Below are 57,671 nucleotides of genomic sequence, written 5' to 3'. Positions count from 1 at the left end.
GCGACGGAGAGGTCCTGGACGGAGAGGAGCGGGTCGGTCATCGGCTCACATGTAGGGCGGCGGCGCGCCGGTGGACCGGTCTAGGCCATTCCCCGGCGGGCGGGAAATGGGGCGTCGTCCAGGGCTGTCGGGGAAACGGGAAAGCCCTGCGAAGACGTGGGCAACCCGCCCCTGCCTCCCCCTCACTCGTCCACCCGCGGCGCCTGGCCGCGATCGATCGGCAGCGGCTGGAGTTGCTTCACGCTCTCGCCGCTCGGCAGGCTGCTGGTGTCCCAGCCGCCGCCGATCGCGCCGATCAGCGACACCGCGTTGGTGAAGCGGTTGAGCCGGACCTGCAACGCCGTGACCTCGTTGTTGAGTTCCAGCGCCTGGGCGGTGACGACGGTGGTGTAGTTCTGGGTGCCGGCACGGTACTCGTTCAGCGCGATCTCGACCGCCCGGCGCGACGATTGCACCGCGAGGTCCTGCGCCCCCTGCTGGCGGGCGAGGATGCGCTGGCCGGCGAGCCCGTTCTCGACCTGCTGGAAGGCGGTGAGCACCGTCTGGCGGTAATTGGCGACCGCGGCGTCGTAGGCCGCCTCGACGGCCTGGAGGGCGGCGGTGCGGGCGCCGCCATCGAACAGCACCTGGCTGCCGGAGGCCGCCACCGACCAGAACGAGTTCGCCGCCGCGAAGAAATTGCGCGCCGGGTCACCCGAGATGCCGCCGCTCGCCGACAGGGTGACGGTCGGGAAGAACGCCGCGACGGCCACGCCGATCTGGGCGCTCTGCGACTGCACGCTGCGCTCGGCGAGCGCGATGTCGGGCCGGCGCTCCAGGAGGTCGGAGGGCAGGCTCACCGGCACGTTCGGCGGGCGGGACGGCAGGCTGCCGCGGGCCAGCGACACCTCGGAGGGCGGGCGGCCGATCAGCGTCGCGATCGCGTGTTCGAGGTTCGCCCGTTGCAGCCCGACCGCGATGGCATTGGCCTGGGTGGTCTGGAGCTGGGTCTGGGCGGTGATGACGTCGGAGCGGGCCGCGACGCCGGCATTGTACTGGTTCTGCGCGATGGTGAGCGAGCGCTGGTAGGCCTGCGCCGTGCGCTCCAGCAGGCTCTGCAGCGATTCCTGATAGCGCAGCTGGTAATAGGCGGTCGCCAGCTGGGTCTGGAGCGCGAGGCGCACCGAGGCGAGGTCGGCGGCGCTGGCCTGGGCGGCGGCGACGTCGCTCTCGATCAGGCGGCGGATGCGCCCGAACAGGTCGAGTTCCCAGGTCGCCGAGCCCTGGAGCGTGACGGTGGTACGCTCGACCCCGCCGGTGCTGGAGCGGCTGATCGACGGCGCGCCGAGCGCCGTGGGGAAGAGCTGCGCGCGGGCCTCCTGCACCAGGGCGCGGGCCTGCCGGTAGGCGGCGACCTGAGCGCGCAGGTTCTGGTTGTCGACGTCGATCAGGCGGATCAGCCGGTCGAGGGTCGGATCGCGGAACACCCGCCACCAATCGCCCCGCTCGGCCTCGTCGAGGGGTCGCACCGGCCGCCAGTGGCGCGGCGGCATCGGCCGGGCGCCGCCCTCCTTGAAGGCGGCGGGGGTCTCGACGGTGGGGCGGGAATAATCGGGCCCGACGAGGCAGCCGGCGAGCAGCAGGGGGAGCAGGGTCGCTGCTGCCAGATGCGTGGCGCCACCCCCCACCCTTCCCCCTCTGCGGGGGAGGGTGGCGAACGCAGTGAGTGCAGCGGGACGAAGTCCCGCCGAGAGGGGCAGCGCGACGCTGTTCCAGCGGGCGCCCGTCAGAACGGTGCCGCCATGTCCGGAAGCGTGGTTCCCCTCTCCCGGCCTGCTCCGCAGGCCACCCTCCCCCGCGGAGGGGGGAGGGTTCGGGCGCGCGTCTGTGGCCAACGGCACAACGAGATCGTCGAAAACAGTCATTCGGCCGGCAGCGCCCGCGTGGCGGAATCCCCGCGCCGGCGGCGTCCGACCCAGAGCCGGAACCGGTCGAGGTACAGGTAGACGACGGGGGTGGTGTAGAGGGTCAGGACCTGGCTCACGATGAGGCCGCCGACGATGGCGATGCCGAGGGGACGGCGCAGCTCGGAGCCCTCGCCGCCGTCGAGGATCAGCGGCAGCGCGCCGAGCAGTGCGGCCAGGGTTGTCATCATGATCGGGCGGAAGCGCAAGAGGCAGGCTTCGCGGATCGACTCCCGCGGGCTCAAGGACCGGGTGCGCTCGGCGTCGAGCGCGAAGTCGATCATCATGATGGCGTTCTTCTTCACGATGCCGATCAGCAGGATCACGGCGATCAGCGCGATCACCCCGAACTCCTCGCCCGCCAGCATCAAGGCCAGGATCGCCCCGATCCCGGCCGACGGCAGGGTGGAGAGGATGGTGAGCGGATGCACCCAGCTCTCGTAGAGGATGCCGAGCACCGCGTAGACCGCGAGCAGCGCCGCCAGGATCAGCAGCGGCTGGCGCGAGGACGAGGATTGGAAGCTCTTCGCCGCACCGGCGAATTCGCCGTGGATGGTGGCCGGCAGCCGCAGGTCGCGCATATGGCCGTCGATCGCCGCGGTGGCGTCGCTCAGGCTCTTGCCCGGCGCCAGGTTGAACGACAGCGTCGTGGCGACGAACAGGCCCTGGTGGCTGACCTGGACCGGGGTCGAGCCGGTCTCGAAGCTGGCGAAGGCCGAGAGCGGCACCATCGTCTCCTTGGCACTGCTGACCGCGGCGCTCGACGAGGCGCTGGAGCGGCCGGCCGCCGCGATGGAGTTGGTGGCGGCGTTGCGGGCCGAATCGGTCGCCACCGCGGCGGCGGCGGCATTCGCGTCGGTGGGCGCGGTCGCGGCGCTCGCCACCGTGCCGGCGACCGCGTTGGTGGTGGCCGAGCCGCGGGCCCGCGCTCCGGACGTCGAGACGTAGATCAGCTTCAGCGTCTCGGGGTTGTCGAGGTAGCGTGGCGCGATCTCCATCACGACGTGGTACTGGTTCAACGGGTTGTAGATCGTCGAGACCTGGCGCTGGCCGAAGGCGTCGTAGAGGGTGTTGTCGATCTGGTCCGGGGTCAGGCCGTAGCGGAAGGCGGTCGGCCGGTCGATGACGAGGCGGGTCTCGAGGCCGCCCTGCTGCTGGTCGGAGGTCACGTCGGTGAAGGTCGGGTCCTTCTGGAGCGCCTCCAAGAGCTTCGGGGTCCAGGTGTAGAGCTCCTCGCTGGTGTCGCCCTGGAGCGTGTACTGGTACTGCGAGAAGCTCTGGCGCCCGCCCATCGAGAAGTCCTGGCGCGGGAACAGGTAGAGCCGGGCGCCCGGGATGCCCGACAGCTTCGGGCGCAGACGGGTCATCACGTCGCTGATCGGGTCGCGCTGGCCGAGGGGTTTGAGGCCGACGAAGACGTTGGCCGAGTTGGTGCCGCGCCCGCCGGTGAAGCCGACCACGCTCTCCACCGCCGGATCGGCCTGGACGATGGCGGTGGCGCGCCGGAGCTTCGCGCTCATCGCCTGGAACGAGATGCGCTGGTCGGCCTGGATGCCGCCGATCATCTGGCCGGTATCCTGCTGGGGAAAGAACCCCTTCGGCACGATCACGTAGAGGTAGACGTTGAGCACGACCGCCGCGAGCAGCACCAGCATCACGATGACGCCGTGGCGCAGCGCCCAGTCGAGGGAGACGCGGTAGGCCGACAGGAGGCCCGAGAACCCCGCCTCCAGCCCCCGCGCCACCGGGCCCTGCCGGGCGCCGTGGGCCTCCGGCTTGAGGAAGCGGGCGCATAGCATCGGCGTGGTGGTGAGCGAGACGACGAGCGAGATCAGGATCGCCAGCGACAGGACGACGGCGAATTCCTGGAAGAACCGCCCGACGATGCCCCCCGCCAGCAGGATCGGCAGGAAGACCGCGATGAGCGACAGGCTCATCGACAGCACCGTGAACCCGACCTCGCGGGCGCCGATCAGCGCCGCCTCGACCCGCGAGCGCCCGTCCTCGATGTGGCGCTGGATGTTCTCCAAGACCACGATCGCGTCGTCGACGACGAAGCCCGCCGCGATGATCAGCGCCATCAGCGAGATGTTGTCGAGGCTGTAGTCGCACAGCCACATGGCGGCGAAGGTGCCCACCAGCGAGATCGGCACGGCGACGGCCGGGATCAGCGTGGCGCGGGCCGAGCGCAGGAAGCCGAACACCACCAGGATCACGAGGCCGACCGAGATGATCAGCGTACGCTCGGCCTCCGCCAGCGACGCCCGGATGGTGAGCGAGCGGTCGCCGGTGACGATCAGCTCGGTGTCGCCCGGGAGCGCCGCCTTGAGCTGCGGCAGGGCCGCCTTCAGGCGGTCGATCGTCTCGACGACGTTGCCGCCGGGCTGCTTGTAGACGATCAGCAGCACGCCGCGCTGGCCGTTGACGAGGCCGAGGTTGCGCCGGTCCTCGACCCCGTCGACCACCTGGCCGACGTCGCGCAGGCGCACCCCGGCCCCGTTGCGGTAGGCGACGACGATGTCCTGGTAATCGGCGGCCTTGCGGCCCTGGTCGTTGGCGTAGAGCTGGTAGCGCCGCTCGCCGGCCTCGATCGCCCCTTTCGGCGAGTTGGCGTTGGCGCTGGCGAGCGCGGCGCGGATGCCTTCCAGCCCGATGCCGTAATGGAACAGGGCGTTGGGATCGAGCTCGACCCGCACCGCCGGCAGCGACGAGCCGCCGATCTCGACGTTGCCGATGCCCTCCAGCTGCGACAGCTTCTGGGCGAGCACGGTCGCGGCGGAATCGTAGAGCGTGCCGGGGCTCAGCGTCTTCGAGGTCAGGCCGAGGATCAGGATCGGCGCGTCGGCCGGGTTGAACTTGCGGTAGGTCGGGTTCGAGCGCAGCGCGGTCGGCAGGTCGGCCCGCGCGGCGTTGATCGCCGCCTGCACGTCGCGGGCGGCGCCGTTGATGTCGCGGTCGAGCCCGAATTGCAGCACGATCCGGGTCTGCCCGACCGAGCTCGTCGAGGTCATCTGGTCGACATCGGCGATCTGGCCGAGGCGCCGTTCGAGCGGCGCGGCCACGGTGGTCGCCATGGTGTCGGGGCTGGCGCCGGGCATCTGCGCCTGGACCAGGATGGTCGGGAAGTCGATCTGCGGCAGCGGCGCCACCGGCAGCCGCACGAAGGCGAACAGGCCGGCGAGCAGCACGCCCAGGGTAAGGAGCGTGGTGGCGACCGGGCGCAGGATGAAGGGGGCGGAGAGGTTCACGCGGCGTCCCCGGGGGCGCCGCCGCGGTGAACCCTCCCCCCTCTACGGGGGAGGGTGGCCTGCGGAGCAGGCCGGGAGAGGGGAACCACGCTTCCGGAAAAGGCGGCACCGTTCTGACGGGCGCACACTGGACCAGCGTCGCGCTGCCCCTCTCCCGCCCCGCATCCGCGGGGCACCCTCCCCCGCAGAGGGGGGAGGGTTATTGGCGTCGCGTTCACGGCACCGCCTCCCCGTGCGCCAGCCCGCTGTCGCGCCGCCCGCTCAGGCGCCGCCCGAGCCGGTCGAAGGCGAGGTAGATCACCGGCGTGGTGTAGAGCGTCAGGATCTGGCTCACGATCAGCCCGCCGGCGATCGAGATGCCGAGCGGCTGGCGCAGCTCCGAGCCGGTCCCCGTCCCGAGGATCAGCGGGATCGCCGCGAACAAAGCCGCGAAGGTCGTCATCAGGATCGGGCGGAAGCGCAGGATGCAGGCCTCGTAGATCGCGTCTCGCGGAGCCAGGCCCTCCTCGCGCTCGGCCTGGAGCGCGAAGTCGATCATCATGATGGCGTTCTTCTTCACGATGCCAATCAGGAGAACGATGCCGATGATGCCGATGATGTCGAGGTCGTGCCCGAACAGCATCAAGCCGGCGAGCGCCCCGATGCCGGCGGACGGCAAGGTCGACAGGATCGTGATCGGGTGGACGAAGCTCTCGTAGAGGACGCCGAGCACGATGTAGACCGTGACGATCGCGGCGAGCACCAGGAACAGGGTGTTGTCGAGCGAGGCCTGGAACGCGAGCGCCGAGCCCTGGAAGATCAGCCGGAAGCTGTCCGGCATCCCGAGTTCCGCTTCCGCCGCCTTGATCGCCGCCACCGCCGGCCCGAGCGAGGCGCCCGGCGCCAGGTTGAACGAGATGGTGGTGGCCGGGAACTGGCCGAGATGGCTGATGAGCAGCGGCGCCCGCCGCTCGCTCACCTGGGCGATGGCGGTGAGCGGGACCTGGCCGTTGGTGGCGGTGGAGGACGGCAGGTAGATCCGCGACAGCGATTCGAGCGTCCGGTGCAGCTCCGGATCGGCCTCCAGGATCACCCGGTACTGGTTCGACTGGGTGAAGATCGTCGAGATGATGCGCTGGCCGAAGGCGTCGTAGAGGGCGTTGTCGACGGAAGCCGGGGTGATGCCGTAGCGGCCGGCCGTGGCGCGATCGATGGTGATGTAGGCCGAGAGCCCGCTCGCCTGCCGGTCGCTCGCCACGTCGGCGAGGTCCGGGATCTGCTTCAGGCGATCGACGAGCCGCGGGACCCAGGTGTCGAAGGTCGCGGGGTCCGGGTTCTCCAGGATGAACTGGTACTGGGTGGCGCTCACCGCCGTGTCGATGGTGAGGTCCTGCACCGGCTGCATGAACAGCGCGATGCCCGGCACGTCGGCGACCCGGGCGTTGATCCGCCGGATGATCGCGCTCGCGTTCTCCGTCCGCTCCTCGCGCGGGCGCAGGTTGATGAGGAAGCGGCCCGAGTTCAGCGTCACGTTCTGTCCGTCGACGCCGATGAACGACGACAGGCTGACCACGTCCGGATCCTTCAGGACCGCCTCCGCCAGGCGTTGCTGGCGCTCCGCCATCGCGCTGTAGGAGACGGTCTGGTCGGCCTGGGTGATGCCCTGGATCAGGCCGGTATCCTGCACCGGGAAGAAGCCCTTCGGGATCACCACGTACAGGTAGACGGTGAGGACGAGGGTGCCGATGGCGACCAGCAGCGTCAGGCCCTGATAGGCGAGCACGCCGCGCAGGGTGCGGCCGTAGAAGGCGAGGCCGCCCTCCATCAGCCGCCGCCCGGCGCTGGAGATCCGCCCGGCGGCGCGGGCCTGGGGCGGCTGGTGGCGCAGGAGCCGCGCGCACAGCATCGGCACGAGCGTCAGCGAGACGACGCCCGAGATCACGATGGTGGCGGCGAGCGTGATGGCGAATTCGTGGAACAGCCGGCCGACCACCTCGCCCATGAACAGCAGCGGGATCAGCACCGCGAGCAGCGACACGGTGAGCGAGATGATGGTGAAGCCGATCTCGCGCGAGCCCTTCAGCGCCGCCTCCATCGGGCTGTCGCCCTCCTCGACGTGGCGGGCGATGTTCTCGATGACGACGATCGCGTCGTCGACGACGAAGCCGGTCGCGATGGTGAGCGCCATCAAGGACAGGTTGTCGAGGGAGAAGCCCCACAGGTCCATCACGGCGAGCGCGCCGACGAGGGAGAGCGGCACCGACAGGCTCGGGATCAGGGTGGCGGGCAGCGAGCGCAGGAACAGGAAGATCACCAGCACCACCAGGGCGATGGCGAGAAGCAGCTCGAACTGCACGTCCTCGACCGAGGCCCGGATCGTCACCGTGCGGTCGGTGAGCGGGGTCACCTGGATCGCCGCCGGCAGGGTCGCCTGGAGCTGCGGCAGCAGCGCCTTGATCCGGTCGACCACCGCGATGACGTTGGCGCCGGGCTGGCGCTGGATGTTGAGGATCACCGCGGGCGTGGTGTCCATCCAGGCCCCGAGCTGGGTGTTCTCCGCCCCCTCGACCACCTCGGCCACCGCCGAGAGCCGCACCGGCGCGCCGTTGCGGTAGGCGATCACCGCGTCGCGATAGGCGCCGGGGTCGCGGATCTGGTCGTTGGCGTTGATGGTGAAGGACTGGGTCGGCCCGTCGATCGAGCCCTTCGGGGTGTTGACGTTGAGGTTGTTGATGGTGGTGCGCAGGTCGTCGATGTTGAGGCCGTAGGCCGCGAGCGCCGAGGCGTTGAACCGCACCCGCACGGCGGGCCGCTGCCCGCCCGCCATCGAGACGAGGCCGACGCCCGAGACCTGGCTGATCTTCTGGGCGAGCCGCGTCTCGGCGAGGTCGCGCACTTGCGTCAGCGCCAGGGTCTTGGAGGTGAGCGCCAGCGTCAGGATCGGCGCGTCGGCCGGGTTGACCTTGGCGTAGACGGGCGGCGCCGGCAGGTCGCTCGGCAGCAGGTTGCCGGCGGCGTTGATCGCGGCCTGGACTTCCTGCGTGGCGATGTCGATGCCGAGATCGAGGTTGAACTGCAGCGTGATGACGGAGGCCCCGGCCGAGGACTGCGACGTCATCTGGTTGAGGTTGGCGAGCTGGCCGAACTGCCGCTCGAGCGGCGCCGTCACCGCCGAGGTCATCACCTCGGGGCTGGCGCCGGGATAGAAGGTCTGGACCTGGATCGTCGGGTAATCGACCGAGGGCAGCGCCGAGAGCGGCAGGTTGAAATAGGAGATCATGCCGACGAGCAGGATCGCCAGCATCAGGAGCGTGGTCGCGACCGGGCGCAGGATGAACAGGCGGGAGGGGTTCATCGAACAGGTCCGGTATGGCGCACGCGGTCAACCCTCCCCCCTCTGCGGGGGAGGGTGGCGAACGGAGTGAGCGCAGCGGGACGAAGTCCCGCCGAGAGGGGCGGCGCGACGGTGATCCAGGGGGCGCCCTTCATGGAGCGCGCGACATTTCCGGAAGCGGGGTTCCCGTCTCCCGCCCCGCTCCGCGGGGCACCCTCCCCCGCAGAGGGGGGAGGGGTCAGGGCGGCGCGTCTCACCATGGTCAGGGGTTCTGGCTTTGCCGGCGACGATGCGGGCGCTCGCCCTCGGGACGCGATCCCTCCTGGCGCTGCCCCTCCGGCCGCGGCTGTGCCGCCCCCTCCCCGTTCGCCGGCTTCGCCTCCGCCTCCGGCCCGGCTGCCTTCTCCGGCCGCCCGCCGGTCACCCGCACCTGCGCCCCGTCCTTCAGCCGGTCGGTCCCGTCGACCACCACCCGGTCGCCGACCGCCAGCCCCTTGGTGACGACGGTGCGCACGCCGTCGCTCTCGCCGATCTCGATCGGGCGCACCGCCACCTTGTCCTCGCCCGTCAGCAGGTAGACGTAGGTGCCGGGCGTGCCGCGCAGGACCGCCGCCGCCGGTACGAGCGCCGCGTCGCGCACGGTATCGACGTCGAGGCGGGCATTGACGAACTGGTTGGGGAAGAGCCGGTCGTCCTTGTTCGGAAACAGGGCGCGCAGCTTCACTGTGCCGGTCGTCACGTCGATCTGGTTGTCGACGGTGTCGAGGGTGCCGCGGGCGATCTCGGTCGTGTCCGAGCGGTCGAAGACCCGCACCGGCAGGGTGGCGCCGGCGCGCAGGCGGTCCATCACCCGCGACAGCACGGTCTCGGGCAGGGTGAACAGCACCGAGATCGGGTGCAGTTGCGTCACGACGACGATGCCGGTCGAGGCGGCGGTGACGTAGTTGCCCTGGTCGATCTGGCGCAGGCCCACCCGCCCCTCGACCGGTGCGGTGATGCGGCCGTAGCTGATGTTGAGCTTCTGCTGGTCGATCTGGGCCTGGTCGGAGGCGACGACGCCCTCGTACTGCTTGACCGTGGCGGCTTGCGTATCGACGTTCTGCTTCGAGATCGAATCCTGCCGGTTCAGGGTCTGGTAGCGGGCGAGGTCGAGGCGGGCGTTCTGGAGCAGCGCCTGGTCGCGCAGGAGCTGGCCCTGGTACTGCGCCAGCAGCGCCTCGTAGGGGCGCACGTCGATCTGGGCCAGGAAATCGCCGGCCTTGACGGTCTGGCCCTCGCGGAAGCCGATCTGGGTCAGGTAGCCGCTCACCTGCGAGCGGATCGTCACGGTGGCGAGGGGCGTCACGGTGCCCAGCCCCGACAGCACCACCGGCATGTCACCCTTCTGGACGGCGGCGATGCCGACCGCCTGCGGCCCCTCCCCGCCCGCGCCGCGGCGCCCGCCGCGCCGGCCGCCGGCCGCGGCCTGCGGCGTCTCGGACTTCCGGAACCCGTCCGGGAGATAGGTCCGGTACGCCCAGTACCCGCCGGCAGCGAGGGCCAGCAGCAGGACGAGCCAGACCGGACCGCGGCCGCGCCGGCGCCCGGCCTGCCGCGTCTCGACCGCGTCGTCGGTCCGGATGGGAGACAATTCGTTCATCGACCTGGACAACCCGGACTTGAAGAAACCTTGAACTCGCGCCCCCGCGACGCTTCTGATGTCGTGCCGGGGGCACCGGCCGGCGCCTGCGGCACGTCGCCCCCGAAGCCCCGCCCCGGCCCATTCCGCACGGCAATGCGTCGCCAGTACGACGGCGATGTTGCCTCACGATTACTGAACGGCGCCCGAGCATCGCCCTGGAAGGGCCACGATCGCTCGCCTTATCTCCCGCCCAGAGGCGCGACACGGCGCCGCCACGCAGCGATAGTCCGCGGTACGCTCATGCACTTCCTCCACGACCTGCCGGTTGCCGACCTGATCTCGCATTACGGCTACTGGGCGATCTTCGCCGTCATCACCCTGGAGAGCGCCGGGGTGCCGATGCCGGGCGAGACCGCGCTGATCTCGGCGGCCGTCTATGCCGGTTCGACCGGCCAGCTGCGCATCGGCCTCGTGGTGCTGGCCGCGGCGCTCGCCGCGATCATCGGCGACAATCTCGGCTACTGGGCCGGCCGGCGCTGGGGCATGCCGCTGCTCCTCAAGCACGGCGGCAAGATTGCCCTCGATCATCGCCGGCTCAAGCTCGGCCAGTACCTGTTCCAGCGCCACGGCGGCAAGATCGTGTTCTTCGGCCGCTTCACCGCGATGCTGCGCGCCTACGCGGCCTTGCTCGCCGGGGTGAACCAGTTCGAGGCCCGCCGCTTCTTCCTGTTCAACGCCGCCGGCGGCATCGCCTGGGCCTCGCTGATGGGCTTCGGCGCCTATCTGTGCGGCCGCTCGATCGAGCACGTCGTCGGGCCGATCGGCCTCGGGCTCCTCGCCTTCGTGGTGTTCGGCGGCATCGCCCTGTGGCTGTTCGTGCGCCGGCACGAGGCGCGGCTGACGCTGGAGGCCGAGCAGGCGATCCCGGGCCCGCTCGCCTGAGCCGTCCATTGCCGGCCGGCCTCCCGGGTGGCATGAGGCGGGCCATACTCCCCCACCCCGCTCCGCCTCCGCGCGGGGCGGCCGCGGCCCGCCGCGGCCTCGAACCGGCCCGATGACACAGACCATCCATCCCTTCGGCACCTACGCGCCCGTCGGTCTCGTGCGCTGGATCCTCTCGCGCACCGAGCGCCTGCCCTACGAGAAGTGGGGCGCCCGGCGCCTCGCCATGATCCTGCGCCGCTCCGCCATCCGCCTGCTGCGCGGCCGGCCCCTCGACGTCGAGCGCTACGGCGCGCGGATGCGCCTGCACCCCTACAACAACAACTGCGAGAAGAAGGTGCTCTTCACCCCGCAGTTCTTCGACCCGCTCGAGCGGCAGGTGCTCCAGGACAAGATCTTGACCCGGCGGATCGGGCCGGACTGCGTCTTCCTCGACATCGGGGCGAATGTCGGCGCCTACGCGCTGTTCGTGGCGGCGCAGGCCGGCCCGGGCGCGCGGATCCTGGCGGTCGAGCCGCAGCCCGACATCTTCGACAAGCTCGCCTTCAACATCGCCCAGAACCCGTTCGGCAGCGTCAAGGCGGTCGCCTGCGCGGTGGCCGACAAAGCCGGCGAGATGACCCTGTTCGTCGATCCGCGCAACCGCGGCGAGTCGAGCCTGAAGGTGGTCGGCACCAGCGAGGGCGCGGCGATCCGGGTGCCGGCGGTCTCGCTCCTCGACCTCGTGCGCGGCGAGGGCCTGACCCGGATCGACGCGGTCAAGCTCGACGTCGAGGGCGCCGAGGACCTGATCCTCGAGCCGTTCCTGCGCCAGGCGCCGCCTTCCCTGCTGCCGCGCCTCCTCGTGATCGAGGATGGCACCGACCTGTGGCAGACCGATCTTGCCGCCCTCCTCACCCGCCACGGCTATCGCCGCATCGCCCAGACCCGGTTGAACCTGGTATTCGAGCGGGAAGGGTAGAGGGGGCGTTGCCGCGGTACCCTCTCGCCTTTTCCCGGGCCCATGCAGCGTCAGCGGAATGGGACCCGGGATCCAGCACAAGACTTCGCGACGCGTCCGTGCGTCCGCAACGGTGCAGTAGAAGGAGCCGCTTCGCGGCGAGTCCGACGTCTGGATCCCGGATCTCCTTCCGCTGACGCTTCAGTCGTCCGGGAAAGGGCGGTGCTGTCGATCCGTATCCCCTTGCGGCTCCTCCACCCCCGCCCGATCTGAAGGGCGCCGATGGCCGCCCTCGCCGCCCCTCCCCGCGCCCGCTCGCCCGACGCCCTCGCCGGGTCGATCGAGCGCGTCACCTTCCACAACGCCGAGAGCGGGTTCTGCGTCCTGAAGGTCAAGGCGCGGGGCCGGCGCGACCTCGTGGCGGTGATCGGCCACGCGCCCGCGGTGGCGGCGGGCGAGTGGGTGACCGCCACCGGCACCTGGGTCAGCGACCGCGAGCACGGCCTGCAGTTCCGCGCCGACACCCTGGCGGCGACGCCGCCGACCGGCGTCGAGGGCATCAGCCGCTACCTCGCCTCGGGCCAGATGCGCGGCATCGGCCCGGAGATGGCCAAGCGCATCGTCAAGGCGTTCGGGGCCGACACCTTCGCGGTGATCGAGGGAAGTCCTGAACGCCTGACCGAGGTCCCGGGGATAGGCCCGACCCGCGCCGCGCGGATCAGGGCGGCCTGGGCCGAGCACAAGGTGGTGCGGGAGATCATGGTGTTCCTGCACGCCCATGGCGTCGGCACCGCCCGGGCGGTGCGGATCTTCAAGACCTACGGCACCGACTCGGTCCAGGTGATGACCGAGGACCCCTATCGGCTCGCCCGCGACGTGCGCGGCATCGGCTTTCGCACGGCGGACGCCATCGCGGCAAAGCTCGGCCTGGCGCCGACCGCGCCCGAGCGCCTGCGCGCCGGCCTCGCCTTCGCGCTCCAGGCGGCGATGGATGACGGCCACTGCGCCTTGCCGGTGCCGGACCTGATCACCCGCGCCGCCGAGCTGCTGGCGGTCGATGCGAGTTTGCTCCGCACCGCCCTCGTCGAGGAGATCGGCGGCGAGTCGGTGGTGATGGACACGATCGCGGACGTGCCGCACCTGTTCCTGCGCGGCCTGCACGCGGCGGAAAGTGCCATCGCCGAGCGCCTCACCGCCCTCGACGACGCGCCCCTGCCCTGGGACGAGATCGACGCGCAGGCCGCGCTCGCGAAGGTGGAAGCCGAGACCGGCCGGCCGCTCTCGCCTTCGCAAGCCGCGGCGGCTGCGACGCTGCTCAACGCCAAGGTGGCGGTGATGACCGGCGGGCCCGGCGTCGGCAAGACCAGCACCCTCGACGCGCTGCTGCGGATGATCGACGGGGCCGGGGCCGAGGTGCTGCTCGCCGCCCCGACGGGCCGCGCCGCCAAGCGGATGAGCGAGCAGACCGGCCGCGAGGCGAAGACCATCCATCGCCTGCTCGAGATCGACCCGCGTCACGGCGGCTTCCAGCGGAACGAGCACTCGCCACTCTCCTGCGACCTGCTGGTCCTGGACGAGGCCTCGATGATCGACGTGCCGCTGATGAACGCCCTCACCCGGGCCCTGCCGCGCCACGCCGCCCTCTGGCTCGTCGGCGACGTCGACCAGCTGCCCTCGGTCGGGCCCGGCCGGGTGCTCGCCGACGTGATCGCCTCCGGCCGCGTCGCGGTGGCGCGCCTGACCGAAGTCTTTCGCCAGGCCGCCGAGAGCCGGATCGTCACGGGCGCCCACCGGATCAATGCCGGGCAGATGCCGGAAGGGGCCGACACCCCGGACGGCGACTTCTTCGTGGTCAGGATCGACGATCCCGAGATCGGGGCCGACAAGCTGGTCGAGATCGTGACGCGGCGCATCCCGCGCCGCTTCGGCCTCGATCCGGTCAAGGACGTGCAGGTGCTCTGCCCGATGACCCGCGGGGCGCTGGGGAGCCGCCACCTCAACCAGGCGCTCCAGCGGGTGCTGAACCCGAACCCGGCCGTGTCGGTCGAGCGCTTCGGCTGGATCTTCGCCCCCGGCGATCGGGTGATGGTCGGGCAGAACGATTACGACCGCGAGGTGTTCAACGGCGATCTCGGCGTGGTGCTGCGGGTCGATCCCGAGGACGGCGTGCTCACCGCTGGCTTCGACGGGCGCGAGGTCGCTTGGCCGTTCGAGGAACTGGACGCCTTGAGCCCCGCCTACGCCATCACGATCCACAAGTCGCAAGGCTCGGAATATCCGGCGGTCGTGATTCCGGTGGCGCTCCAGCACTACACGATGCTCGCCCGCAACCTGCTCTATACGGGCGTGACACGAGGCAAGCGGCTGGTGGTGCTGGTGGCGCAGACCCGGGCCGTCGCGATCGCGGTGCGGGGCGGCGCGCGGCCGCGATTCACGAAGCTGGCGGAGTGGTTGCGGAAGCCGGCGCGAAAGCGAGCCAGCAGTCCCCGGTACAGCTCTCCCCTCCCAAGCCCTTCCCCTTTCCCGGACGACTGAAGCGAAGTGGAAGGAGATCCGGGACCCAGCACAAGAACGCGCGAAGCGTCCGTGTGTCTGCAACGGTGCAACACAAGGAGCCGCTTCGCGGAACATTTCCCCTGGATCCCGGATCTCCTTCCGCTGACGCTTCAGTCGTCCGGGAAAGGGGAGGTTTTCAGGGTGTCCGGGGCTCAATACCCCTTCTTCACCTCGGCGAGCGCCCGCGTCAGCCCCTCCGCCACGCTCTGCCGCTCCGCCGGCGAGGCGTCGCGGGCGACCAGCACCCGCTGGCCGCGCGACACGAAGGCCAGCGAGAGCAGCCCGTATTCCTCGTCCTCGACCTTGTGCAGCCGGGTCCAGAGCGGGTTGAAGCGCCACTCGGCCCGCTCGCCGCGATGGCTGACCCGGGCGACCAGCACCTCGATCTGGCTGATCACCACCTCCTCGAAGGAGCGGCCGCGGCGGGCGTTGAGGGTGAGCGCGAGCCACAGGGCGGCGATGTCGAGGCCGAAGAACCCGGTGACCGGCCACATTCCCATCTGCAGGAAGGCGATGCCCGTGACGAGCGACACCGCGCCGCAGGCCACCATCACGACCCGGAAGCCGAGGCGCGACAGCGAGCAATGCGGCCGGATGGTCGCGGAGAAGACCGGGCGCTCGATCGCATCCGGATCACGCCCGTAGGGGTGCCGCGTCCTTGCGTCGTCGGGTGCCTTGCCGCTCGCCATCCGCCCCATATAAGGCGCGCATGACTCGCCGGAAGCAGGCCGCCCCCGACAAAATCACCGCACCCGTCAAGGCGGGGCTGGTGAAGCCCATGACGGCCCGGGCGGTCACGCCCGAGCCGGTCGATGCCGCGACGCTCGCCGAGATCTTCGCGCGATTGAGCGCCGCCAACCCGGAGCCGCGCTCCGACCTCGAATACCTCAACCCCTACACGCTGCTCGTCGCGGTGGTGCTCTCGGCCCAGGCGACCGACAAGAGCGTCAACCTCGCCACCGCGCCGCTATTCGCCCGCGCCGACAACCCGGCGGCGATGCTGGCGCTCGGCGAGGAGACGGTGCGGCACCACATCCGCACGATCGGCCTGTTCAACACCAAGGCCAAGAACGTCATCGCGCTCTCGCGCATCCTGATCGAGGAGCATGGCGGCGCGGTGCCGCGGGAGCGCGCGCACCTGGAGGTGCTGCCCGGCGTCGGCAAGAAGACCGCCAGCGTGGTGCTCAACGTCGCCTTCGGCGAGCCGACCATCGCGGTCGACACCCACATCTTCCGGGTCTCGAACCGCGTGCCGCTGGCGCCGGGCAGTACCACCGACAAGGTCCAGGCGGGGCTGGAGGCGATCGTGCCCGAGCCCTACCGCCTCAACGCCCATCACTGGCTGATCCTGCACGGCCGCTACGTCTGCAAGGCGAGGAAGCCCGAATGCTGGCGCTGCCCGATCGCCGATCTGTGCCGGTACCCGGACAAGACGGTGGGGCCGGGGTGAGGCCCCGATCGATCCGCGACACCCCGGCTTTCCTCCCGGGCCAAATCTGCTACCCTGATGGCATGACCCTGCCCCGTCCCTTCGCGCGCCTCATGGCCGTGGTGATCGTGATGATCGCCGCGTGCATCGGTGCGCCGCTGGTCGGGGTGTCGTCGGCCCAAGCCCATCAGGGTCATGGCCATCAGGGTCACGCGCATCAGAGCCACGCCCGTCACGAGCAGTCCGTTCAGGCGCCCGCCGCGACGCTGACGCCGGTCGAGGCGCGCTCGGTTGCGGAAGGCCGGCGCCTGACCGTCGCGAGTGCGGACGAGGCGCGCGACGCCCGGCCCTGCAACGGCCTGTGCTGCCTGATGGGCGCCTCGTGCTGCGTGCCCGGCCTGCTGCCGGACGGGCTGGCGGCGTTCCTGAGCCTGCCGCCGTCCCGGCGCTTCGCGGCGGCCGAGGATGCGCTGCCCGCCGGCATCGTGCCGGATTCCCCCGCGAGACCCCCCAGACCCTTCGCCTGACGCACAGCGTCCCGCGCCGGCGCGCCGCCCTGACGGGTGGGCGTCCCCGCGGGCGCACGATCCCGTCCGCTCGCGAAGGTTTCCTCCCCCGATGGTCCCGTTCCGGTCGACGGCCGCGCCGCGTGCGCGGGCCGTTGCGCTCGCCCTGCTGGCGCTGCCGTTCCTCGCCACCCTCGCCTCCGCCCATGAGGGCCACGACCACGGCGCCCCGCCCCCGCCGGTCTCGAAGACCATCGCGCCGCGCGGCGAGGCGGCGTCGGCCGCCTTCGAGCTGGTGGCGATCCCCGGCGGCGACGCGCTGGTGCTCTACCTCGACCGCTTTGCCACCGGCGAGCCGATCACCGACGCCCTTCTGGAGGTCGAGACGCCGGCCGGGCCCGCCACGGCGCACCCGGCCCCGGACGGCAGCTACCGCCTCCCCGCCCCTTGGCTCGCGACGCGCGATCCGAAGGACGACCACCTCGACCTCGTCGTCACGGTGACGGCCAGCGGCGACCTCGACGTGCTGCCGCTGACGGTGGCGCTGCCGAGGGCCGCCGATCCCGCCCGGTCCGGACACGCGGCGGAGCGCCAGGACGGTCACTGGCTGCACCGGCTCACCGAGGGGCTGAGCGAGCGGCTCTCCGCCCGCGATCCCGGTGCCGGCCTCGCCGCGGCCGGGGGCTTCGTGCTCGGCCTCGCCGCCATGGGGCTGATGCGGGCCGGGCGCCGGGCGCCGGTGCTGGCCGTGCTGGTGCTCGCCGCAACCCTGGTCCTCGGCGCCACCGCCTTCGCGCATGACGCGCAGAGAGGGTCGGTGGATCACCCGGAGGTCCGCGCCGCCTTCGTGCCCAAGCCTACGGATCTCGCCGCCGACCTCGCCCAGCGGCTCGCCGACGGGGCGGTGTTCGTGCCCAAGCCCACCCAGCGCCTGCTCTCCCTGCGCACGCAGGTGGTGGCGGAGGGCGCGTTCCGCCGCACCGTGTCGCTGCCGGGGCGCATCATCCCGGACCCGAATGCCAGCGGCGTGGTGCAATCCTCCGTCGGCGGCCGGCTGGCGCCGCCGCCGTCCGGCACCTTCCCGCGCCTCGGCACGAGGGTGCGCCCGGGCGAGGCGCTGGCCCTCGTCACCCCGCCGGTGCAGAGGGTGGACCTGTCCGACATGCGCCAGCGGCAAGGCGAGCTCGACCAGCAGATCGCCATCGTGCAGCGTCGGGTCGACCGCTACCAGAAGCTCAGCCCCAGCGGTGCGGTCTCGCAGGTGCAGCTCGACGAGGCGCAGGACGAGCTCAAGGGCCTCAAGGACCGCCGCACCGCCCTCGACCGCCTCCGCCAGGAGCCCGAGGTGCTGACCGCCCCGGTCGGCGGCGTGATCGCCGAGGCCGCGGCCGTGGCGGGCCAGATGGCCGCGCCGGGCCAGATGGTGTTCCAGATCGTCGACCCCGACAGGCTCTGGGTCGAGGGCTTGAGCTTCGACGCCCTGATGCCGGCTTCCGATGCCACCGCGCGCCTCGCCGACGGGCGCAGCCTGCCGCTGGCTTACCAGGGCGCGGGGCTGGCCGACCGCAACCAGGCGATTCCGGTGCAGTTCGCGATCCAGGGCGGCACGGAAGGCCTGCGCGTCGGCCAGTTCGTCACCGTGCTGGCCGCGACCGATGCCGAGCAGCGCGGCCTCGCCCTGCCGCGGGCGAGCGTGGTGCGCAGTGCCAACGGCCAGGACGTGGTCTACGCCCACATTGCCGCCGAGCGCTACGAGGCGAAGCCGGTGCGGGTCGCGCCCCTCGACGGCGCCCGGGTGCTGGTCGAGGCTGGGGTCGAGCCCGGCACCCGCGTGGTGGTCCAGGGCGCCGAGCTCCTGGACCAGGTCCGGTAGCGAGGCGCCCCGATGTTCTCCGTCCTGGTCACGCAATCGCTGCGCAACCGCCTGCTCGTCCTGGCGCTCGCCCTCGTGCTGGTGCTCTACGGGGCTTTCAGCCTGACGCGGCTCCCGGTCGACGTCTTTCCCGACCTCAACCGCCCGACCGTCACCATCATGACCGAGGCCGAGGGCTACGCGCCCCCGGAGGTCGAGCAGATGGTGACCTATCCGATCGAGACCCGGCTCAACGGCCTGCCGGGCGTGACCCGGATCCGCTCGGTCTCGGGCGTCGGCCTGTCCGTCGTCTACGTCGAGTTCGCCTGGGGCACCGACATCTACCGCAACCGCCAGCAGGTCGCCGAGCGCCTGAGCCTGGTCCAGGACCAGCTGCCGCGCGGGGTGACGCCCCAGATGGGCCCGGTCTCCTCGATCATGGGCCAGGTGCTGCTGATCGCGGTCACCGGCGAGAACCTGTCGCCGATGGCGCTGCGCGAGACCGCCGATTTCGTGCTCCGGCCGCGGCTCCTCACGGTGCCGGGCGTGGCGCAGGTGATCCCGATCGGCGGCGAGGTGCGGCAGTTCCGCGTCGCCCCGAACCCGGCGGCGATGCGGGCGCTGGGCGTCACCAACGCCCAGCTCGATGCGGCCCTGCAGCAATTCGGCACCAATGCCGGCGGCGGCTTCACCGACCAGTATTCGCGCGAGTACCTGATCCGGAACATCGCCCGTACGATGAGCCTGGAGGATCTGCGCGATCTCGTGGTGGGGGCCGCCAGCAATGCCCCGGTGCGCCTGCGGCAGGTGGCGGAGGTGTCCTTCGCGGCCAAGGCCAAGCGCGGCGAGGGCGGCTACCAGGGCAAGCCGGCGGTGATCGTCTCGGTCGAGAAGCAGCCGGACGTCGATACGGTGGCGCTGACCCGCTCGATCGAGGCGGCGCTCAAGGACATCGCGCCCTCGCTCCCCGCCGGCATCTCCGCCGACAGGATCCTGTTCCGCCAGGCCGACTTCATCGAGACCTCGATCGCCAATGTCGAGCGGGTGCTGGTCGAGGCGATCCTGGTGGTCGCCGTGGTGCTGTTCGCGTTCCTGCTCAACCTCCGCACCACCCTGATCTCGCTGACGGCGATTCCGGTCTCGATCCTGACGACGGCGCTGGTGTTCCATCTGCTCGGGCTGTCGATCAACACCATGACCCTCGGCGGCCTCGCCATCGCGATCGGCGAGCTCGTCGACGACGCGGTGGTCGACGTCGAGAACATCTTCCGCCGCCTGCGCGAGAACCGCGCCGCCGGCAACCCGCGTTCGGTCTTCGACGTGGTGGTGTCGGCCTCGAACGAGGTGCGGTCGGGCATCGTCTACGCCACCGCGATCATCGTGCTGGTCTTCGTGCCGCTCTTTGCCCTCTCGGGCATCGAGGGGCGGCTGTTCGCGCCGCTGGGGCAGGCCTACATCGTGTCGATCCTGGCGAGCCTCGTCGTCTCGATCACCCTGACGCCGGTCCTCGCCGCCTGGCTCCTGCCGGGCATGAAGAGCCTGGAGGCGCACGAGAGCCGCGTCATCCGTGGGCTGAAGGCGGTCAATGCCGCCGCGCTCCGGGTGGCGTTCCGCCGCCAGGGCCTGCTCGTCGGCACCGTCGCAGCCCTCGTCGCGGCGGCGGGCATCGCGGCGTCGCAACTGCCGCGGGCCTTCCTGCCGCCGTTCAACGAGGGCTCGTTCACCGTCACCATGGCCTTCACCCCGGGCATCTCTCTCCCTGAGAGCAGCCGGGTCGGCGCGATCGCCGAGCGCCTGCTGATGGAGATTCCGGAGGTCGCGGCGGTCGGCCGGCGCACCGGCCGGGCCGAGCTCGACGAGCATGCCGAGGGCGTCCATTCCTCCGACCTCGAAGTGGCGCTCAAGGGCGGCGGCCGGTCGAAGGCCGAGCTGGTCGCCGAGATCCGTCGGCGCCTCGCGGCGCTGCCGGTCTCGGTCAATGTCGGCCAGCCGATCTCGCACCGGCTCGACCATATGCTGTCCGGCGTCAGGGCCGAGATCGCGCTCAAGATCTTCGGCGAGGATCTCGATTCCTTGCGCCGGGTGGCGGCCTCGCTCCAGGAGCGGATGCGGGCGATCCCCGGCCTCGCCGACCTCCAGGTCGAGAAGCAGACCCGGATCCCGCAGCTCGAGATCCGGGTCGATTACGGACGGGCGGCGCTCTACGGGGTGCAGCCGGCGGCGCTCGTCGAGCAGATCGGTCGGCTCTCCAACGGGCGCCTCGTCTCGACGGTGGTCGACGGCTATCGCCGCTTCGACGTGGTGTTGCGGCTGCCCGAGGCGCAGCGCACCACCACGGGTCTCGGCGACCTCCTGGTCGAGACGCCGTCGGGCTGGGTGCCGGCGCGCCAGCTCGCCGATATCCGCGAGACCGACGGCCCGAACCAGATCCTGCGCGAGAACGGCCGGCGCCGCATCGTCGTGATGGCGAACACCAACGGGGAGGCCGACATGGCGGCGATCGTCGCCGGCATCCGTCAGGCGGTGACGGCCGAGACCCTGCCGTCCGGCGTGTTCACCCGCCTGGAGGGCACGTTCCAGGCGCAGGAGGAGGCCAGCCGCACCATCGGGGCGCTCTCCCTCGTCTCGCTCGGGTTGATCTTCGCGCTGCTCGCCAGCCGCTACCGCTCGGGGGCGCTGGCGCTCATCATCATGGGCAGCGTGCCGCTCTCCCTCGTCGGCTCGGTGGCGGCCCTGTGGCTTGCCGGGCAGCCGCTCTCCGTCGCCTCGATGATCGGCTTCATCACGCTCACCGGCATCGCGGCCCGCAACGGCATCCTCAAGGTCAGCCACGTCCTGAACCTGGCGCTCGACGAGGGCGTGCCGTTCGGGCCGGACCTCGTGGTGCGCGCCAGCCTGGAGCGGCTGACCCCGGTGCTGATGACCGCGCTCTCGGCCGGCGTCGCCCTGGTGCCGCTGCTCTACGATGCCGCGAGTCCCGGCAAGGAGATCCTGCACCCGGTCGCGGTGACGATCTTCGGCGGCCTCGTCAGCGCCACCCTCCTCGACGCGGTGCTGACGCCGGTGCTGATCCTGCGCTTCGGCCGCCGCCCGCTGGAGCGCCTGGCGGCGGCGCGCGACGCCGCGCGGGCCGGGGCCCCCGCTGCGCCCGCGCCCGCGGACGCGTTCTGATCCTCCCTCAAACCACCCGGAGACCCCGATGCTTCAGCGCCTCCTCACCGCCGGCACCCTGGCGATCGCCCTGCCGTTCTGCGCCCACCAGGCCTGCGCCCACGAGGGCACCGGGGAGAAGGGCGGGCGCCTCGCCGATGCCGGTCCCTACCATATCGAGCTCGTGACCAGGGACCGCCGGGTCGAGGTCTGGGTCTACGACGCCCAGGAGAAGCCGGTCTCCCCGGCCGGCTTCAAGGGCACGGCGATCCTGGTCGTCGGCGGCAAGCCCGCCCGGATCGTCCTGGCGCCCGCGGAGGCGCGGCTCGCCGGCGAGGCCGCGGTGGCGCTCGGCACGAACCCGAAGGGCGTGGTACAGATCACCGGGCCGGACGGCGCGGCGGCGAGCGGGAAGTTCAACTGAGCGGGCGCGCAGCGCCTGTCCGCCCTGGATCCGGACACGACACCCTCCCGGGTCCGCGTCACGGCCCCTCGGCGGACGGGGCAGGCGTCATGCCCGTTGCCCAGATCCGTCGCGCCAGTTCGCGTCGATGCGAGGGCCAACGCGACCGAAGGCCCCGCGGAGAGCGACGCCGTCCTGGAGCCACGCAGCCGAACGGGGGCTCCACGCCCAACAGCGATGCAGGGACGGCGCTCCGACCTCGTCCGGTGCGGAAACTATGCTTGGCTCCCGGTTCCGCTGCGCGGTTCCGGGAATACGAGAGAGAATTGAGGCCCGGTCGATAAAATCGACCGACCTTACGCCGCCTTCTGGACCATCTGCCCCGACACGAAGGCCCGGATGTTGCGCATGGTCGAGAACGCGTCGCGGTTGAGCAGGTGTTCCGGAAACTCGATCTCGAAATGCTCTTCCAGGTCCATCATCACCTGGACGGCGCCGAACGAGTCGAGGCCGTTGTCGAAGAGGCAGTCATCGTCCGAGAGCTGGTCGATGGTGCGGGCGAGGGTGCCGTGGCGCGCCAGAATCGTGCGGATTGCCTCAGCATAAGCCATCGATCGCCCTCAATCTAGTTGCTGCATCCTAGGCAGTTACACGGCAGAAATCAAACTCATTCCGGCGGGCTGGTGAATCGTCTCGTACCATCCGGGCCGCCCCGCCGGTCTTGGCCCGCCCGGCATCAATCCTGCGCTGCCGCGCCGAACGGGCGGCCCGGCATCCCCGGACCGGACAGGGTTGTGCGAGAACGGCACGGGTGGCGGACGATGAACAGGCGCGACGGGAAAGACCGGTTCGAGGTATTGGATGCCGGGCGCGGCATCTGCGCATTGACGGTGGCGTTCTTCCACATGCCGCTCGCCCACCCGTTGCTGCAGCAGTCGTGGTTCCCGAACCTGCAATTCTGCGTCGACATCTTCTTCGTGCTGTCGGGCTTCGTATTGCTGCACGCCTATGGCGACCGGCTGGCGACCGGCCGGCAGGTGTTCCGCTTCGGCCTGATGCGGTTCGGCCGGCTCTGGCCCCTGCACGCCGCGACGCTCGCCCTCCTCATCCTGCTCGAGCTGGTGCGCTACGCCTACCTGTCGCGCCATGCCGGCACGCCGGTCGCGACGCCGCCCTTCGGCGCCGGCCACCGGCCGATCGAGATCGTCACCCACATCCTGTTCCTGCACAATTTCCGCACCTTCGGCGATTACAGCTGGAACTTCCCGTCCTGGAGCGTCGCGGTCGAGTTCTGGGCCTCGCTGGGGCTGGCCCTCACGGTGATGATCGCCGGCCCGCGGGCCCGCCTCGTCTTTGCGACCTTGGCGGCGACCTTGGCGCTGGCGCTGTGGTGGGTGAGCCCGCGCACGCTATTCGTGATCCAGAACTGGGGCATCGTGCGCTGCCTGTTCGACTTGTTCGTGGGCTGCCTCGCCTATACCCTGCGCGACGCCCTGCGGCTGCCGCGGGCCGCCGCGACGGTGGCGGAGGCCGCGGCCGCCTTCGCCGTGGTGGCGGTGGTGGCGCTGATGCCGCAGGGGATCGAGGCCTGCGCGGCGAGCCTGGCCTTCGGGATCGCGATCGCGCTGTTCTCGCACGGGCGGGGTGCCCTGTCGGACCTCGCCCGCGCCCGGCCGGCCCAGAGCCTCGGCCTGTGGTCGTTCTCGATCTACCTGCTGCACCTGCCGGTGATCCAGGCCTTCACCACCGCGATGCATGCCGTCGAGCTGCGCACCGGCCTGCCGCACACGGTGATCCTCGGCCACGACCGCTACCTCGATTTCGGGTCCGGCGCCGCCAACCTGGCGGTCGCCGCCCTGCTGGTCGCCGTCACCGTGCCGCTCGCCGCCCTCACCTGCCGCCTCGTCGAGCGCCCGTCCCTCGCCTGGTTCCGTCGCAACGACGCCCGGCTGGCAGCGGCGATCGCGGATCCGGCGGCGGAGCGGGCGCGCGTCGCGGCCGGCGGCGCGGCGCTGGTTCCGCGCTGACGCGGAGGCGCCCGCCGGCCTGTCCCGGTTTGGGATGACCCGGCGGCCGAAACGGCTGGCGGATCGGTAACCGAACCATGACTAAGTTCCTGCCTGTACCCTGCAGGTTCAGGGAAGATCGACCGACGCGCTCGACCGGGGGATGACTGTCGCGAAAGCGAGTCATCGGCCGTGCGGCGCAGGCGCGGACATCGTCCCGGCGCCCGCGCCGCCGTCGGCCGGATGTCGCGAGTGGACCTGGCAAGTGGACCTGGCAAGTGGACTTGGCGAGTGGACCTGGCAAGTGGGCATCGCATGAGGCAGGGGCACGAGATGTCGACGGCAGATCCCGCCGCGGCCACCACCCGCAGGACCGGCGGCACGCTCGCGGATCTGTGGGGCTCGGCGCGCCGGCGCAGCCTGTGGATCGTCGCCAGCGCCGGCGTCATGGCCTCGCTCGGCGGGCTCTACGCGCTCAAGCAGGTCCCGACCTACCGCGCCACGGTCGAGCTGCTGATCGACCCCCAGGCGCTGCAGATCGTCGGCCGCGGCCTGTCGCGCCAGGACGCGCCGGCCCAGCTCGACTTCGCCAATCTCGAGAGCCAGGGGCTGATCCTGCTCTCGGCAAAGCTCCTCGACCCGGTGGTGGCCGAGCTCGGCCTCGCCGAGGACCCGGTCCTGACCCGCGGCGCCCCCCCGGGTGCCGACTCGGCGGTGGTCGCGCTCGAGGCCCTGCGCAAGCGCATCGTGGTGCGCCGGGTCGAGAACTCGTTCAACTTCCAGCTCACCGTCGCCTATCCGGACGCCCGGCGCGCGGCCGAGATCGCCAACACCATCGCGGCGCAGTTCTTCGAGGTCGGCGCCCGTGACCGGATCTCGGCGGTGCGGCGCGCCAACGAGGCGCTGCTGACCCAGGCCGGCGACCTGCGCGCCCAGCTCAACCGGGCCGATGTCGCGGTCGAGCGCTACCGGGCCGAGAAGGGGCTGATCGGCTCCAGCGATGCCGGCCTCCTGGTGTCGCAGCAGCTGAAGGAGCTCTACACCCAGATCACCGCCGCCGAGACCAACCTCGCCCGGCTCTCGGCGCGGCGCGAGCAGGTGCGCGCGCTGCGCGAGCCCGACGGACAGGTCCAGGCGGTGCCGGAGGCCGACACCTCCCAGGTGATGGTGTCGCTGCGCACCCAGTACGCGCAGACCCTCCAGGAGATCGCCCAGCTCTCCCGCAGCCTCGGGCCGAGCCACCCGCAGATGATCGCGCTCGCCGCCCAGCGCGCCGCGACCGCCCGGCTGATCGCGGCCGAGGCCGACCGGATCCGCCGCACCATCGACGAGGATCTGCGCCGGGCCGAGGCGTCCCTGCGCCAGCTGCGCAGCCGGGCCGACCGGCTGATCCAGAACCAGACCAGCAGCAACCAGGAGGGCATCCGCCTGCGCCAGCTCGAGAGCGAGGCGGAGGCGATCCGGCGCACCTACAACCTCGTCCTCGACCGGACCAAGGACCTCGAGCAGCAGCAATCGATCAACCCGAGCAACTCGCAGATCGTCTCCCGGGCCACCCCGCCGCTCAAGCCCTCGGACACCCCGGCACCGATCGTGGTCGTCGCCGCCGGTCTGTTCGGCGCGGTGCTCGGGCTGATCCTCGGCTTCCTCTACGATCTCTGGCGCGGCAACATCACGACGGTGGCGGGTCTCGGCGCCGCCGGCGCGCCGGTCTGGGCCCGGCTGCAGCGGCCGGGGCGGCGCGGCCGGGGCGGCGGGGCCGACGAGGCGCTCGTCACCGTGGCCCGGGAATTGCGGACCCGGCTCGCCGGCCGCAACCAGGCGGTGGTGGTCACCGTGGCCTCCGACGGGTTCGGGCCCGAGCGCCTGCACGCGGCGGAGGTGCTCACCGACCTCCTGATCCGCCTCGGCGAGCCGGCCCTGCTGGTGCCCGAGCAGGCCCATGCCCGGCTCGGCTTCGGCGACGGCCCGCGCTCCGACGTCCCGGTCCGCGGCCAGCTCTCGGTCGTCGAGCCCGTCCGCGGGGTCGAGCGGATGATGCGGCCCGAGATCATCGTGGCGGAGCGCGACGTCGGCCGCGGCGACGGCTGGCTGTCGATCCCCGAGACCTCGGATGCGATCCTGCTCGTCGTCGCCCCCGGGCGGATGACCCGCGCCCGGCTCGAGCGCCTGCTCGAGACGCTCGACGGCGCCGGCCGCTTCCGGGCGCAGGGGCTGTTCGGCCTCGTCGCGGTCGAGGGGCGGCGCTCGATCGCGCCGCTCCGGCCGGCGGCCGGCTCCTCGCCGGTGCCGGGCCGCGTGCGGGCGGCGTGAGGAGGACCGGATGACCATGGCCGCCGCCGCCCTGCCGGCCGCCGACCGGCGCGCGCCCTACCAGGCGCGGGCGGCCTTGCTCGTGCTGATCGCGGCGCTGGTCTTCAATGCCGGCCTGTGCTTCCTCAACACCGCCGGATTCCCGGTCTCGGGCGGTACGGTGATCGGCGCCGAGGTGGCGATCATCGCGCTCACCCTCGGCTTTGCCCTCGACGAGCGGCCGGGGCCGTGGCTGATCCTCGCCGGGCTCGTCTCCTACGGTCTGCTCCTCCTGGCCTTGCGCGGCTCGACCGACGTCAAGGGCGTGCGCGACTTCCTGATCCCGGTCGTGTTCTACAATCTCGGGATGCGCTCGCCCGACCTGCGCAGCGCCGACCAGGCGGTGCTCGCCTCCGGAATCATCGTCGTGGTCATGGGGCTGTTCGAGTACGGCCTGTTCGACACCTATCAGCAATACTTCAACATCGTGCGCTACTACGTGGCCCGCGGCAGCATGTCCGCGTCGGAGATCAACGAGCTGACCGGCTCGCTGTTCACCAGCGGCATCCGGCCGGATTCGCGAACCATCCTGCCGTTCCTCGGGCCGCACCGCGTGTCGTCGGTCTTCCTCGAGCCGGTCTCGGCCGGCAATTTCGGCGCCGTGCTGTTCGCCTGGGCGCTCTACCGCCGCACCATGCGGGGCCGGGCCTGGCTGTTCCTCTGCGCCGCCGTGACCATCATCCTGGCCGATGCCCGTTTCGGGGCCTATGTCTGCGTCGCGATCGCCGGAGCGATGCTGGTCGGCTGGCGCCTGCCGCGCCTGCTCTGGTTCGCCCTGCCGTTCACGATCCTCTTGGCGCTGACGGTCTACGGCTACGAGAGCATGCAGGTGAGCTGGCAGAACGACATTGCCGGCCGGCTGCTCTGGGCCGCCCTGCTCGTCACCTCGCTGCCGCCCGCGGGCGTGATGGGCATCCTGCCCGACAAGCTGTTCCTGTCCGATTCCGGCTACGCCTACGCGCTGACCCAGCTCGGCATCGCCGGCACCCTGGTGGCCTGGGGCCTGTTCGTGCTGATGCCGGCCCGCAACCCGGACGGCTGGCGACTCCGCTGCGCCATGGCGATCTATCTCTGCCTCCTCCTCGTCATCAGCGACTCGCCGTTCTCGATCAAGACCGCGGCCCTGGTGTGGTTCATGCTGGGGGCGGCGGATGGGGCGGAGCCGGCGGAGGAGCAGACAGCCACCCCGTGATCGGTCATCCGTACGGGACTGTCGCGAACGGCGATGCGGGAATTCGAGGATGCTCGCGGCAAGAGCCCGTTCGCCGGGTGGTCTCACGATCTGGACGCGCAGGCTGCCGCCACGGTCCAGAAGGCTGCGGGCATGCAGCCGGCTGCCTCGGCTGCGTCCCGCGGCGGCGCCCTTTCTCTTGCGCAAGACGGGCGTTGGCTCGGGGTTCGCGCACCGGCCGGACGCGCTTGCGGCCCGCGCCACCGCCGACCCGGCGCCGCAAGAGCGAACAGCGTTAACCCGACCTTAAGCGGATACCGGCCCTGGTTGCAGAGCGCGGGTGCCACCTTCGGGGCGGGGCTCGGCTGGCGCGGTGGAACCTGTTCATGCTGGACTCGGTCCGGATCTCGCTCAAGGTGCTGAACGCTGCCCAGCTCGCCGGGGTGGCGGCGGCGGCCTTCGGGCTGGCCTGGTTCGGGGGGGCGCTGTCGAGCGCCCCGCGCCAGGCCGGAACCGAGCGGCCCGCCCTCGTCCAGGCCGCCCGGGCCTATGCCGACGCCCTCGACGAGGAGCTCGGCGCCGCGATCGGCGACGCCCGCAACGCCGCCCTGCTGCTGCGCCTCGACGATTCGGGCGTGTCCGATGCCTGGCGCGCGGCGCGGCTGCAGGACTGGCTTTCCCTCAATCCACGCTACCGCGACGCCGTGCTGCTCGCCCCGGACGGGACCCCGCGCGCCTCCGGCGGCGGGACCCCGCTGCTGCGCATCGCGACCGCGGCGCCGGCCCGCAGGGCCGAGATCGCGATCACCGCGGGTCCCGACGAGGCGCCCTTCGCCCTGACCCTGGCGCTCGGGCTGCCCGGCCGGTCGGACAGCCTCGTGCTGCGCGCCGCACCCGCTTTCTTCGACGGCATCGGCGAGCGCATCCGCCGCGGCGTCGGCGCAAGCGAGGCGATCCGCGACGGGATCCGCTTCGCGGTGGCCGGGGCGGATGGCCGCGCCCTTCTCGGCGTCCTGCCGGCCGCCGACGACCCACGCCCGCACGAGGCCGCGCCGACCCGCGGCAGCCGCGACCTCGCCAGCCCCGGCTGGCTCGTCACCGCGTCGGCCCCCGGGATCCCCGTTGCGGCGCCGGCCGGGGCGGATCCGCGCCTGATCGCCCTCGGCCTCGCCCTGGTGCTGGGCGCCGGCGGCCTCGGCTACGCGCTCGGCGGGCGGGTCTCGGCGCGGCTGCGGCGCCTGGCCGACGACGCTCCGGGCGACGGTCTCGACGGGGCGCCGGTCTCGCGGGTGCGCGAGATCGCGGCGATCTCCGGCACCGTCCGCGACCGGACGCTCAGCCTCGATGCCCGGCTCGCCGGGGCCGGGAGCGGCCTCGACCGCGTCCGCGGCCGGCTCACCACCTTCGAGGCGATGTCGGGCTGGACCTGCTGGGAGATCGATCCCGAGACCCGGCAGGTGGTGTGGTCGGATCGCGCAAGTCCCGGCACCCCGTCCGGCACCCTGGCGGGCGCCGACCGCGTCGCGACCATGGCCGACCTCGCGGCCCGCTTCGAGCCCGCCGACCGTCCCCTGCTAGACCTCACCCTGGCGGCGGCGCTCGCGGCCGACGGTCCGCACGACGTCGCCTTGCGCCTGCGCGGGCCGGGGTCGGAGGCGGGCGGGCGCCTGCTGGTGCGGTTCCTGCGCGGCCGCGATGCCGCCGGCCGGGTGCGGGTCCACGCGCTCAGCCGGGCGATTCGCGAGGGGGATGCGCCCGACACCCCGGCCGGCGCCAACGAACGGCGCCGCAACCTCGTCCTGCGCCGGGTCACCGACGGCATCGTCCACGATTTCAACGACGTGCTGACGGTGGTGCTCGCCAATCTCGGGGTGCTGCGGCGCCAGACCGCCCTCGATGCCCGCCAGGCCGCCCTGACCGATGCGGCGCTCGCCGGCGCGCATCGCGGTGCGGCGCTCACCCGCCGCCTGCTCGGCCTGGTACGCGGCGGCACCGAGGCCGCGGGCGGCGACGCCTCCGGCGCTGACCTGGCCTCGTCCGATCTCGCCGCGACCGTGGCGGCGTTCCTGCCCTTCCTGCAGGCGAACGTGCTGCGCGAGGCTCCTCTCGTCACCCGCATTCCCGACGATCTGCCGCGGGCGCGCTGCGGCGAGCGGCTGCTCGAGCTGGTGCTGCTCAACCTCGCTTTCCATGTCCGCGACCTCGGCCTGCACGGCTTCGCGATCGGCGCCGCCGCGCACCCGGCCGGGGCGCCGCCGCTGCCCGGGATGCCGGAGGGGCCGGCCCTGCGCATCCTGTTCGCCAGCGGGCGGCGGGGTGCCGGCGCGGTGATGCGGCCGTCGCCACGGTCGCTCGACACCGTGGCGCAGCTGGTGCGCGACGCTGGCGGCGCCTGGCGCCTCGTCTGCGACGGGCGCGGCGAGGAGGCGTTCCTGGCCGAGATCTGGCTGCGCGCCGAGGCCCGCGCCCCCGAGGCGGTCGCCGCCCCGGCCGAGGCGCGCTTGCGCATCCTGCTGGTCGAGAGCGACAGCCTCGTGCGTGCGAGCGTCGCGGAAGCCTTGGGGGAACTCGGCCACGCGGTGGTCCAAGCGGCCTCCGGCGAGCACGCGCTCGCCCTGCTGGCGCAGGATGCCGCCTTCGACGCGATGATCGCCGACCAGGCGATGCCGGTGATGACCGGCCTCCAGCTCGCCGCCACCGTGGTCGAGCGCCATCCCGGCATCCGCGTCATCCTGGCGAGCCCGCACGGCCAGCTGCCGGCGGCGGCCCGGCGCTTCCTGCAGCTCGACAAGCCGTTCCGGCCCGAGGATCTCGCCTCCGTGCTCGGCGCGGCCGCGCCGGCCGCGAACCGCGCCGCCTGATCCGGCCCTGCCCGTCGCTCAAGGAGCAACAGGAATACTCGGCGCTGGCTCGGTAAAAATTGCCTCTCGTCTTTCGCTTCGAATGAAAGCTAAATTTTAACCGTTCCCCTGCATAAATCGGTGGGTATTCGATCGACACCTTGCAGAGGAGGCGGCGTTGATTGCCTCGGTCCAGCATCGAAACCGGCGCGTCCTCGGCGCCGGCCTCTCCCTTCTCGCCGGCCTTGCCGTGTCCGGCGAGGCCCTGGCGGCCGACCTGCGGGCCCCGGCGGCGGCGAGCGCCGACTGGTATACCGGCGCGCAGACGCAGGCCGTCGACGACAGCTGGGCGATCGCCGTCGACGGCTCGACCAGCGTCACCTCGAACAGCTCGGCCTTCGGCTCGGTCACCGTCACGGCGCCGGTCGCCGGCTCGGCGAGCCAGAGCGGGCCGCGGGTGCGGGTCGAGGCCATCGCCGGCACCTACTCCTATCCGGGCCAGGCCGTCGCCTCGCGGGTGACGGGCTACCAGGAGGAGGGCTCGGTGATGGCCGGCTACGAGTGGATCTGGCGCGACGCCGCCCTCGCCGGCTTCATCGGCTTCAACGCCCGCAGCAACCAGCTCTCGGTCGTCGATCCGGGCAACCCGGTGGTCGGCACCGGTGTCGGCCTGCGCGTCGCGGCGAACTTCTACGCCAACCCGACCGACCGTACCATGGTGTCGGCCTACGGCTCCTACTCGACCAAGTTCAACGCCTATTATTCCCGCGTCCGCCTCGGCTACATGGTCGCCGACGGCGTCTATATCGGTCCCGAGGCTTTGTTCCTCGGCGACGACTTCTTCCGCCAGTACCGGATCGGCGCCCACCTCTCCGGCATGAAGTTCGGTCCGGTGCAGATGTCGCTGGCGGCGGGCTACGTCCAGGACCGGGTCCAGGGCTCGGGCTATTATTCGAGCATCGAGGCGCGGGCGAATTTCTGAGGCCCGATCATCGCGTCGACCGATGGTCGACGCCTCACGGTGTCGTCCTCGGTGCTGCGCACGGATCGGCCATGATGGTGTCGGCACCCGTGCCGTCCATCGTGAGCCCCTGCCCCTTTCCCGGGCGACTGCAACGAAGTGAAAGGAGATCTGGGATCCAGCATAAAAAGCCGCGAAGCGTCTCTCTGTCTGCAACGGCGCAGCATAGCAAGCCGCTGCGCGGCACGTCTTTTGCTGGATCCCGGATCTCCTTCCGCTGACGCCTCAGCCGTGCGGGAAAGGAATGTGCGAAATCTGGGGATGAATTGCCGCCGGGCCTCACGGCGTCATGGGCGTATCCATCACGCAGCTAGAGCGCGTCACGATCGCGAAGCGCTCTAAGTCTTCGATTTTACAGCATTCTCTACGATGAGCCGGTATCCACTTCGTCGGAAAATGCTCGAGAACCGCTCAGACGTCGATCTTGAAACCAAGGTCGATCTCGCTCGCCGGCTTGCCGGACAGACCCCAGTTCTCCGGATCGACCTCGATCAGCACGACCTTGATGTCTGCGGCCGGGACGTCGAAGAGCGCCAGCTCGTCCGAGATCGCCTGGTAGAGCCGGCGCTTCGCGTCCAGCGATCGCCCGGAGAAGAGCGTGATCTCGATCACCGTATATTGCGGGCCTTTCGTCGGAGGCGTGATCAGCGCGTCGTCGTCGAATTCTTGCAAGAAGATGCAGCGGTCGTGCTCGGGGATGAGTAGCCCTGTCAGCAAGGCCCGCTGCACAGCTTCGATGACGGCGCGCGGCCGACCGGCGATCCACCCCTGACGGGTGCTGATACGGGTTGATGGCACCGGCATCGTCTCCGTGATGGCATCGTCTGTCTGATTCTCAGCCAATTATGCTTGACGACCCTTTGCGTCCGCAACGGAACGGGAGCCGGCATGATCCGGGGCCTGACTCTCTTGGGCTGACTGCGGAGACGAGCGTAAGAGTTCCTGCGCCGCGGCGCAGCACGTTGCCCGCGATCCGCCCCGGGGCATCCGACGGGCGGTCGGTGAGGCCGGGATGACGGCGGAGGCCTCCGCCGGCCCATCGGGCGCATGCCGCAGAGCCCATCGCCGAGTTATCCGATCCAACCCCGCCATCCCCGCTCGTTCGAGGGGTCGCGCGACGTATGGGATGGCACAACCGTATTGATACCAAGTTTATTTCAGCAATTCCAGGTTGACTCTCGCAGAGTCGTGATGCCCTCGTCCTGGCCGTTGATCTTCGACACTAACAGAATATTCGAGGAAAAAATTCGTCCGACCCTTCTGTATTGTGGATGGTCTTTACCAAGCGAGGCCCGTCGATTTGCCAACAAATGCGACTTTTTGCGCGTGATAGCGCAAATTCCCAGCTTGAGTTGCTGATCGAAATCAGGCTTTCGTAACGAGAAATGGACATAATCTGATGGCTTAGGGGCTGGTGATTCTGGAGAGGCGGGCGTGGTGCGTGCGTTGCGATGGCTGGCCTGGATGGGGACGACGGCGGCTGGCCTCCTCCTGCTGAGCCAGCCGGTCGGCACCCAGAACCAGCTCGCGATGAGTCTCGCCGCCATGGCGGCGATGACCGGGCTGTGGCTCGCCTTCGACGGGCCGCGGGCGCGGTTCGTTTTCCTGGCGCTGGGCAGCCTGGTGGTGCTTCGCTACATCCTGTGGCGGGTGACCGACACCCTGCCCTCGCCGGGCGATCCGGTCAGCTTCGGCTTCGGCCTGCTGCTGCTGCTCTGCGAACTCTACTGCGTCTTCATCCTGTTCGTCAGCCTGATCATCAACGCCGAGCCGCTGCGCCGGCGCCCGCCCCCGGCCGCGCCCGCCGCCGACCTGCCCCGTGTCGACGTCTTCGTGCCGAGCTACAACGAGGATGCCGGGATCCTGGCGATGACGCTGGCGGCGGCGCGCCAGATGAACTACCCGCCCGAGAAGCTGACGGTCTGGCTCCTCGACGACGGCGGCACCGACCAGAAATGCGCCGACCCGAACCCGGAGAAGGCCGCGGCGGCACGGGCGCGGCGGGTCGAGCTGCAGGCGCTTTGCGCCGAGCTCGGCGCCCGCTACCTGACGCGGGCCCGCAACGAGCACGCCAAGGCCGGCAACCTCAACAACGGTCTTGCCGCCGCCACCGGCGACCTCGTGCTGGTGCTCGACGCCGACCACGTGCCGTTCCGCTCTCTGCTCAACGAGACCGTCGGGTATTTCGCGCAGGACCCGAAGCTCTTCCTGGTCCAGACCCCGCACGCCTTCCTCAATCCCGACCCGATCGAGCGCAACCTCAAGACCTTCGAGCGGATGCCGTCCGAGAACGAGATGTTCTACGCGGTGACGCAGGCCGGGCTCGACAAGTGGAACGGCTCGTTCTTCTGCGGCTCGGCGGCGCTGCTGCGCCGCGTCGCCCTCGACGAGGCCGGGGGATTCGCCGGCATCACCATCACGGAGGATTGCGAGACCGCGCTCGGGCTCCACGGCACCGGCTGGACCAGCGCCTATGTCGACAAGCCACTGATCGCCGGCCTGCAGCCCGAGAGCCTAGCGGCTTTCATCGGCCAGCGCTCGCGCTGGTGCCAGGGCATGTTCCAGATCCTGCTCCTGAAGAATCCTCTCGTGCAGAAGGGGCTGAAGCCGATCCAGAAGCTCGCCTACCTGTCGAGCATGACGTTCTGGTTCTTCCCGATCCCGCGGCTCGCCTTCATGTTCGCGCCGCTGCTGCACATCTTCTTCGACCTGAAGATCTTCGTCGCCAGCGTCGATGAATCGATCGCCTACACGGCAACCTACATCGTCATCAACCTGATGATGCAGAACTACGTCTACGGGAAGTTCCGCTGGCCGTTCGTCTCCGAGCTCTACGAGTACGTCCAGGGCCTGTACCTGTCGAAGGCGATCGTGTCGGTGATCTGGTCGCCGCGCAAACCCACCTTCAACGTCACCGACAAGGGCGTGACGCTCGACCGCGACCACCTGTCGGCGCTGACCCTGCCGTTCTTCGCGGTCTACGGCCTCCTGCTGGTCGGCTGCGTGGTGGCGGGGTGGCGCTACCTGTTCGAGCCCGGCGTGACCAACCTGATGCTGGTCGTCGGCCTGTGGAACTTCTTCAACCTGCTCACCGCCGGCGCCGCGCTCGGGGTCTGCGCCGAGCGCCGCCAGCTCGAGCGCACGCCGTCGCTGGCGATCCATCGCCGCGGCCAGGTCGCCCTTGGCGGCCGGGCCGTGGATGTGGCGATCGAGCGGGTCTCGGCCGAGGCCTGCACGATCCGGATGCCGGCGGCCGCCCTCGCCCCCGGCGCCGGCCACCGCCCGGTCCACGGTACGCTCACGGTCGAGCCGGTCGCCGGCGCGCGCCCTGCCGGCGCCCTGCCGGTGGTCCTCGGCCCGGTCACCCGGGCCGGCACCGACGCGGTCTGCCGCCTCGCCTTCGGGACCCTGCGCCCGCAGGATTACGTCGCGCTCGCCGGCCTGATGTACGGCGACGCCGAGGCGATGCGCCGGTTCCAGCTGCGCCGGCGCCGCCACAAGGACCTGTTCACCGGAACGCTGCAATTCATCTGGTGGGGCCTCGCCGAGCCGTTCCGCGCCCTGCGCCTCGCGCTCGCCGGCGAGGTGCCCCGCCCCGCCGCGGTCGAGGACCCGGCCGCGGCGGCCCCGGTCTACGACGAGAGCGCCGAGACTCCCGTTCACGACGACCGCGCGCCGACGCCGGTGCAGCCGGTCGACCTGCCCCTCGCGGCTCCTGCGCGGCCGACGCTGCCGGTGCGGTCTCAACCGGCGCCGGCCCAGGCCGAGGCGGAGGCTGACGGCGACTGGGTCCGCCTCATGCTCGACTACGAGAACGACCGCGCCCTCGCCGAGAGCGGACGGCGCACCGATGCGGCGTGAGGCTGCGATGATCCTGCGGCGTCCAGGCGGTTTCCGCCGCGATCCCCTCGTGACAGCGCGGGTGCGTGCGGTGGCCCGCGTCGCCGGCGTCCTCGCCTTCCTCGCCACCCCGGCCCTGGCCCAGAGCTTCCTCGGCACCGGCCCGGCCGAGCGCCTGACCCTGCCGCCCGCCGGCGAGCCCCTGCGGCCGGCGCCGCAGAAGCCGCCGGCCCCGGAGGCCGACCCGGCCCGGCGCGGCGTGCCGCTGACCGCGGCGGTGGCGGCGGCGCGGCGGTTTCCCGCGGACACGCGGGGCTACCGCCTCGCCGGCGAGGAGGATGCGCTGCCATTCCCGGTCTACCTGACCGAGGCGCAGGCGCGCGGACAGACGAAGCTGCGCGTCTCCTACCTCTCGGCGATCTCGGTCGCGCCGGAGGCCTCCGAACTGTCGGGCAGCGTCAACGGCACCAAGGTGGGCTGGACCCGGATCCAGGCGCCCGGCGCCGTGAAGGTCGTGGAATTTCCCCTGCCCGAGGGCCTGCTGAAGCCCGGCTACAACGCGGTGGTGCTCGCCGCGAGCCAGCGCCACCGGGTCGATTGCTCGACCGGGGCGACCTACGAGCTGTGGACCCAGATCGACCCGTCGCGCTCCGGCCTCGTCGTGGCGCAGGCCGGCGACCTCGACCTCAAGTCCCTGGCGGCGCTCGAGCCCGACGAGAGCGGCGCGCTGCCGGTCGCGGTGCTGCTCGCCGAGCGGCCGAGCCCGGAGCGGCTCGAGCGGATGATCGGCGCCGTGCAGGCGGTGGCCCTCGTCGGGCGGCTCGCCCGTCCGGCGGTGACCTTCGGGGCGCCGCTCATGGGCCGCGCAGGTCTCAACCTCCTCGTCGGCACCGCCGCGGAGATTCGCGGCACGGAGGGCGTCGAGGAGCTGGGGCCGATCACCGGGCCCCGGGTCGCGCTGCTGGCCCCCCGCGGCAGCCGCGCGCCCGTTCTCGTCGTGACCGGCGCGAGCGCGGCCGATATCCGCCAGGCCGTCCAGACCTTGGCCGCCGCGGGCGACACCGGCGGCACGCCGGCGGGCGCGCGGGCCGCCGAGCTGGCCCGGGGCTATCCGGTGCGGGGCGGCGAGAGCCTGACGCTCGACCAGCTCGGGGTGACGAGCCGCGAGTTCAACGGCCGGCTCCTGCGGGTCGGCTTCGAGGTGCGGTTCCCGGCCGATTTCGTCCCGGCCGATTACGGCAAGGCGATGCTGCACCTCGCCGGCGGCTACGCGGCGGGGCTCGAATCGAGCGCCCAGATCGTCGTCGACATCAACGGCCGCAACGCCGCGAGCGTGCCGCTGCCCTACAGCCGTGGCGAGGTCTTCACCGACAGTGCGATCCCGCTCCCCTTGAGCCTGTGGCGGCCGGGCCTCAACCGGGTCGAGATCAGCGCCCAGCTCCCCACCGCCGCCGACCGGACCTGCGACACCCTGGCCCCCGGCGCCCGGCGTGCCCGCTTCCTGTTCCTCGACCGCACCCGCCTCGACCTGCCGGCCTTGGCCCGCGCCGTGCGCAGCCCCGACCTCGCCGCGGTCAAGGCCGGCGCGGTGCCGTTCCTGACCCCGGACCCTGCGGCTCAGGGGCCCCGCCCGCGCCTGGTCCTGCCGACCCCCGACCGGGATTCCACCTCCGCCGCCGCGACCCTGGCGGCGCGCCTCGCCCTCGCGGCCGGGCGGGTGATCGATTTCGAGATCGGCAGCGACGACCGTGCCGCGGGCGGCGGCGCCCGGCTCGTCGTCGCCCCGGTCCGCGCCCTGACCCCCGCCGCCCTCGACTCGGTCGGCCTCGATCCGGGCCAGGTCCGGAGCATCTGGGAGGGCCGGGCCGAGACCGTGGCCACCCCCGGCCCGTTCGGGGCCGAGGGCGTCGTCACCCTCGACCGCTTGCGCCGCAACCTGCCGATGCGCTGCGCCCTTCCGGCCTTCACGACACCCCTGCGCACCGCCGCGCCGGCGCCCGTGGCGACGCCGGTCTCGGTGCAGGCGCCGCCGGCGCAGCCACAGGCCCCCGCCGGGGCCCCCGACGACAGCGACGCCGACCTCGTCGCCCGCTGGGACGATTCGGCCCGCGGCGCCATCGTTCCGGCCGTGCTCGCCAATGCCTGGAAGGCCCTGGCCCGCTGGACCGGGGAGGCCCGCGACCTCGGCTCGCGGGCCATGGGCGGGCCGGCGCCCGAGGCGGTGCCGCTCAATCCCCGCGCTTCGCTGATCGTCGCGCAGGGGACCGGCCAGGGCGAGGGCGGCGGGCTCGCGGAGACCACCGTGCTGGTGACCGCCCCCAACGCCTCGATGCTCCGGGCCTCGGTCTCCTGCCTCGTCGATCCGGTGGTCTGGACCGGCCTGTCCGGCCAGGCCGCCTTCCTCGACGCCTCGGACGGCAGCCTGACCACCGTGCAGCCTAAGAGCGTCGGGCTGGTCGAGACGCAGAGCCGGGGTCTGGCCAACCTGCGCCTGGTCGCGGCGGCCTGGCTCTCCCTCAATCCTGGCGCCTACGTGGCGATGACGCTCCTGATGGCGCTCTGCCTCGGGCTCGCCACGACCAGCCTGGTGCGCCAGCTCGGACGGAGGAACTCGTGAGGCGAGAACTCGTGAGCCGCTTCGCCGCCTGCGCCGTCCTTGTCCTCGCGGCGGCGCCGGCGGGCGCGCAGGTTCCTCAGCCGGCGCAGGGATCCGAGGGCACGCCGATGGCCCAGACCCAGGAGGCCACCCCCGTGCCCCCCGCCACCGCGGTGCCGAGCCTGCCCCGCGCCGCTCCGCCGCCCGGCGCCCCGGGCGAGGCGCCCCGCGCCGCCGGGCCGGCGCTCGCCGGCAGCCTCGGCGACGATCCCGCCTGGCGCGCCTACCGGGCCCGGTTCGTCACCGAGAAGGGCCGGGTCGTCGACACCGCCAACGGGATGATCAGCCATAGCGAGGGTCAGGGCTACGGCCTGCTGCTGGCGGTGGCGGCGGGCGACCGCGCGGCCTTCGAGCGGATCTGGGGCTGGACCCGCGCCAACCTGATGGTGCGCTCCGACGAGCTGATGGCCTGGCGCTGGGCGCCGGACCAGCGCCCGGCGGTCGCCGACATGAACAACGCCACCGACGGCGACATCCTGGTCGCCTGGGCGCTGACCGAGGCGGCGGAGGCCTGGGGCGAGCCGTCCTACCGCACCGCCGCGCGGCGCATCGCCGTCGAGTTCGGCCGCAAGACGATCCTGTTCCGCGATTCCCATGGCCCCCTGGTGCTGCCGGCGGTGGCCGGCTTCGCGGCGCGCGACCGCGCCGACGGGCCGCTCGTCAACCTGTCCTACTGGGTGTTCCCGGCCTTCCAGCGCCTCGGGATCGTGGCGCCCGAGTACGACTGGGCCTCGGTGATCCGCAGCGGGGTCGAGATCCTGCGCCGGTCGCGCTTCGGCCCGAGCAGTCTGCCGACCGAGTGGATCTCCGCCAAGGACGAGGCGTTGCGTCCCGCCGACGGCTTCCCGCCGCTCTTCTCCTACAACGCCATCCGGATCCCGCTCTACCTCGCCTGGGCCGGCATCGGCCGGCCGGAGGATTACGCGCCGTTCCGGACCCTGTGGGGCGGGATCGACCGCGAGCGCCTGCCGATCGTCGATACCGGCGACGGCCGCCCGGTCGAGTGGCTGACCGAGCCGGGCTACACCGCGCTCCCCGCCCTCCTCGCCTGCGCGCAGGACGGCACGCCGTTCCCGGAGGGCCTCCGCAGCGTGCAGGACGGACAGAACTACTATCCCACCACGCTCCACCTCCTCGCCCTGGTCGCGGCCCGGATGCGATACTCCTCATGCCTCAGATCGTGACCAAGCCCCTCGCCTTCCTGCTCGCGCTCGCAGCAGCGCCCGCCCTCGCGCAGGCGCCCGACCCGGCGGCCCCCCGAATCGTCTATGGCGACGGGGCGCGGGCGCCGGCGATCATGGTCGAGCCCGAGACCTCCCGCGCCCCGGGCATGGTCGACGAGAGCGCGCTGCGCTACTACGCCTCGCAGAAGCAGACCGCCCGGATGAAGGCGGAGATCGCCCGCCTGAAGCGGCTCTATCCGGGCTGGACCGAGCCGCCGGACCTCGACAGCCTGCAGCCGAGCCCGCCCGAGGAGGCGCCGCTCTGGGACCTGTTCACCGCCGGCCGCCTGCAGGACCTGCGCGCCGCGATCAATGCCCGCCACTCCCTCGATCCGGCCTGGCAGCCCTCCGAGGAACTGGCGCGCAAGCTGCGCCGGGCCGAGTTCCGCTCCAGCGTCGCGGCGGCGTCGGGGAAGACCCCCGAGGAGATCGTCGCCCTCTACCGCGGCGATCCGGGCGCCCTCGACCCGGCCGATGTCGAGAGCATCTGGACCATCGCCGACGGGCTGGCGGCCACCGGCGCGACCGAGGACGCCTTCACGCTCTACAAATCGGTCCTCGACGGCAATGCTGATGCGGGCGCGCGCCTCGCCACGATCCAGAAGGCGATGGCCCGTCTCAGGATGGACCAGGCCGAGCGCCTGATCGCCATGGGCAGACAAGAGCCGGGCCGCCAGGATCAGGCCGGGCAATCGGAATTCGACCCGATCCGCCTCGACATCACCCGGGCGCGCATCGCCGCCTTCCTGCACGACGAGCCGGCCCAGACCCCGACGCTCGCCGACCTCACCGCCTTCCAGGCCTATGCCCGCAAGACCGCCGAGCCGAGCCAGACCGGGCTGCTCGGCTGGTACGCCTACAAGCGGCGCCAGTTCCGCGAGGCGCTGGAATGGTTCAAGCAGGCGATCGCCCGCGGCGGCGACGCCATGGTGGCGCACGGCCTCGCCCATACCCTGCGCGAGCTCAACATGATGCGCGAGGCCGAGGAGGTGGCCTATGCGTGGCGCGACCGCTTCGTCGGCAACGAGTTGCTGTTCGTCGATCTCCTCGAGCGCAAGCTGACGCTGGCGAGCCCGCCCTTCATCGAGCCGGCCCGGATCGAGCGCTACGCCCGGGTCGTCAACGCCACTGCCTCCGGCGAGGGCGCGCAGGGCCTGGCCTGGTACGCCTACAATTCCTGCCAGTTCGACGCCGCCCTCGAATGGTTCCAGCGCGCCGTGGCCTGGATGCCGAGCGAGAGCACGGTGTTCGGCTACGCCCTGACCCTGCAGCGGCTCAAGCGCCAGCGCCCCGCACTCGAGGTGGTCAACCGCTACGACGGGCTGTTCCCGAAGGTGGTCGAGCTGCTGTTCCGCGAGAGCCAGGGCGGGCCGCCGCTCCCTTGCGCGGTGCAGGCGGCGCCTCCCACCGCCCCGGCCGGACGGACGACCGCGCCGCCGGCCGGCGCCCCGCGGCCGGAGCAGCCGGCGCCGCAAGCCTCCTACGGCCGCGTGCCGCGGCCGGACGCACCGGGCGCCGGCGGCCGGGCCGAGGCGGTGCCGGCGGCGGTCCAGCGCGGCGAGTTCCCCCTGGCGGTGCCCCTCGACAATCCCCTGCGATACCCGCCTGCCGGCCTGCCGGCCCCGGCCGCCGGAACGTATGCCCGCGAGCCGGCGACGCCGGCCCCGCCGCTGGTGGCGCGCCGGGTCCCCGGCGCGGGGGCGATGCCCTACGAGCGCTACGGCTACGCGCTGCTGCCGGGCTATAACGGCCTCGACAAGCCGGAGGGCTTAGGCGTACCCCCGCCCGGGACCCTGTGGCAGGACCAGCAGGGCGAGCGCACCCGGTCGGCGGCGCCGGAGAGCGTGCGCTTCTCGGTGCCGGCCCGCACCACCTCCGAGCGCACGCTCCCCTCCGAGAAAGGCTATCCGTGAGCGGCCGCACCCTCGCCCGCCTTCTCGCATTCGTCCTGATCGCCGGCCCCGCCGCCTCCTCCTCGAGCTCGGCGCAGCCCGTCCCGGCCCTGCGGATGCCCGGCGCCGGCCGGGTCGCGGCGGTGATCGAGACGCGCCAGCGCGACGGCTTCGACCAGCGCATCCGTTACGAGGGCGGCGACGGGCGCAACCACGCCGAGATCGCCTTACGCACCGAGACCGGCGACCTGCTCCTCGCCTTCCCGCCGCGCCTCGCCAAGCCGAGCGAGTTCGGCATCGCCGGCGAGATCGCGGTGCGCTTCCCCGGCGAGGCGATGCGGGTGGTCGCGCCGCGGCGCAACGCCTACGGCCCGGTCGGCCTGGCGCTCGGCCTCGATTGTCTCTATGCTTGGCAGTGGTTCGAGCGGCCGCGGGCGGGTGCGCAGGTCGCCAGGAGCGACGGGCTGTTCGGCGTCTCCGATCCGTCCGCCCCGCGCCGCGCCCTGTCGCTGCGGATCCGGCTCTGCCGCACCGCCCAGGCGAGCCTCGACCAGCTCGTGGCGGCGGTCGAGCGCCTGACGATCGCGCTGCCCGGCGACGGGACCGCCCGGCCGGCGCCCGCCCCGCTGCCCCGCCGGCGCCCGCCGCCCCGTCCCGCCCCGGAAGCCCGCCAGGCACCGCCGCCGCAGCGCCCGCCGCAGGAGCGCCCTTCCCAAGAACGGCCCTCCCAAGAGCGGTCCACCCAAGAGCGGCCCGCGCCGCAACGCCCCGCACCGCCGGAGCGGCCGCAGGCAGAGCCGGCGCCGGGCCGCCCGACCGTTCCGATACCGCCGGCCGAGAGCGGACGCCGCTATCTCGCGCCGCGGAGTCAGGAGCCGCGGGCGCCCGAGATCCCCCCGGCCCCCGAGGCCGCGCCCCGCAGCGGCACCCAGCGCTACATCACCGACGGTCCCCAGCCCGCCGAGCCTCCCGGCGGTACCCCGACGCCGAGCCCCGCCCCGAACGCCGTCCCCGGCCGCGGCACCGGCGAGACTTTGTCGCGCGACCTGCCACCGGAGGCCTATCGGCCGCCGCCCGAGCGCAGCCCGGGCCGATGAGCGCCGCTCGGAGCGGGGGCTTGGCGCCTCCGTCGCCGGAAGGTCCAACTTGATCACGAAGGCGTAGTCCGGCTACCACTTCCGCGTGTTCTTCTGAACCGATTGCCTCGGGGTGCAATTCGGGAAGCGGAGGTGGCGGGTGCCAAGGCCGGACCGCGTGCTACAGCCGCCGTCGCCCGCCCGCGTGGCGGCCGATTTCACCGACCTGACCGGCAGCTGGGTCTGGGACATCCCGGCCGATCGGGTCTATGCCGACGATGCGGCAGCCTTCCTGTTCGGGCTCGACCCGGACCAGGGCCAGACCGGCCGGCCGGTCGAGGCGTTCGAGGTCGGCATCCACCCGGGCGACCGGGAGACGGTGGCGTCGCAGTTCCGCGCCACGGTCGCCACCGGTGGTCTCTTCGTCGCCGAGTACCGGACCTGCCCGTGCGACGGGTCGATCCGCCGGGTCCTCGAGCGCGCCCATGTCTATCTCGACGCGGCGGGGCATCCGCGCCGCGCCCACGGGATCATCGTCGACATCACCGACCGAAAGCCCGTCGGGGGGCTGACGAGCCACCCGGCGGAGGGGGCCGACCATCCGCTGGAGCGGGCGACCGACCTCTGCATCGCGGCCCGCCAGGCCGTGCGCGAGGCGCGCCGGCCCTTCCTGCTCAAGCTCGTCGACATGGTGCTGATCGAGCTCGGCCGCGAGCTGACCGGGGTGATGGAGGCCGAGCGCCGGCGACGGCTGAGCTGAGGGCGGGGCCCCGTCGCCGCCGCCCGTCCGGGCCCGGGCAGCGCCGGCGAGCGAGTCCGTTCGCCGGCGACGATGCGGTGTGCCCGACGCGAACGTCCGGAAACGGCGTCAAACGGTCTCCCCGCGCCGCCGCCGTTCGGCATCGTCCCAGGCGGTGAGCGGCTGGTAGTCGGGCACGAAGCCCAGCCCCTTGCGGGCATCCGACGACACCGCGACCTGCGAGGTCGTCACGTCGATCAGCGCCGGGGCGTCGGCGGCAAGCGCCCGCGCGATCGCCGGGGCGAGATCCTCCGCCCGCTCGACCCGCTCGCCATGGGCGCCCAGCGCCCGGGCCATGGCGGCGTAGTCGGAATCGGCCAGCAGCGTGCCGACGACCCGGCCGCCGTAATTGAACTCCTGGTCGTAGCGCTCGATGTTCCAGGCGGCGTTGTTCGACACGATGATGACCGGCTTCGCCCCGTGGCGCACCGCCGTGTCGATCTCCATGGCGTTGATGCCGAAGGCGCCGTCGCCGGTGACGCAGATCACCTGCCGGTCGGGGAAGGCGAGCGAGGCCGCGGTGGCGTAGGGCACGCCGATTCCGAGGCAGCCGAAGGCGCCGGCATCGAGGTAGGTCCGCGCCTCGAGGCCGACCCGGGCGAAGCTGAGCAGGTCGCCGCCATCCGCCACCGCGATGTAGTCGGGGGACGCGACCTGCCGGATCGCCGCGAAGATCGCCGCCGGGTGGACGCGGCCGTCCTCGCCGGTCTGCGGCACGCTTCCGCCGGTCGAGCGCGTGACGTGGCGCGCCCGCAGGTCCTCCGCCCAGGCCCGGTCGAGGGCGGGCGCCCGGTTGCCGGCGGCATCGACGATCGCCGAGAGTGCCAGGGCGGGCGTGGCGAGGAGTTCCGGCTCGCCGCGGCGGTTGTCGACGAGTTCCCCGGCAGTGTCGGCGATGCGCACGAAGCGGGCATTCGGGAACACCGCCGGCGAGCCGTAGCCGAGCTGGTAATCGAGCTTGCGGCCGATCACCAGAACCACGTCGGCCTCGGTCATCGCCGCGGCCCGCATGGCGCCCACCGTCGCCGGATGGTCGGCCGGGACCAGGCCGCGGCTCTCCTGGGTGTCGAGATAGACCGCGCCGAGGGCGTCGAGGAGGCGCACCAGCTCCGGCCCGGCGGTCCTCGCGCCCCGGCCGCTCACCACCAGCGGGCGTTTCGCCCCCCACAGCACGTCCACGGCCTTCGCGACCCCGGCCGGGTCGGGCGGCAGACGGCGCGGGGCCTTGGGGGCCATCCAGTCGTCGAGCACCAGCTGCGGCGGCACGTGGGCGCGCAGCACGTCGGTCGGGATCTCGATGTAGACCGGACCCGGCTCGGCGAGATCGCCCATGGCGCGGGCCCAAGCCTCGTCGAGGTCGCGGATCACCTGGTCGGCGACCCGGGCGGTGCGCGACTGGCGGGTGACCGGGCGCAGGATGTCGACGTGCGGGATGTCCTGGAGCGGCCCGAGATTGGCCTGCGGCCGCGAGGTGCAGCCGCCGATCAGCAGCACCGGAACCCGCGCCAGCGAGGCGTTGGCGATGCCGGTGACGCAGTTGGTGACCCCGGGCCCGGCGGTCGCCATGCAGACCCCGACTTCGCCGGTGAGTTCCGCATGGGCGTGGGCCATGTGGACGGCGGCGCCCTCGTCGCGCACGTCGACGATGCGGATGCCGAGGCGGGCGCAATGATCCCAGATCGGCTGGATGTGGCCGCCCTGGAGCCCGAACACCCGATCGACGCCCCGCGCCTTCAGGAACCGGGCGATCCAGGCGGCGCAGGATTGCGCGTCGGCGTTGAGGTCCTGGACGGTGGCCTGCTGGCTCATGGGTTTCCCTCCCGTTCGTGTTGTTGTTCGCGCCTTCGCAGCGTCTCCCCCCTCTCCCGAGTGGGAGAGGGGATCCCGCGCCTCACAATCCTAGGGGATACCTCGGCGAACTACCCCTCCCCCCGCACCAGCCGCTCCTTGAGCTTCCGGTGCAGGGTCTTCCCCGTCGCGGTCCGGGGCATCGCCTCGTCGGCCATGAACGAGACCGTGCGCGGGCGCTTGAAGCCGGCGAGCCGGTCCTTGCACCAGCCGAGGATCTCGCCCTCGCTGGCCGCGGCGCCGTCGCGCAGCACGATGACGGCGTGGACGCGCTCGCCCCAGGTCTCGTCCGGCAGCCCGACCACCGCGACGTCGTGCACCGCCGGATGGCCGCCGAGCAGCGCCTCGACCTCGGACGGGTAGATGTTCTCGCCGCCGGAGATGATCATGTTGCTCTTGCGGTCGACGAGGTGGATGAACCCGTCGGCGTCGCGCCGGGCCATGTCGCCGACGGTGCAGTATTCGCCGCGGAACGCCTCCTTCGTTTTCTCCGGCAGCTTCCAGTAGCCGTCGAACAGGTAGGGATTCGAGCAGAACAATTCGCCGGCCTCGCCGTCCGGCACCTCGTGGCCGGCTTCGTCCAGCAGCTTGATCGGCGCCGAGCCGACGCATTCGCGGCCGACCGAGCCGAGCTTGGTGAACTGCTCGGGCGGGTGCAGCATCGTCGCCCAGCCGATTTCGGTGGCGCCGTACAACTCGTAGAGGCCGGAATTCGGGAAGAACTCCATCACCGCCCGCTTGGTGTCGGGCCTCGCCGGGGCCGAGGAGATCATCAGGCGGGTGATGCGGGTGAGGTCGTGGCGGTCCCGCGCCGCGCGGCTCAAGGACAGCATCATCGCGTAGTGGGTCGGCACCAGCGAGGTGAAGGACGCGCCCCCCTCGGCGAGGGCCCGCACGCAATGCTCCGGGTCGAAGCTCTTGCGCGAGTAGACGCTGGTGACGCCGCCGCAATAGCTGAACGCCCCAAAGAAGTAGAGCGAGTTGGCGTGGCAGAGCGGCATGACCAGCAAAGCCGAATCGCGCCGGTGGATGCCGAGTTCGATCTCGGTGATCAGCGACAGCATGGCGGCGCCGCGATGCGAGCGGATCGCCCCCTTGGGCTTGCCGGTGGTGCCCGAGGTGTACATCAGCATCCACGGGTCCGCCGGATCGATGGCGGTGCCGGGCTCGTCCTCCCGCGCCCTGGCGATCAGGTCCTCGTAGGACGAGAAGCCCGCCGGGCACGGCTCGGCTCCGAACCACACCACCCGGGATTCGGCGATCGGCAGGTCGGCGCGGATCTCCTCGATCGTGCCGGCCAGTTCATCCTGGAGGATCAGGGCCGACACCTCGGCATCCTCCAGGATGTAGCGCACCTCCGGCCCGACCAGCCGGAAGTTGATCGGCACCGCGACGAGGCCGGCCTTCGCCATGGCGGCGTAGAGCTCCAGCCACTCGACGCAATTGTAGGCCAGCACCGCCACCCGGTCGCCCTTCCTCAGGCCGAGGCCCAGGAGGCCGTTGCCCAGGCGGCAGGCGCGGGCGTTCCACTGCCGGAAGGTCATCTCGCGCTCGAGGTCGCGCGCGCCGATCCGGTCGGGCTGCAGGCGGGCCTGGACGGCGAGCATCTGCCCGGGCGTGAGCACATCCCTCATCGTGGTCGTCCTCGTGTCCTCGTTCGGCGCAAGACGTTGTCGGCGCTCTCGACGGGCGTGCCATCCTCCGGGTCGTCCCCGGGGCCGCGACAGCGGAACCCCGGATCCATAATCGCCGACGAACCAGGACGATGCGGAACGATCGTCGCCTCGTTCGGCCACGTCGGCGGTGATGGATCCCGGGTTCCCGGCGGCGCCGAGCCCCGGGATGACGCAGTGAAGCTCAAGCCCGTCGGTGGACTCTCGTGATCGTGCTCAGCCGATATCCCCGGCATATTGCTGCACCAGCGCCCAGGCCTCCGGCCCGAACTTCTCGCGCCACTGGCCGTAGAACTTCGTCGCCTTCAGCGCGCCCTGGAAGGCGGCCGGCTCGGTGGCATTGAACACCAGGCCCCGCCCCTCCAATTCCTTCTGGGTGTCGCGGTTGGCCTGGGCGATGTCGTCGCGCTCCCGCAACGCCGCGGCGTTGAGGTGCTTCTGCATGATGGCCCGCACGTCCGACGGCACGCCCTTCCAGACGCGACCGCTCGCCATCATCCAGAACCCGTCCCAGGCGTGGTTGGTGAGCGAGCAGTATTTCTGCACCTCGTAGAACTTGGCGAAGTTGATCAGCGCCAGCGGGTTCTCCTGCCCGTCGGCGATCCGGGTCTGGAGCGCCGAATAGGCCTCGCTCAGCGGGATGCTGACCGGGCTAGCGCCCAGCGCCGAGAACATCGAGACCCAGAGCGGCACCACCGGCACCCGGATCTTGAAGTTCTTGAGGTCGGCCGGGGTCAGGATCGGCTTGGTGCTGGTGGTGATCTGGCGAAAGCCGTTGTCCCAGGTCGTCTCGAACGGGACGAGGTTCGCCTTCTCGATCGACCGGCGGATATAGCCGCCGACCTCGCCGTCCATCGCGGCCCAGACCTTGTCGTAGCTCGTGAAGGCGAAGCCGATGCCGGTGAGCGAGGTCGCCGGAACCAGGGTCGAGACCACGGTGCCCGGGAAGGTCGCGAGTTCGAGGGCGCCCGAGCGGATCTGGGACAGCATGTCCGAGTCGCTGCCGAGCTGGTTCGACGGGAACAGGCTGATCTCGACGGCGCCGTTGGTGTCCTTGGCGATCGCCGCGATCGCCTCCTTGAGGCGCACGTTGACCGGATGCGGCACCGGCAGGTCGGTGCCGAGCTTGAAGGTGAGCTTCTGGCCTTGTGCCAGGGCCGGCCGGGGAAACCCGGCCGCCAAGGCTGCGGCGGCACCGAGGCTCGATGCCAGCAGGTGCCGCCGGTGAAGGCGCGTCGAGCGCGGGTCGTCCATGGCGTTTCTCCCTCGACTGAATCCCGGTGCCGTCGTTCCGGGACCATCCCGCTGCGACACTCTTTGAATTCAGAATTCGAATTTCGAATTCGGTATTGCACGCGCCTCCGGTTTGCGCAACACGTCGGGGACGAGTTTTTGCGTGAAGGGGGTCCGGCCATGATCAGCGAGACTGACGCCCGCCAGCTGACGCGCCATCGGCTCGTCGAGCAGGTCTACGGCGCGATCTTCAGCGAGATCACCGAGGGGCGGCTGCCGCCCAACACCCGGCTGATCCAGGACGAATTGGCGGAGGCCTACGGGGTGTCGCGCCAGCCGGTGCAGCAGGCGCTGCTGCTGTTGCGCAACCACGGCATCGTGCGCGACGCGCCGCGCCGCGGCCTGGTGGTGGCACCGCTCGAAGCCGCGTTCGTGCAGAACCTCTACGAGGTGCGCGGGGTGCTCGAGGGCCTGACGAGCCGGCTCGCCGCCGAGCGCAATGCCGCCCGGGCTGGCCGAGAAGGCCCTCCCCTGGTGGCGGCGGGGCGTGCGGCGGTGCAGGCCGGTTCGGTGGCGGCGCTGATCGAGGCCGACATCGCCTTCCATCGCTTCCTCGGCGACATCGCCGGGAACCCGATCATCGTCGAGACCGCGGCACCGCACTTCAACCACCTGCGGCGGATCATGGGCGAGGTCTTGCGCGAGGACGAGGCGATGCCGGCCCGCATCTGGGACGAGCACGCGGCGATCCTGGAGGCGATCGCGGCGGGCGAGGCGGAGGCCGCCGACCGGCTGTCGCGCCAGCACATCGCCCGGGCAGCGACGGTGTTCGTGGAGCGGCTGCAGACGCAGGAGGATGCGTTCGCGCAGGAGGCGCGGAGCCGGCGGGTGCGGCGTTAGCGAGACACTGAGCGATGCTGCGGATGATCGTGTCGCGGCATCGTTTTTGACACCGTCCCCCTTCCCGGATCTCCTTCCGCTTCGCTGCAGTCGTCCGGGAAAGGGCGTGGAGTTCCAACGACGGAGCGGACGGATTCCCACACGTGGTCCAGGCTTCTCGGCGGCCGAGGAGAGAGCCCCGACCGCCCCTCGCCCTCACCCCCGCGCGAACACCCGCGCCGCGCCGACCGCCAGCGCCACCCGGTCGCCCGGCTCGTAGACGTCCGTCACCTTCACCTCGACCGGCGCCTCGGCCCCATCGAGGAGGATCTCCGCCACGGTGCCGCGCCCGGTGCGGCGCCACTCGCGCACGGTGCCGGGGAGCGTGCCGGCCCCCTGCCCGACCGTGAGGTCCCAGGGCCGCAGGCAGAGGTCGACCGGTCCTTGCGGCCAGCCGGGTTCCGCGGCGATCACCGGGCGGCCGGCGACCCGGACCTCGCCGTCCGCGACCTCGGCCGGCAGACGGGCGGTCTCGCCGACGAAGGACATCACGAAGCGCGAGGCCGGGTGGTCCTGGACCTCGTGCGGCGCGCCGACCTGCTCGATGCGGCCCTTGTTGAGGATCGCGATCCGGTCGGCGAGCTCCAGCGCCTCGTCCTGGTCGTGGGTGACGAAGATCGTGGTCTGGCCGGTCTCGCGGTGGATCTCGCGCAGCCAGCGGCGCAGGTCCTTGCGCACCTGGGCGTCGAGGGCGCCGAACGGCTCGTCGAGGAGCAGCACCGAGGGCTCGACCGCCAGCGCCCGGGCGAGCGCCACCCGCTGGCGCTGTCCGCCGGAGAGCTGGCCGGGATAGCGCTTGGCGAGGTCGGGCAGCTGCACCAGCTCCAGCAGGCGCTCGACCCGGCGGCGGATCTCGTCCTCCTTCGGGCGGTGCGCCCGGGGGCGCGAGCGCAACCCGTAGGCGATGTTCTCGAACACCGTGAGGTGGCGGAACAGGGCGTAGTGCTGGAACACGAAGCCGACGCCGCGGCTTTGGACCGGGATGTCGGTGGTGTCCTGCGAGCCGAAGAACACCCGGCCGCCATCCGGGATCTCGAGGCCGGCGATGACGCGGAGCAGCGTCGTCTTGCCGGAGCCCGAGGGGCCCAGAAGCGCCAGAAGCTCGCCCGGCTCGATCGCCAGGCTGACGCCCTCGAGCGCCGCCGGCCCGGGGCCGCCGTAGCGCTTGACGATGCCGTCGACCCGCACGGAGGTGCCGGCCTGGCGCAGGCGCTCGGTGGAGGCCGCCTCGACCGGGCGGGCCTGCGCGTCGCGGCGCAGGGACAGGGCGGTGGGAGCGAATCCGGCCGTCATCTCAGTGGGCTCCGCGTCCAGCCAGCGCATCGGCATGGCGCCATTCCAGGAAAGACTTGCCCGCCAGGGTGACGAGCGCGAGGAGCGCCAGAAGCGAGGCGATCCCGAACGCCGCCACGTAATTGTACTCGTTGTACAGGATCTCGACGTGGAGCGGCATGGTGTTGGTGAGCCCCCGGATCCGGCCCGAGACGACCGAGACGGCGCCGAACTCGCCCATCGCCCGGGCATTGCACAGGAGCACGCCGTAGAGCAGCGCCCAGCGCACGTTCGGCAGCGTCACGGTGCGGAACATCCGCCACGGGCTCGCGCCGAGGGTCAACGCGGCCTCCTCGTCGGTGGTGCCCTGGTCCTGCATCAAGGGGATCAGCTCGCGGGCCACGAACGGGAAGGTGACGAACACGGTGGCGAGCACGATGCCCGGCACCGCGAAGATGATCTCGATCCCGTGCCGGTTGAGGAACGGGCCGAGCAGCCCCTGCGCCCCGAAGATCAGCACGTAGATCAGGCCCGCCACGACCGGCGAGACCGAGAACGGCAGGTCGATGAGGGTGATGAGCAGGTTACGGCCGCGGAACTGGAACTTGGCGATGGCCCAGGAGGCGCACAGCCCGAACACGACGTTGAGCGGCACCGCGATCACCGCGACGAGGAGCGTGAGGCGGATCGCGGCTTGCGCGTCCGGCTCGGCGAAGGTGGCGAGATAGGCCCCCAGCCCCTTGCTCAGCGCCTCGACGAAGACGACGGCGAGCGGCAGCAGCAGGAACAGGGCCAGGAAGGCCACGGCGAGGAGGATCAGCGCGATCCGGACCGGGCGCGGCTCAGTCAGTGCCGCATGCGGGCCGCGGTGGACCGGAGGGCGGATGGACGGGACGGTGCTCTCAGACATGGCCGAACCTGCGGCGGCTGAAGTCCTGGACGAGGTTGATGACGAGCAGCGCGGCGAACGACATCAGCAGCATCACGGCGGCGATCGCCGTGGCACCCGCATAGTTGAACTCCTCGAGCTTGATCACGATCAGCAGCGGGGCGATCTCCGAGACGTAGGGCAGGTTGCCGGCGACGAAGATCACCGAGCCGTACTCGCCGACGGCGCGAGCGAAGGCTAATGCGAAGCCCGTGAGCATCGCCGGGATCAGCGGCGGCAGGATCACCGTCACGACGGCGCGGAAACGCGAGGCGCCGAGGATGGCGGCGGCCTCCTCGCTCGACTTGTCGATCTCGGCCACCAGCGGCTGCACCGTGCGGACGCAGAACGGCAGGCCGACGAAGACGAGCGCCACCAGGATGCCCAGCGGCGTGTAGGCGATCTTGATCCCGAGGCTCATCAGCGGCTCGCCGAGCCAGCCGTTCGGCGCATACAGGCTGGCGAGCGCGATGCCGGCCACCGCCGTCGGCAGCGCGAAGGGCAGGTCGACGAGCGCGTCGATGATCCGCCGCCCGGGAAACCGGTAGCGGGTCAGCACCCAGGCGATCAGGAGCCCGAACACCGCGTCGATCGCGGCGGCCGCGAGGGAGAGGCCGAACGAGGTCTTGAGCGCCGCGAGGTTGCGGGAATCGGTGATCAGGTCCCACAGCCCGGCCGGGCCGACGCTGGCGGCGCGCAGCAGCAGCACCGCCAGCGGCAGTAGGACGATCAGGGTCAGGTAGGTGAGCGTGATCCCGAAGGTCAGGCGGAATCCCGGGAGCGCGCTCGGTCGCCGGAAGCGGGACGCGGCCCGCCCCGCGGGCAGGGCCGCGGCGTTGCTCATTGACGGGCTTTCAGGATGGCGTCGAACACGCCGCCATCGTCGAAATGGGTTTTTTGGGCCTTGGCCCAGCCGCCGAAGGTGTCGTCGATGGTGACGAGCTTCAGTTTCGGGAAGCGGGCGAGATCCGCCTTGTCCGCCGCCGCCTCGTCGCGCGGGCGGTAGAAGTTCTTGGCGATGATCTTCTGCGCCTCGGGCGTGTAGAGGAACTGCAGATAGGCCTCGGCCTGCTTGCGGGTGCCCTTCTGATCGACATTGGCGTCGACGAGAGCGACCGGCGGCTCGGCCAGGATCGAGATCGAGGGGACGATGATGTCGAACTTGCCCTTGCCGAATTCCTCGTCGGCCAGGAACGCCTCGTTCTCCCAGGCGATCAGCACGTCGCCCAAGCCCCGCTGCACGAAGGTGGTGGTGGCGCCGCGCGCACCGGTGTCGAGCACCGGCACGTTCTTGAACAGGGCGGTGACGAAGTCCTTCGCCTTGGCGTCGTCGTTGTTGTTCTTCGACAACGCGTAGGCATAGGCCGCGAGGTAGTTCCAGCGCGCGCCGCCCGAGGTCTTCGGGTTCGGGGTGATGACCTGGATCCCCGGCTTCACCAGGTCGTCCCAGTCCTTGATCGCCTTCGGGTTGCCCTTGCGGACCAGGAACACGATGGTCGAGGTGTAGGGCGTCGAGTTGTTCGGAAGGCGCTTCTGCCAGTCGGCCGGCAGCTTCTTCGAGCGGGCCGCGATGGCGTCGATGTCGCTGGCGAGCGCCAGCGTCACCACGTCGGCCGGCAAGCCGTCGATCACCGAGCGGGCCTGGGCGCCGGAGCCGCCATGCGAGGCGCGCACCGTCACGGTCTCGCCGGTCTTGGCCTTCCACTCCTTGGCGAAGGCCGCGTCGATCGCCCGGTACAGCTCGCGGGTCGGGTCGTACGAGACGTTCAGCAGCGTCTGCGCCTTCGCGGGAGCCGGGGCTCCCGCCAGCGCCAGGAGGGAGGCCCCGGCGGCGAGCGCCAGGGACGAGCCGCGGAACAGCCGCTTCAGGGAGCCGAGGAGGCCGCCGCCGGCGGGAGCCGCCTCGGCCTTCGCCCCGGTCGTCGGAGCCTCGGTCGTCGCGCCGCCCTGCGGCGCCGCCTGCGGGGCCTGGACGAGGCCCAAAGCCGCCGTGTCGGTGGTCGCCCGGTCGATCAGGATCAGGCTGCCGGTGTCGCGGTTCTGCCGGTAGGCATCGACGGCGACCTTGCGGTCGAGGCTCAAGGTGACGTCGCCGATGTCGTTGGCGCTCAAGCTCTCGGCCGGCACGCCCTGCCCGGTCTCGGTGTCGATGCGCGCGCGCACGGCTTCCACGACGGCATTCGCCGTCACCGTGCCGACCTTGGCGAGGTAGGTGTCGCCCGGCTTCAGCCCGGCCTCGTTGGCCCAGAACAGCCGGACCTCGAGCCGGTCGCTGACGATCGGCGGCTGGCCGGCAGCCGTGATCACGCTGCCGCGCGAGGCATCGACCTCGTCGGCGAGCACCAGGGTCACCGACTGGCCGGCGATGGCCCGCGGCAGGTCGCCGTCATAGGTGTAGATCCGCGCCACCGTCGACGGCGTGCCGGCGGGCGCCACCACCACCTTGTCGCCGACCGCGACCGCCCCCGACGCGATCAGGCCCGAGAAGCCGCGGAAGTCGGAATTCGGCCGGTTGACCCACTGCACCGCCATGCGGAAGGGAGCGACCTCCTCCTCGACATGCGCGGGCACCTCCTCGAGGTATTGCAGCAGCGGCGCGCCGGCATACCAGGGCGCCGCGGTGCCCGGCAGCACGACGTTGTCGCCGTTCGCCGCCGAGAGCGGGATGCCGGTCACGTCGGCGAAGCGCAGATCCTTGGCGAAGGCCTGGAACTCGGCGACGATTGCCTCGAACCGGCCTTCAGACCAGCCGATCAGGTCCATCTTGTTCACCGCCAGCACGACGCGGCGGATGCCGAGCATCGAGACCAGCAGCGCGTGCCGACGGGTCTGAGGGCTCAGGCCCTTTCGGGCATCGACCAGCAGCACCGCGACCTCGGCGGTCGAGGCGCCGGTCGCCATGTTGCGGGTGTACTGGACGTGGCCGGGCGTGTCCGCGACGATGAACGAGCGCCGCTCGGTCGAGAAGAACCGGTAGGCGACGTCGATGGTGATGCCCTGCTCGCGCTCGGCCTGGAGGCCGTCGACGAGGAGCGCGAGATCCAGCTCGCCGCCCCGCGTGCCGTGGCGGCGCGAGTCGCGCTCGAGCGCGCTGACCTGATCGTCGAAGATCTGCTTGGTGTCGTGCAGCAGGCGCCCGATCAGGGTCGACTTGCCGTCGTCGACCGAGCCGCAGGTGATGAACCGCAGCACTTCCTTCCGCTGATGGGCGGCGAGAAAGGCCTCGTAGCCGAAGGCGCGGGTGGATTGGTGCACGGTCATCAGAAGTAGCCTTCCTGCTTCTTGCGCTCCATGGCGCCGGCGCCGTCCTTGTCGATCACGCGGCCCTGCCGCTCGGAGGTGCGGGCGGCCAGCGTCTCGCCGATGATCTCCGGCAGGGTCGCGGCATCGCTCTCCACCGCCCCGGTCAGCGGGTAACAACCGAGGGTCCGGAACCGCACCAGCCGCATCTCCGGGGTCTCGCCGGGCTGGAGCGGCAGGCGCTCGTCGTCGACCATGATCAGCTGCCCGTCGCGGCTCACCACCGGACGCTCGGCGGCGTAGTAGAGCGGCACGATCGGGATGTTTTCCTGCTCGATGTAGAGCCAGATATCGAGCTCGGTCCAGTTCGACAGCGGGAACACGCGCAACGATTCGCCGCGCTGCTTCTTCATGTTGTAGAGGTGCCAGGGCTCGGCGCGCTGGCGCTTCGGGTCCCAGCGGTGCTGCGCGGTACGCAACGAGACGATGCGCTCCTTGGCCCGCGAGGCCTCCTCGTCGCGCCGCGCGCCGCCGAAGGCCGCGTCGAACTTGTGCTTGTCGAGGGCCTGGCGCAGGGCCTGGGTCTTCATCACGTCGGTATGGACCTCGGAGCCGTGGCTCACCGGCCCGATGCCGCGGGCGAGCCCGTCCGGGTTGGTGTGGACGAGGAGATCCAGGCCGAGCTCCTTCGCGCGCTGGTCGCGGAACGCGATCATCTCGCGGAACTTCCAGGTCGTGTCGACGTGGAGCAGCGGGAACGGCAGCCGGCCCGGCGCGAACGCCTTGAGGGCCAGGTGCAGCAGCACCGAGGAATCCTTGCCGATCGAGTACAGCATCACCGGGTTCTCGGTCTCGGCGACCGTCTCCCGCATGATGTGGATGCTCTCGGCCTCCAGGCGCTGGAGGTGGGTCAGGCGGTCGAGGCCGTCGGTCCGGGTCTTGAGGGCGGCGCTCATGCGACCAGCTCCGGGTTGGATGATGTGGAGGAGGAGCCGGACGAGGCCGGCTCGAAGGCGCGGGGCTCTTGGCCCAGGATCTTTTGGCCAAGGATCTTTTGGCCCGGCTTGACCTCGCTGCCCGGCGCGCCGGCGACGTGGAGGCCGCATTCCTGCTTGCTCGCCTGCTCCCACCACCAGCGGCCGGCCCGCTCGGGCTCGCCGAGCTTCACCGCGCGGGTACAGGGGGCGCAGCCGATCGACGGGAAACCGCGATCGTGCAGCACGTTGTACGGCACGTAGTTCTGGTGGATCAGCTCGGCCAGGGCCTCGCGGGTCCAGTCCGCGATCGGGTTGAGCTTGATCAGGCCGCGGGCCTGGTCGGCCTCGGCCAGCGACGTCTCGGCCCGGTTGGCCGACTGGCCGGCGCGCAGGCCCGTGAGCCAGCCGGCGGCGCCGGCGAGGGCCCGGCCCAACGGCTCGACCTTGCGAAAGCCGCAGCAGGCCTGGCGCGCCGCGACCGAGTGGCGGAAGCCGTTGATGCCGGACTCGGCGACGAAATGCTCCTCCGCCTCGCGCTCGGGCGCGTAGGCGCGGATGCGGAAGCCGTAAGCCGCCTCGGTCTCGGCCCAGGTGTCGTAGGTCTCGGGAAAGAGCCGGCCGGTATCGAGCGTCACGATCTCGGCTCGCGACTTCGCCATGCGCAGGGCATGGGTAAGGGCCTGGTCCTCCAGGCCGAAGCTCGTGGTGAAGACCAGGCGGCCGTTCACCGTCGCGTCGATCAACGCCAGGCGCTCCGGCAGCGCGAGGGGACGCAGGCGCGAGGCCAGATCCTGCGCGAGGGCGTCCTGCGCCGCGCGGTCGAGGGGAAGGGTCATGGAGAGCACGGGATTGGCTGCTTGTCTGCCGGGGTAACTGTTCGCTATACCGAACACTGTCAAGGCATGGCTGGGATGCGGTCCCGGGGATTTTTGCGGCCATCCGCCCGGAATCGCGGGTTATACCGGCTCCCACGAACGTCTCGGCAGGAAATCCGTTCCCTGACCGTGCGACATCCTTGAAAGAATCTTCTCCAAAACCGGAGTCGTGCAGTGGATGCCATCGACCTGAAGATCCTCGCCCTGCTCCAGACCGACGCGACGCTGTCGATCGCGCAGATCGGGGAGCGCGTCGGCCTGTCGCAGACCCCGTGCTGGAAGCGCATCCAGCGCCTCGAGGCCGACGGGGTGATCGACCGGCGCGTGGCGGTGCTCGACCCGGTGAAGCTCGGTCTCGGGTTGACGGTGTTCGTCTCGATCGAGACCAGCGACCATTCCCGCGAGTGGCTGGAGCGTTTCGCCGCTACCGTCTCGGGGATGCCGGAGGTGCTGGAATTCTACCGCATGGCCGGCGACGTGGACTACATGCTCCGCGTCGTGGTGGCCGACATGCAGGCCTACGACGCCTTCTACAAGCGCCTCATCGCGGTGCTGCCTTTGAAGAACGTCACGTCGCGGTTCGCCATGGAGAAGGTGAAGAGCACCACTGCGTTGCCGCTCCCGACGGCACCGTTCATCCAGCCCCTGGCAGCGAACGGAAAATAATATTCTCCCACGGCGGCTGCCGACGATAACGACGATCTCCCGCGGACGCGTTCTTCAAAAAGAACATTCCTGTTGACTCTGGGACGGCGCCGGCACATCTGTGCGGGCATGTCTCGCCCCGCGCTTCTTCCCCGCACGGCTCCCTTCGGCGACGCCGAGCGGGCCCATCTCGATGCCGCCCTCGGCTCCACCACCGCCCTGCAGCGCGCGTGGCTGGCCGGCTTCCTCGCCGGCCTCGACGCTGCGTCCGGCGCCGTGCCTGCCGAGGCCCCTGCTCCGGCCGCCCCGCCCCGCGCCGCCGAGCCGCTGACGATCCTGTTCGCCAGCGAGTCCGGCAATTCGGAGAAGCTCGCCGGCGACGTCTCCAAGCTCGCCCGCAAGACCGGCTTCAAGCCGAAGGTCGTCGACTTCGCCGATCTCGACGTCGCGTCCTTGAGCAAGGAGAAGCGCGTCGTCGTCATCGCCGCCACCTGGGGCGAGGGCGAGCCGCCGGCCCGGGCCGTGCGCGCCTATGGCGAGATCATGGGCGAGGGCGCGCCGCGTCTCGACGGGGTCGAGTTCGGCGTGCTCGCCCTCGGCGACACCTCGTATGCCGAGTTCTGCGCCATCGGGAAGCGCCTCGACACCCGGTTCGAGGAGCTTGGCGCCAAGCGCGTGCTGCCGCGGATCGACTGCGACCTCGACTTCGACAAGCCGGCCGCCGCCTGGATCAAGGACGCCCTCAAGGCGCTCGCGCCGCCTGAGCCCGCCGGCAACGTGGTGGCGGTCGATTTCGCCCGCACGGCCGGCGCCGACGAGGAGGTCGAGGTCAGCCGCGAGCCGGTCACCGTCGAGGTGATCGAGCACGTCAACCTCAACTCCTCGCGCTCCGACAAGGAAACCATCCACCTCGCCCTCGCCTTCGAGGATGCCGCGCCCGCCTACGAGCCCGGCGACTCCCTCGAACTCTATCCCGAGAACGATCCGGCCCTGGTCGACCAGATCCTCAAGGCCGCCGGCCTCGAGGGCGATTCGGTCCTGCGCCAGGCGCTGCTCGCCGAGCGCGACATCACCACCCTGTCGGCCGCCACGGTCGAGCGCTTCGTCAAGGCCACCGGCCACGAGGAGGCCCGCCGCCTGGTCGAGTCCAACGAGGTCCGGGCCTGGATCGAGGGCCGGCACCTGATCGACCTGATCGAGACCTACCCGGCGAAGCTGTCCGCTCAGCATCTCTCGGACATCACCCGGCCGCTGCCGCCGCG

At 71.5% G+C, this 57,671-nt stretch carries 39 protein-coding genes and 1 pseudogene (2 of these 40 cut by a window edge); 22 read left to right on the top strand and 18 right to left on the bottom strand.

Translation table 11 applies throughout. The features are described 5' to 3' along the window. The 5 genes from FF100_RS17895 to FF100_RS17875 all read right to left on the bottom strand — a co-directional run. Nucleotides 1-41, bottom strand: partial view of an ABC transporter ATP-binding protein gene (locus tag FF100_RS17895; RefSeq protein ID WP_139037030.1) — the 5' portion only. 1,579 nt of this gene lie to the left of the window's left edge; 41 of the gene's 1,620 nt are visible here — the first part of the coding sequence; its start codon is at nucleotides 39-41; its stop codon lies beyond the left edge, outside the window. 141 nt (nucleotides 42-182) lie between these two features. Then, a complete protein-coding gene (locus tag FF100_RS17890; RefSeq protein ID WP_139037029.1) occupies nucleotides 183-1,667 on the bottom strand; it encodes an efflux transporter outer membrane subunit in 1,485 nt (494 codons plus the stop codon). Between the two features lie 233 nt (nucleotides 1,668-1,900). Next, nucleotides 1,901-5,191: an efflux RND transporter permease subunit gene (locus FF100_RS17885; RefSeq protein ID WP_139037028.1), complete on the bottom strand. Its 3,291-nt coding sequence runs from the start codon at nucleotides 5,189-5,191 to the stop codon at nucleotides 1,901-1,903. A gap of 214 nt (nucleotides 5,192-5,405) precedes the next feature. Then, nucleotides 5,406-8,525 carry an MdtB/MuxB family multidrug efflux RND transporter permease subunit gene (locus tag FF100_RS17880; RefSeq protein ID WP_139037027.1) on the bottom strand — a complete coding sequence of 1,040 codons (3,120 nt, stop codon included), beginning with the start codon at nucleotides 8,523-8,525 and terminating at the stop codon, nucleotides 5,406-5,408. A gap of 241 nt (nucleotides 8,526-8,766) precedes the next feature. Next, complete coding sequence (locus tag FF100_RS17875; protein ID WP_139037026.1) at nucleotides 8,767-10,143, bottom strand: MdtA/MuxA family multidrug efflux RND transporter periplasmic adaptor subunit; 1,377 nt, start codon at nucleotides 10,141-10,143, stop codon at nucleotides 8,767-8,769. 282 nt (nucleotides 10,144-10,425) lie between these two features. Here FF100_RS17875 and FF100_RS17870 point away from each other — a divergent pair, with 282 nt between their 5' ends. From FF100_RS17870 to recD2, 3 genes are all read left to right on the top strand, one after another. Continuing rightward, nucleotides 10,426-11,067 carry a DedA family protein gene (locus FF100_RS17870; RefSeq protein ID WP_139037025.1) on the top strand — a complete coding sequence of 214 codons (642 nt, stop codon included), beginning with the start codon at nucleotides 10,426-10,428 and terminating at the stop codon, nucleotides 11,065-11,067. A gap of 112 nt (nucleotides 11,068-11,179) precedes the next feature. Next, a complete protein-coding gene (locus FF100_RS17865) occupies nucleotides 11,180-12,028 on the top strand; it encodes an FkbM family methyltransferase (RefSeq protein ID WP_139037024.1) in 849 nt (282 codons plus the stop codon). Nucleotides 12,029-12,289: 261 nt separating this feature from the next. Beyond that, nucleotides 12,290-14,542: an SF1B family DNA helicase RecD2 gene (gene recD2 / locus FF100_RS17860; protein WP_139037023.1), complete on the top strand. Its 2,253-nt coding sequence runs from the start codon at nucleotides 12,290-12,292 to the stop codon at nucleotides 14,540-14,542. 173 nt (nucleotides 14,543-14,715) lie between these two features. Here the strand turns inward: recD2 and FF100_RS17855 are convergent, their stop codons facing one another. Continuing rightward, nucleotides 14,716-15,252, bottom strand: a complete 537-nt coding sequence (locus FF100_RS17855; RefSeq protein ID WP_139037022.1) for a DUF2244 domain-containing protein — start codon at nucleotides 15,250-15,252, stop codon at nucleotides 14,716-14,718. Nucleotides 15,253-15,341: 89 nt separating this feature from the next. On the opposite strand from FF100_RS17855, the gene nth reads away from it, so the two are divergent. From nth to FF100_RS17830, 5 genes are all read left to right on the top strand, one after another. After that, nucleotides 15,342-16,013, top strand: a complete 672-nt coding sequence (gene nth, locus FF100_RS17850) for an endonuclease III (protein ID WP_139037084.1) — start codon at nucleotides 15,342-15,344, stop codon at nucleotides 16,011-16,013. 62 nt (nucleotides 16,014-16,075) lie between these two features. Then, a complete protein-coding gene (locus tag FF100_RS17845) occupies nucleotides 16,076-16,519 on the top strand; it encodes a hypothetical protein (protein WP_139037021.1) in 444 nt (147 codons plus the stop codon). Nucleotides 16,520-16,610: 91 nt separating this feature from the next. Then, complete coding sequence (locus FF100_RS17840; protein WP_139037020.1) at nucleotides 16,611-18,371, top strand: efflux RND transporter periplasmic adaptor subunit; 1,761 nt, start codon at nucleotides 16,611-16,613, stop codon at nucleotides 18,369-18,371. Between the two features lie 12 nt (nucleotides 18,372-18,383). Continuing rightward, complete coding sequence (locus FF100_RS17835) at nucleotides 18,384-21,521, top strand: efflux RND transporter permease subunit (RefSeq protein ID WP_139037019.1); 3,138 nt, start codon at nucleotides 18,384-18,386, stop codon at nucleotides 21,519-21,521. 28 nt (nucleotides 21,522-21,549) lie between these two features. Further along, complete coding sequence (locus FF100_RS17830; protein ID WP_246102141.1) at nucleotides 21,550-21,924, top strand: hypothetical protein; 375 nt, start codon at nucleotides 21,550-21,552, stop codon at nucleotides 21,922-21,924. Between the two features lie 335 nt (nucleotides 21,925-22,259). Here the strand turns inward: FF100_RS17830 and FF100_RS17825 are convergent, their stop codons facing one another. Next, on the bottom strand, nucleotides 22,260-22,514 hold the full coding sequence (locus FF100_RS17825; protein ID WP_139037018.1) for an acyl carrier protein: 255 nt from the start codon (nucleotides 22,512-22,514) through the stop codon (nucleotides 22,260-22,262). 210 nt (nucleotides 22,515-22,724) lie between these two features. Here FF100_RS17825 and FF100_RS17820 point away from each other — a divergent pair, with 210 nt between their 5' ends. From FF100_RS17820 to bcsS, 5 genes are all read left to right on the top strand, one after another. Further along, a complete protein-coding gene (locus FF100_RS17820) occupies nucleotides 22,725-23,930 on the top strand; it encodes an acyltransferase family protein (RefSeq protein WP_139037017.1) in 1,206 nt (401 codons plus the stop codon). Between the two features lie 312 nt (nucleotides 23,931-24,242). Further along, entirely contained in the window at nucleotides 24,243-26,222 is a 1,980-nt protein-coding gene (locus FF100_RS17815; RefSeq protein WP_171070223.1) for a GumC family protein, read from the top strand. A 10-nt stretch (nucleotides 26,223-26,232) separates the two neighbouring features. Further along, entirely contained in the window at nucleotides 26,233-27,453 is a 1,221-nt protein-coding gene (locus tag FF100_RS17810) for a UDP-phosphate alpha N-acetylglucosaminyltransferase (RefSeq protein WP_139037015.1), read from the top strand. Nucleotides 27,454-27,818: 365 nt separating this feature from the next. Then, nucleotides 27,819-30,293, top strand: coding sequence for a response regulator (locus FF100_RS17800; RefSeq protein ID WP_139037014.1), 2,475 nt, complete (start codon nucleotides 27,819-27,821; stop codon nucleotides 30,291-30,293). Nucleotides 30,294-30,522: 229 nt separating this feature from the next. After that, nucleotides 30,523-31,254: a cellulose biosynthesis protein BcsS gene (bcsS, locus tag FF100_RS17795; protein WP_246102149.1), complete on the top strand. Its 732-nt coding sequence runs from the start codon at nucleotides 30,523-30,525 to the stop codon at nucleotides 31,252-31,254. A gap of 450 nt (nucleotides 31,255-31,704) precedes the next feature. Here the strand turns inward: bcsS and FF100_RS17790 are convergent, their stop codons facing one another. Further along, a complete protein-coding gene (locus tag FF100_RS17790) occupies nucleotides 31,705-32,136 on the bottom strand; it encodes a tautomerase family protein (protein ID WP_246102140.1) in 432 nt (143 codons plus the stop codon). A 621-nt stretch (nucleotides 32,137-32,757) separates the two neighbouring features. Between FF100_RS17790 and bcsA the strand changes: the two genes are divergently transcribed. The 6 genes from bcsA to FF100_RS17760 all read left to right on the top strand — a co-directional run bounded on the left by bcsA (nucleotide 32,758) and on the right by FF100_RS17760 (nucleotide 42,740). Next, nucleotides 32,758-35,154 carry a UDP-forming cellulose synthase catalytic subunit gene (gene bcsA, locus FF100_RS17785; RefSeq protein ID WP_246102148.1) on the top strand — a complete coding sequence of 799 codons (2,397 nt, stop codon included), beginning with the start codon at nucleotides 32,758-32,760 and terminating at the stop codon, nucleotides 35,152-35,154. Continuing rightward, nucleotides 35,144-37,750, top strand: a complete 2,607-nt coding sequence (locus FF100_RS17780) for a cellulose biosynthesis cyclic di-GMP-binding regulatory protein BcsB (RefSeq protein ID WP_246102139.1) — start codon at nucleotides 35,144-35,146, stop codon at nucleotides 37,748-37,750. The genes bcsA and FF100_RS17780 overlap by 11 nt, the downstream gene beginning before the upstream one ends. A 107-nt stretch (nucleotides 37,751-37,857) precedes the next feature. Beyond that, nucleotides 37,858-38,973, top strand: a complete 1,116-nt coding sequence (locus tag FF100_RS17775; protein WP_139037079.1) for a family 8 glycosyl hydrolase — start codon at nucleotides 37,858-37,860, stop codon at nucleotides 38,971-38,973. Continuing rightward, the gene (locus FF100_RS17770) at nucleotides 38,958-40,925 is read left to right on the top strand and encodes a hypothetical protein (protein ID WP_246102138.1); all 1,968 of its coding nucleotides are present in this window, start codon (nucleotides 38,958-38,960) and stop codon (nucleotides 40,923-40,925) included. The genes FF100_RS17775 and FF100_RS17770 overlap by 16 nt, the downstream gene beginning before the upstream one ends. Then, nucleotides 40,922-42,001: a cellulose biosynthesis protein BcsN gene (gene bcsN / locus FF100_RS17765; protein WP_139037011.1), complete on the top strand. Its 1,080-nt coding sequence runs from the start codon at nucleotides 40,922-40,924 to the stop codon at nucleotides 41,999-42,001. Before FF100_RS17770 ends, bcsN begins: the two co-directional genes overlap by 4 nt. A gap of 157 nt (nucleotides 42,002-42,158) precedes the next feature. After that, nucleotides 42,159-42,740, top strand: coding sequence for a PAS domain-containing protein (locus FF100_RS17760; RefSeq protein ID WP_171070222.1), 582 nt, complete (start codon nucleotides 42,159-42,161; stop codon nucleotides 42,738-42,740). A gap of 108 nt (nucleotides 42,741-42,848) precedes the next feature. Here the strand turns inward: FF100_RS17760 and FF100_RS17755 are convergent, their stop codons facing one another. The 3 genes from FF100_RS17755 to FF100_RS17745 form a co-directional block, all read right to left on the bottom strand. Beyond that, the gene (locus FF100_RS17755; RefSeq protein WP_139037009.1) at nucleotides 42,849-44,588 is read right to left on the bottom strand and encodes a thiamine pyrophosphate-binding protein; all 1,740 of its coding nucleotides are present in this window, start codon (nucleotides 44,586-44,588) and stop codon (nucleotides 42,849-42,851) included. A 110-nt stretch (nucleotides 44,589-44,698) separates the two neighbouring features. Beyond that, nucleotides 44,699-46,261, bottom strand: a complete 1,563-nt coding sequence (locus FF100_RS17750) for a class I adenylate-forming enzyme family protein (protein WP_139037008.1) — start codon at nucleotides 46,259-46,261, stop codon at nucleotides 44,699-44,701. A 255-nt stretch (nucleotides 46,262-46,516) separates the two neighbouring features. After that, on the bottom strand, nucleotides 46,517-47,554 hold the full coding sequence (locus FF100_RS17745) for a TRAP transporter substrate-binding protein (protein WP_139037007.1): 1,038 nt from the start codon (nucleotides 47,552-47,554) through the stop codon (nucleotides 46,517-46,519). Between the two features lie 159 nt (nucleotides 47,555-47,713). Between FF100_RS17745 and FF100_RS17740 the strand changes: the two genes are divergently transcribed. Beyond that, nucleotides 47,714-48,433, top strand: a complete 720-nt coding sequence (locus tag FF100_RS17740; RefSeq protein WP_139037006.1) for a GntR family transcriptional regulator — start codon at nucleotides 47,714-47,716, stop codon at nucleotides 48,431-48,433. 195 nt (nucleotides 48,434-48,628) lie between these two features. Here FF100_RS17740 and FF100_RS17735 read toward each other — a convergent pair whose 3' ends face one another. From FF100_RS17735 to FF100_RS17710, 7 genes and pseudogenes are all read right to left on the bottom strand, one after another. Further along, on the bottom strand, nucleotides 48,629-49,765 hold the full coding sequence (locus FF100_RS17735) for a sulfate/molybdate ABC transporter ATP-binding protein (RefSeq protein ID WP_139037005.1): 1,137 nt from the start codon (nucleotides 49,763-49,765) through the stop codon (nucleotides 48,629-48,631). 1 nt (nucleotide 49,766) lies between these two features. Beyond that, nucleotides 49,767-50,654, bottom strand: a complete 888-nt coding sequence (cysW, locus tag FF100_RS17730; protein WP_139037004.1) for a sulfate ABC transporter permease subunit CysW — start codon at nucleotides 50,652-50,654, stop codon at nucleotides 49,767-49,769. Further along, nucleotides 50,647-51,516 carry a sulfate ABC transporter permease subunit CysT gene (cysT, locus tag FF100_RS17725; RefSeq protein ID WP_139037003.1) on the bottom strand — a complete coding sequence of 290 codons (870 nt, stop codon included), beginning with the start codon at nucleotides 51,514-51,516 and terminating at the stop codon, nucleotides 50,647-50,649. The genes cysW and cysT overlap by 8 nt, the downstream gene beginning before the upstream one ends. Next, on the bottom strand, nucleotides 51,513-52,481 hold the full coding sequence (locus FF100_RS37925) for a sulfate ABC transporter substrate-binding protein (RefSeq protein ID WP_342779011.1): 969 nt from the start codon (nucleotides 52,479-52,481) through the stop codon (nucleotides 51,513-51,515). The genes cysT and FF100_RS37925 overlap by 4 nt, the downstream gene beginning before the upstream one ends. Nucleotides 52,482-52,520: 39 nt before the next feature. After that, nucleotides 52,521-53,933, bottom strand: a pseudogene (gene cysN, locus FF100_RS37920) (sulfate adenylyltransferase subunit CysN); the annotation flags it as partial. Then, on the bottom strand, nucleotides 53,933-54,868 hold the full coding sequence (gene cysD / locus FF100_RS17715) for a sulfate adenylyltransferase subunit CysD (RefSeq protein WP_139037001.1): 936 nt from the start codon (nucleotides 54,866-54,868) through the stop codon (nucleotides 53,933-53,935). The pseudogene cysN and the gene cysD, both read right to left, overlap by 1 nt. Further along, nucleotides 54,865-55,725: a phosphoadenylyl-sulfate reductase gene (locus tag FF100_RS17710; protein WP_139037000.1), complete on the bottom strand. Its 861-nt coding sequence runs from the start codon at nucleotides 55,723-55,725 to the stop codon at nucleotides 54,865-54,867. The genes cysD and FF100_RS17710 overlap by 4 nt, the downstream gene beginning before the upstream one ends. A gap of 213 nt (nucleotides 55,726-55,938) precedes the next feature. On the opposite strand from FF100_RS17710, the gene FF100_RS17705 reads away from it, so the two are divergent. Together FF100_RS17705 and FF100_RS17700 are read left to right on the top strand one after the other, a co-directional pair. Beyond that, nucleotides 55,939-56,430 (top strand): Lrp/AsnC family transcriptional regulator, encoded by a 492-nt coding sequence (locus FF100_RS17705; protein ID WP_139036999.1) that lies wholly within the window; start codon nucleotides 55,939-55,941, stop codon nucleotides 56,428-56,430. 108 nt (nucleotides 56,431-56,538) lie between these two features. Next, nucleotides 56,539-57,671, top strand: the 5' portion of a protein-coding gene (locus tag FF100_RS17700; protein ID WP_139036998.1) for a diflavin oxidoreductase. Its footprint extends 643 nt past the window's final position; only the first 1,133 of its 1,776 coding nucleotides appear in the window; the start codon lies at nucleotides 56,539-56,541; its stop codon lies off the right edge, out of view.

Origin of the sequence: Methylobacterium terricola (assembly GCF_006151805.1) — a bacterium.
Taxonomy (GTDB): domain Bacteria; phylum Pseudomonadota; class Alphaproteobacteria; order Rhizobiales; family Beijerinckiaceae; genus Methylobacterium; species Methylobacterium terricola.
Note: the sequence above shows the minus strand (reverse complement) of the source record. Positions and strands in the feature narration are given on the sequence as shown.

Bases quoted from the DNA above. Each gene is read 5' to 3' on its own strand.
- FF100_RS17880 (WP_139037027.1), bottom strand. From the start codon at position 8,525: ATGAACCCCTCCCGCCTGTTCATCCTGCGCCCGGTCGCGACCACGCTC.
- FF100_RS17875 (WP_139037026.1), bottom strand. From the start codon at position 10,143: ATGAACGAATTGTCTCCCATCCGGACCGACGACGCGGTCGAGACGCGG.
- FF100_RS17870 (WP_139037025.1), top strand. From the start codon at position 10,426: ATGCACTTCCTCCACGACCTGCCGGTTGCCGACCTGATCTCGCATTAC.
- FF100_RS17865 (WP_139037024.1), top strand. From the start codon at position 11,180: ATGACACAGACCATCCATCCCTTCGGCACCTACGCGCCCGTCGGTCTC.
- recD2 (WP_139037023.1), top strand. From the start codon at position 12,290: ATGGCCGCCCTCGCCGCCCCTCCCCGCGCCCGCTCGCCCGACGCCCTC.
- FF100_RS17855 (WP_139037022.1), bottom strand. From the start codon at position 15,252: ATGGCGAGCGGCAAGGCACCCGACGACGCAAGGACGCGGCACCCCTAC.
- nth (WP_139037084.1), top strand. From the start codon at position 15,342: ATGACGGCCCGGGCGGTCACGCCCGAGCCGGTCGATGCCGCGACGCTC.
- FF100_RS17845 (WP_139037021.1), top strand. From the start codon at position 16,076: ATGACCCTGCCCCGTCCCTTCGCGCGCCTCATGGCCGTGGTGATCGTG.
- FF100_RS17840 (WP_139037020.1), top strand. From the start codon at position 16,611: ATGGTCCCGTTCCGGTCGACGGCCGCGCCGCGTGCGCGGGCCGTTGCG.
- FF100_RS17835 (WP_139037019.1), top strand. From the start codon at position 18,384: ATGTTCTCCGTCCTGGTCACGCAATCGCTGCGCAACCGCCTGCTCGTC.
- FF100_RS17830 (WP_246102141.1), top strand. From the start codon at position 21,550: ATGCTTCAGCGCCTCCTCACCGCCGGCACCCTGGCGATCGCCCTGCCG.
- FF100_RS17825 (WP_139037018.1), bottom strand. From the start codon at position 22,514: ATGGCTTATGCTGAGGCAATCCGCACGATTCTGGCGCGCCACGGCACC.
- FF100_RS17820 (WP_139037017.1), top strand. From the start codon at position 22,725: ATGAACAGGCGCGACGGGAAAGACCGGTTCGAGGTATTGGATGCCGGG.
- FF100_RS17815 (WP_171070223.1), top strand. From the start codon at position 24,243: ATGTCGACGGCAGATCCCGCCGCGGCCACCACCCGCAGGACCGGCGGC.
- FF100_RS17810 (WP_139037015.1), top strand. From the start codon at position 26,233: ATGACCATGGCCGCCGCCGCCCTGCCGGCCGCCGACCGGCGCGCGCCC.
- FF100_RS17800 (WP_139037014.1), top strand. From the start codon at position 27,819: ATGCTGGACTCGGTCCGGATCTCGCTCAAGGTGCTGAACGCTGCCCAG.
- bcsA (WP_246102148.1), top strand. From the start codon at position 32,758: ATGGGGACGACGGCGGCTGGCCTCCTCCTGCTGAGCCAGCCGGTCGGC.
- FF100_RS17780 (WP_246102139.1), top strand. From the start codon at position 35,144: ATGCGGCGTGAGGCTGCGATGATCCTGCGGCGTCCAGGCGGTTTCCGC.
- FF100_RS17775 (WP_139037079.1), top strand. From the start codon at position 37,858: ATGGCCCAGACCCAGGAGGCCACCCCCGTGCCCCCCGCCACCGCGGTG.
- FF100_RS17770 (WP_246102138.1), top strand. From the start codon at position 38,958: ATGCCTCAGATCGTGACCAAGCCCCTCGCCTTCCTGCTCGCGCTCGCA.
- FF100_RS17755 (WP_139037009.1), bottom strand. From the start codon at position 44,588: ATGAGCCAGCAGGCCACCGTCCAGGACCTCAACGCCGACGCGCAATCC.
- FF100_RS17750 (WP_139037008.1), bottom strand. From the start codon at position 46,261: ATGAGGGATGTGCTCACGCCCGGGCAGATGCTCGCCGTCCAGGCCCGC.
- FF100_RS17745 (WP_139037007.1), bottom strand. From the start codon at position 47,554: ATGGACGACCCGCGCTCGACGCGCCTTCACCGGCGGCACCTGCTGGCA.
- FF100_RS17740 (WP_139037006.1), top strand. From the start codon at position 47,714: ATGATCAGCGAGACTGACGCCCGCCAGCTGACGCGCCATCGGCTCGTC.
- FF100_RS17735 (WP_139037005.1), bottom strand. From the start codon at position 49,765: ATGACGGCCGGATTCGCTCCCACCGCCCTGTCCCTGCGCCGCGACGCG.
- cysW (WP_139037004.1), bottom strand. From the start codon at position 50,654: ATGTCTGAGAGCACCGTCCCGTCCATCCGCCCTCCGGTCCACCGCGGC.
- cysT (WP_139037003.1), bottom strand. From the start codon at position 51,516: ATGAGCAACGCCGCGGCCCTGCCCGCGGGGCGGGCCGCGTCCCGCTTC.
- cysD (WP_139037001.1), bottom strand. From the start codon at position 54,868: ATGAGCGCCGCCCTCAAGACCCGGACCGACGGCCTCGACCGCCTGACC.
- FF100_RS17710 (WP_139037000.1), bottom strand. From the start codon at position 55,725: ATGACCCTTCCCCTCGACCGCGCGGCGCAGGACGCCCTCGCGCAGGAT.